The organism is Stenotrophomonas sp. 2201_Sma, from assembly GCF_056486685.1.
Genome location: NZ_CM151329.1, coordinates 2,416,338 through 2,472,386 on the forward strand (window position 1 = coordinate 2,416,338; position 56,049 = coordinate 2,472,386).

52 protein-coding genes and 1 pseudogene (2 of these 53 running past the window's edge) are annotated in these 56,049 nt (G+C 67.7%); 24 read left to right on the top strand and 29 right to left on the bottom strand.

Translation table 11 applies throughout. From position 1 onward, the window contains the following. Positions 1–25: the 5' portion of a helix-turn-helix transcriptional regulator gene (locus ACZLIF_RS11355; protein ID WP_128989711.1), read on the bottom strand. 497 nt of this gene lie to the left of the window's left edge; 25 of the gene's 522 nt are visible here — the first part of the coding sequence; its start codon is at positions 23–25; its stop codon lies beyond the left edge, outside the window. Between the two features lie 204 nt (positions 26–229). Between ACZLIF_RS11355 and ACZLIF_RS11360 the strand changes: the two genes are divergently transcribed. The 4 genes from ACZLIF_RS11360 to ACZLIF_RS11375 all read left to right on the top strand — a co-directional run bounded on the left by ACZLIF_RS11360 (position 230) and on the right by ACZLIF_RS11375 (position 3,966). Further along, entirely contained in the window at positions 230–1,102 is an 873-nt protein-coding gene (locus ACZLIF_RS11360) for an NAD(P)-dependent oxidoreductase (RefSeq protein WP_128989709.1), read from the top strand. A gap of 96 nt (positions 1,103–1,198) precedes the next feature. Beyond that, complete coding sequence (locus ACZLIF_RS11365; protein WP_128989707.1) at positions 1,199–2,338, top strand: SPFH domain-containing protein; 1,140 nt, start codon at positions 1,199–1,201, stop codon at positions 2,336–2,338. Between the two features lie 21 nt (positions 2,339–2,359). After that, complete coding sequence (locus ACZLIF_RS11370) at positions 2,360–3,712, top strand: TFIIB-type zinc ribbon-containing protein (protein ID WP_128989705.1); 1,353 nt, start codon at positions 2,360–2,362, stop codon at positions 3,710–3,712. After that, the gene (locus tag ACZLIF_RS11375) at positions 3,709–3,966 is read left to right on the top strand and encodes a hypothetical protein (protein ID WP_053515893.1); all 258 of its coding nucleotides are present in this window, start codon (positions 3,709–3,711) and stop codon (positions 3,964–3,966) included. The genes ACZLIF_RS11370 and ACZLIF_RS11375 overlap by 4 nt, the downstream gene beginning before the upstream one ends. Before the next feature lie 50 nt (positions 3,967–4,016). Here ACZLIF_RS11375 and ACZLIF_RS11380 read toward each other — a convergent pair whose 3' ends face one another. Beyond that, on the bottom strand, positions 4,017–4,913 hold the full coding sequence (locus tag ACZLIF_RS11380) for a tyrosine-protein phosphatase (protein WP_128989703.1): 897 nt from the start codon (positions 4,911–4,913) through the stop codon (positions 4,017–4,019). A gap of 17 nt (positions 4,914–4,930) precedes the next feature. Further along, positions 4,931–7,213: a TonB-dependent receptor gene (locus ACZLIF_RS11385; RefSeq protein ID WP_206733988.1), complete on the bottom strand. Its 2,283-nt coding sequence runs from the start codon at positions 7,211–7,213 to the stop codon at positions 4,931–4,933. A 124-nt stretch (positions 7,214–7,337) separates the two neighbouring features. Here ACZLIF_RS11385 and ACZLIF_RS11390 point away from each other — a divergent pair, with 124 nt between their 5' ends. The 5 genes from ACZLIF_RS11390 (at position 7,338) to ACZLIF_RS11410 (ending at position 10,607) form a co-directional block, all read left to right on the top strand. Next, the gene (locus ACZLIF_RS11390; protein ID WP_128989699.1) at positions 7,338–7,982 is read left to right on the top strand and encodes a TetR/AcrR family transcriptional regulator; all 645 of its coding nucleotides are present in this window, start codon (positions 7,338–7,340) and stop codon (positions 7,980–7,982) included. 90 nt (positions 7,983–8,072) lie between these two features. After that, entirely contained in the window at positions 8,073–8,684 is a 612-nt protein-coding gene (locus ACZLIF_RS11395) for an AprI/Inh family metalloprotease inhibitor (protein WP_128989697.1), read from the top strand. Positions 8,685–8,754: 70 nt separating this feature from the next. Beyond that, the gene (locus ACZLIF_RS11400) at positions 8,755–9,714 is read left to right on the top strand and encodes a cation diffusion facilitator family transporter (protein ID WP_053515898.1); all 960 of its coding nucleotides are present in this window, start codon (positions 8,755–8,757) and stop codon (positions 9,712–9,714) included. 69 nt (positions 9,715–9,783) lie between these two features. Continuing rightward, positions 9,784–10,416 carry a DNA-3-methyladenine glycosylase gene (locus tag ACZLIF_RS11405; protein ID WP_065176091.1) on the top strand — a complete coding sequence of 211 codons (633 nt, stop codon included), beginning with the start codon at positions 9,784–9,786 and terminating at the stop codon, positions 10,414–10,416. Continuing rightward, positions 10,413–10,607 carry a hypothetical protein gene (locus ACZLIF_RS11410; protein WP_111186911.1) on the top strand — a complete coding sequence of 65 codons (195 nt, stop codon included), beginning with the start codon at positions 10,413–10,415 and terminating at the stop codon, positions 10,605–10,607. The genes ACZLIF_RS11405 and ACZLIF_RS11410 overlap by 4 nt, the downstream gene beginning before the upstream one ends. 44 nt (positions 10,608–10,651) lie before the next feature. Here ACZLIF_RS11410 and ACZLIF_RS11415 read toward each other — a convergent pair whose 3' ends face one another. Together ACZLIF_RS11415 and ACZLIF_RS11420 are read right to left on the bottom strand one after the other, a co-directional pair. Then, positions 10,652–11,443, bottom strand: coding sequence for an exodeoxyribonuclease III (locus tag ACZLIF_RS11415; RefSeq protein WP_128989695.1), 792 nt, complete (start codon positions 11,441–11,443; stop codon positions 10,652–10,654). A gap of 127 nt (positions 11,444–11,570) precedes the next feature. Then, on the bottom strand, positions 11,571–12,680 hold the full coding sequence (locus tag ACZLIF_RS11420; protein ID WP_128989693.1) for a DNA glycosylase AlkZ-like family protein: 1,110 nt from the start codon (positions 12,678–12,680) through the stop codon (positions 11,571–11,573). A gap of 61 nt (positions 12,681–12,741) precedes the next feature. Here ACZLIF_RS11420 and pip point away from each other — a divergent pair. Next, positions 12,742–13,700: pseudogene (gene pip, locus ACZLIF_RS11425) on the top strand (prolyl aminopeptidase). Between the two features lie 9 nt (positions 13,701–13,709). Here the strand turns inward: pip and ACZLIF_RS11430 are convergent. Genes ACZLIF_RS11430 through ACZLIF_RS11445 form a run of 4 tightly spaced genes read right to left on the bottom strand, consistent with a single transcriptional unit; the run spans position 13,710 to position 20,045 of the window. Next, positions 13,710–15,065, bottom strand: coding sequence for a heavy metal sensor histidine kinase (locus tag ACZLIF_RS11430; protein ID WP_478461959.1), 1,356 nt, complete (start codon positions 15,063–15,065; stop codon positions 13,710–13,712). A 2-nt stretch (positions 15,066–15,067) separates the two neighbouring features. Next, positions 15,068–15,757 carry a heavy metal response regulator transcription factor gene (locus tag ACZLIF_RS11435; RefSeq protein ID WP_053515914.1) on the bottom strand — a complete coding sequence of 230 codons (690 nt, stop codon included), beginning with the start codon at positions 15,755–15,757 and terminating at the stop codon, positions 15,068–15,070. Beyond that, on the bottom strand, positions 15,754–18,867 hold the full coding sequence (locus tag ACZLIF_RS11440) for a multidrug efflux RND transporter permease subunit (RefSeq protein ID WP_053515917.1): 3,114 nt from the start codon (positions 18,865–18,867) through the stop codon (positions 15,754–15,756). The genes ACZLIF_RS11435 and ACZLIF_RS11440 overlap by 4 nt, the downstream gene beginning before the upstream one ends. Further along, positions 18,864–20,045, bottom strand: a complete 1,182-nt coding sequence (locus ACZLIF_RS11445) for an efflux RND transporter periplasmic adaptor subunit (protein WP_128989689.1) — start codon at positions 20,043–20,045, stop codon at positions 18,864–18,866. The genes ACZLIF_RS11440 and ACZLIF_RS11445 overlap by 4 nt, the downstream gene beginning before the upstream one ends. Positions 20,046–20,420: 375 nt before the next feature. On the opposite strand from ACZLIF_RS11445, the gene ACZLIF_RS11450 reads away from it, so the two are divergent. The 6 genes from ACZLIF_RS11450 to blaL1 all read left to right on the top strand — a co-directional run bounded on the left by ACZLIF_RS11450 (position 20,421) and on the right by blaL1 (position 27,076). Next, positions 20,421–20,720 carry a hypothetical protein gene (locus ACZLIF_RS11450; protein ID WP_065182320.1) on the top strand — a complete coding sequence of 100 codons (300 nt, stop codon included), beginning with the start codon at positions 20,421–20,423 and terminating at the stop codon, positions 20,718–20,720. 64 nt (positions 20,721–20,784) lie between these two features. Continuing rightward, positions 20,785–23,544, top strand: coding sequence for a magnesium-translocating P-type ATPase (gene mgtA, locus ACZLIF_RS11455; protein WP_478461960.1), 2,760 nt, complete (start codon positions 20,785–20,787; stop codon positions 23,542–23,544). Positions 23,545–23,574: 30 nt separating this feature from the next. After that, complete coding sequence (locus ACZLIF_RS11460; RefSeq protein ID WP_065176105.1) at positions 23,575–24,315, top strand: MgtC/SapB family protein; 741 nt, start codon at positions 23,575–23,577, stop codon at positions 24,313–24,315. Between the two features lie 119 nt (positions 24,316–24,434). Then, positions 24,435–25,490 (top strand): sensor histidine kinase, encoded by a 1,056-nt coding sequence (locus ACZLIF_RS11465; RefSeq protein WP_128989685.1) that lies wholly within the window; start codon positions 24,435–24,437, stop codon positions 25,488–25,490. Next, positions 25,483–26,124 carry a response regulator transcription factor gene (locus ACZLIF_RS11470; RefSeq protein WP_065182324.1) on the top strand — a complete coding sequence of 214 codons (642 nt, stop codon included), beginning with the start codon at positions 25,483–25,485 and terminating at the stop codon, positions 26,122–26,124. The genes ACZLIF_RS11465 and ACZLIF_RS11470 overlap by 8 nt, the downstream gene beginning before the upstream one ends. Positions 26,125–26,209: 85 nt before the next feature. Continuing rightward, a complete protein-coding gene (gene blaL1, locus ACZLIF_RS11475) occupies positions 26,210–27,076 on the top strand; it encodes a L1 family subclass B3 metallo-beta-lactamase (RefSeq protein ID WP_128989683.1) in 867 nt (288 codons plus the stop codon). 40 nt (positions 27,077–27,116) lie between these two features. On the opposite strand, the gene ACZLIF_RS11480 is transcribed toward blaL1, so the two are convergent. Both ACZLIF_RS11480 and ACZLIF_RS11485 read right to left on the bottom strand, forming a co-directional pair. Beyond that, positions 27,117–27,644 carry a DUF411 domain-containing protein gene (locus ACZLIF_RS11480; protein ID WP_128989681.1) on the bottom strand — a complete coding sequence of 176 codons (528 nt, stop codon included), beginning with the start codon at positions 27,642–27,644 and terminating at the stop codon, positions 27,117–27,119. A gap of 504 nt (positions 27,645–28,148) precedes the next feature. After that, on the bottom strand, positions 28,149–30,440 hold the full coding sequence (locus ACZLIF_RS11485; RefSeq protein WP_128989679.1) for an FdhF/YdeP family oxidoreductase: 2,292 nt from the start codon (positions 30,438–30,440) through the stop codon (positions 28,149–28,151). Between the two features lie 212 nt (positions 30,441–30,652). Between ACZLIF_RS11485 and fdhD the strand changes: the two genes are divergently transcribed. Further along, on the top strand, positions 30,653–31,507 hold the full coding sequence (gene fdhD / locus ACZLIF_RS11490; protein ID WP_128989677.1) for a formate dehydrogenase accessory sulfurtransferase FdhD: 855 nt from the start codon (positions 30,653–30,655) through the stop codon (positions 31,505–31,507). Between the two features lie 44 nt (positions 31,508–31,551). On the opposite strand, the gene ACZLIF_RS11495 is transcribed toward fdhD, so the two are convergent. The 8 genes from ACZLIF_RS11495 to ACZLIF_RS11530 form a co-directional block, all read right to left on the bottom strand. Next, the gene (locus ACZLIF_RS11495; RefSeq protein WP_128989675.1) at positions 31,552–32,097 is read right to left on the bottom strand and encodes a TetR/AcrR family transcriptional regulator; all 546 of its coding nucleotides are present in this window, start codon (positions 32,095–32,097) and stop codon (positions 31,552–31,554) included. 4 nt (positions 32,098–32,101) lie between these two features. Beyond that, positions 32,102–33,634, bottom strand: coding sequence for an MFS transporter (locus ACZLIF_RS11500; protein ID WP_128989673.1), 1,533 nt, complete (start codon positions 33,632–33,634; stop codon positions 32,102–32,104). 126 nt (positions 33,635–33,760) lie between these two features. Continuing rightward, entirely contained in the window at positions 33,761–34,507 is a 747-nt protein-coding gene (locus ACZLIF_RS11505) for a hypothetical protein (RefSeq protein ID WP_128989671.1), read from the bottom strand. Beyond that, positions 34,507–35,127, bottom strand: a complete 621-nt coding sequence (locus ACZLIF_RS11510) for a DUF3299 domain-containing protein (RefSeq protein WP_128989669.1) — start codon at positions 35,125–35,127, stop codon at positions 34,507–34,509. The genes ACZLIF_RS11505 and ACZLIF_RS11510 overlap by 1 nt, the downstream gene beginning before the upstream one ends. Continuing rightward, positions 35,117–35,662, bottom strand: coding sequence for a DUF3299 domain-containing protein (locus ACZLIF_RS11515; protein ID WP_128989667.1), 546 nt, complete (start codon positions 35,660–35,662; stop codon positions 35,117–35,119). The genes ACZLIF_RS11510 and ACZLIF_RS11515 overlap by 11 nt, the downstream gene beginning before the upstream one ends. Positions 35,663–35,664: 2 nt before the next feature. Further along, positions 35,665–36,918, bottom strand: coding sequence for an ABC transporter permease (locus ACZLIF_RS11520; RefSeq protein WP_128989665.1), 1,254 nt, complete (start codon positions 36,916–36,918; stop codon positions 35,665–35,667). After that, positions 36,911–37,603, bottom strand: a complete 693-nt coding sequence (locus tag ACZLIF_RS11525; RefSeq protein WP_065176187.1) for an ABC transporter ATP-binding protein — start codon at positions 37,601–37,603, stop codon at positions 36,911–36,913. Before ACZLIF_RS11525 ends, ACZLIF_RS11520 begins: the two co-directional genes overlap by 8 nt. After that, positions 37,600–38,130, bottom strand: a complete 531-nt coding sequence (locus ACZLIF_RS11530) for a ZrgA family zinc uptake protein (protein ID WP_128989663.1) — start codon at positions 38,128–38,130, stop codon at positions 37,600–37,602. Before ACZLIF_RS11530 ends, ACZLIF_RS11525 begins: the two co-directional genes overlap by 4 nt. 31 nt (positions 38,131–38,161) lie before the next feature. Between ACZLIF_RS11530 and ACZLIF_RS11535 the strand changes: the two genes are divergently transcribed. The 5 genes from ACZLIF_RS11535 to ACZLIF_RS11555 all read left to right on the top strand — a co-directional run bounded on the left by ACZLIF_RS11535 (position 38,162) and on the right by ACZLIF_RS11555 (position 42,159). Continuing rightward, on the top strand, positions 38,162–38,650 hold the full coding sequence (locus tag ACZLIF_RS11535) for a MerC domain-containing protein (RefSeq protein ID WP_128989661.1): 489 nt from the start codon (positions 38,162–38,164) through the stop codon (positions 38,648–38,650). Between the two features lie 116 nt (positions 38,651–38,766). Then, positions 38,767–39,144: a copper homeostasis periplasmic binding protein CopC gene (copC, locus tag ACZLIF_RS11540; protein WP_128989659.1), complete on the top strand. Its 378-nt coding sequence runs from the start codon at positions 38,767–38,769 to the stop codon at positions 39,142–39,144. A 9-nt stretch (positions 39,145–39,153) separates the two neighbouring features. After that, positions 39,154–40,038 carry a copper homeostasis membrane protein CopD gene (gene copD / locus ACZLIF_RS11545; RefSeq protein ID WP_111187011.1) on the top strand — a complete coding sequence of 295 codons (885 nt, stop codon included), beginning with the start codon at positions 39,154–39,156 and terminating at the stop codon, positions 40,036–40,038. A gap of 31 nt (positions 40,039–40,069) precedes the next feature. Next, positions 40,070–40,768, top strand: coding sequence for a heavy metal response regulator transcription factor (locus ACZLIF_RS11550; RefSeq protein WP_053516367.1), 699 nt, complete (start codon positions 40,070–40,072; stop codon positions 40,766–40,768). Then, positions 40,765–42,159, top strand: a complete 1,395-nt coding sequence (locus ACZLIF_RS11555; RefSeq protein ID WP_128989657.1) for a heavy metal sensor histidine kinase — start codon at positions 40,765–40,767, stop codon at positions 42,157–42,159. The genes ACZLIF_RS11550 and ACZLIF_RS11555 overlap by 4 nt, the downstream gene beginning before the upstream one ends. Here the strand turns inward: ACZLIF_RS11555 and ACZLIF_RS11560 are convergent. Beyond that, positions 42,119–43,012, bottom strand: coding sequence for a LysR family transcriptional regulator (locus ACZLIF_RS11560; protein ID WP_065176182.1), 894 nt, complete (start codon positions 43,010–43,012; stop codon positions 42,119–42,121). The genes ACZLIF_RS11555 and ACZLIF_RS11560 overlap by 41 nt on opposite strands. Positions 43,013–43,119: 107 nt before the next feature. Here ACZLIF_RS11560 and ACZLIF_RS11565 point away from each other — a divergent pair, with 107 nt between their 5' ends. After that, complete coding sequence (locus ACZLIF_RS11565) at positions 43,120–43,863, top strand: SDR family oxidoreductase (protein WP_128989655.1); 744 nt, start codon at positions 43,120–43,122, stop codon at positions 43,861–43,863. A 34-nt stretch (positions 43,864–43,897) separates the two neighbouring features. Here ACZLIF_RS11565 and ACZLIF_RS11570 read toward each other — a convergent pair whose 3' ends face one another. The 3 genes from ACZLIF_RS11570 to ACZLIF_RS11580 form a co-directional block, all read right to left on the bottom strand. Next, complete coding sequence (locus ACZLIF_RS11570; RefSeq protein ID WP_128989653.1) at positions 43,898–46,252, bottom strand: GH92 family glycosyl hydrolase; 2,355 nt, start codon at positions 46,250–46,252, stop codon at positions 43,898–43,900. Between the two features lie 91 nt (positions 46,253–46,343). Next, positions 46,344–46,667, bottom strand: a complete 324-nt coding sequence (locus ACZLIF_RS11575) for a thioredoxin family protein (RefSeq protein ID WP_478461964.1) — start codon at positions 46,665–46,667, stop codon at positions 46,344–46,346. A 5-nt stretch (positions 46,668–46,672) separates the two neighbouring features. Continuing rightward, entirely contained in the window at positions 46,673–47,089 is a 417-nt protein-coding gene (locus tag ACZLIF_RS11580; RefSeq protein ID WP_053516277.1) for a baeRF12 domain-containing protein, read from the bottom strand. A gap of 166 nt (positions 47,090–47,255) precedes the next feature. Here ACZLIF_RS11580 and ACZLIF_RS11585 point away from each other — a divergent pair, with 166 nt between their 5' ends. Continuing rightward, positions 47,256–47,480 carry a hypothetical protein gene (locus ACZLIF_RS11585; RefSeq protein WP_053516280.1) on the top strand — a complete coding sequence of 75 codons (225 nt, stop codon included), beginning with the start codon at positions 47,256–47,258 and terminating at the stop codon, positions 47,478–47,480. Between the two features lie 29 nt (positions 47,481–47,509). On the opposite strand, the gene ACZLIF_RS11590 is transcribed toward ACZLIF_RS11585, so the two are convergent. The 6 genes from ACZLIF_RS11590 to ACZLIF_RS11615 all read right to left on the bottom strand — a co-directional run. Continuing rightward, positions 47,510–49,105: a sensor histidine kinase gene (locus ACZLIF_RS11590; RefSeq protein ID WP_111186896.1), complete on the bottom strand. Its 1,596-nt coding sequence runs from the start codon at positions 49,103–49,105 to the stop codon at positions 47,510–47,512. 9 nt (positions 49,106–49,114) lie between these two features. Continuing rightward, positions 49,115–49,519: a response regulator gene (locus tag ACZLIF_RS11595; RefSeq protein ID WP_065176179.1), complete on the bottom strand. Its 405-nt coding sequence runs from the start codon at positions 49,517–49,519 to the stop codon at positions 49,115–49,117. Between the two features lie 145 nt (positions 49,520–49,664). After that, positions 49,665–51,119 (bottom strand): surface lipoprotein assembly modifier, encoded by a 1,455-nt coding sequence (locus ACZLIF_RS11600; RefSeq protein WP_128989651.1) that lies wholly within the window; start codon positions 51,117–51,119, stop codon positions 49,665–49,667. Positions 51,120–51,210: 91 nt separating this feature from the next. Next, positions 51,211–51,975, bottom strand: coding sequence for a Slam-dependent surface lipoprotein (locus tag ACZLIF_RS11605; RefSeq protein ID WP_065176177.1), 765 nt, complete (start codon positions 51,973–51,975; stop codon positions 51,211–51,213). Between the two features lie 54 nt (positions 51,976–52,029). Further along, the gene (locus tag ACZLIF_RS11610) at positions 52,030–55,164 is read right to left on the bottom strand and encodes a TonB-dependent receptor (protein ID WP_128989649.1); all 3,135 of its coding nucleotides are present in this window, start codon (positions 55,162–55,164) and stop codon (positions 52,030–52,032) included. A 174-nt stretch (positions 55,165–55,338) separates the two neighbouring features. Next, positions 55,339–56,049, bottom strand: partial view of a FecR family protein gene (locus ACZLIF_RS11615; RefSeq protein WP_128989647.1) — the 3' portion only. The gene runs 246 nt beyond the window's last position; the window shows 711 of its 957 coding nt (coding positions 247–957); its start codon lies beyond the right edge, outside the window; the stop codon is at positions 55,339–55,341.

Consider the following 56,049-nt stretch of genomic DNA (forward strand, 5'->3'; position numbering starts at 1 on the left):
GCAGCAGTTCAGGGCTCTGGTTCATGGCCTCCCCGCATGCACGAGGCAGGGCCACGCATCCCCCGCGCACGCCACCCCTTCAATGGCGTGCGAGGATGCGGACAGGGGCGATGGGTGTCGGGCGGCCATGAGCCGGCCCAGCCTGCGTCCCCGACTGCGCGCGGTCAATCCCTGCTGGTCGCCGGCGCCCTGCGGCATGATGGGCGCCTTGTCCCCAGCGGAAGCAGTCATGCCTGTCGGATTCATCGGGCTCGGAGTGATGGGAACGCCGATGGCGTCGCACCTGGCGCGGACGGGAAGCCAGGTACTGGGATGGTCGCGCTCGGGCCGCAACGACGCCGAGGCGGTCGCCGCCGGTGTCGAAGTGGCCGATGGCGTTGAAGACGTGTTCGCTGCCTGCGGCACGATCATCCTCATGCTCGCCAACGACGCGGCGATCGACAGCGTGCTGGCACGCGACAGCCCCGAATTCGCCGCGCGTGCTGCCGGTCGCCTGCTGATCAACATGGGGACCAGCTCCGCGTCCTATTCGCAGGCATTGGCACAACAGGTGCGCGCAGCCGGCGGGCGCTATGTGGAAGCCCCGGTGTCCGGCTCGCGGGTGCAGGCCGAAGCCGCGCAGCTGGTCATCCTGCTGGCAGGTGAGGACGAGGACGTCGCACAGGCCTCCGCGCTGGTGGCGCCGCTGGGCAGACAATGCGTTCCCTGCGGCAATGTTCCCGCGGCATTGCGCATGAAGCTCGCCGTGAACCTGTACCTGATCACGCTGGTGACCGGCCTGGCCGAGGCCGTGCATTTCGCCGAAGCGCACGGCATTCCGCTGGAGCGCTTCGCGCAGGTGCTCGATGCCGGCCCGATGGCCAGTGACGTTTCGCGGATCAAGCTCGACAAGATGGTGCGCGACGATTATGCAGTGCAGGCATCGATCACCGACGTGCTGAAGAACAGCCAGCTGGTGGCTGCGGCCGCCCGCGAAGCCGGCATTGCCGCACCGCTGATCGAGGCCAGTGATGCCCTCTTCGACCGCGCCCAGCGGCTTGGCCTGGGTGGGCTGGACATGGCCGCCGTGCTGCAGGCGGTGCGACGGCCGCCCACGGCCTGATTCTGCAAGGGATGGCACGCCTGCCCCCGCCCGCTGCTATATTCAGGCGGGCTGGACAGGCATGGTGCCTGCCCACGCAACAACAGGGAGTTGGCCATGGGTCTGGTACAGGCGGTGAAGGGTGCGGTCGGTGGTGTGCTGGCCGACCAGTGGAAGGACTTCTACACCGTGCCTGCCGGCCTGCCGGCCACCGCAGCCCTGTTCGCTGCGGTCCCGCAGGGCACCAATGCCGGGCGCGGCTCCAACACCCAGGGGTCGTCCAACATCATCAGCAACGGCTCGAAGATCGTCGTGCCCGAGGGCTACGGCCTGCTGCTGTTCCAGGACGGTGCCATCACCGCCTTCGTCGCCGAACCGGGCGGATACGAATGGCGCTCGGACGACCTGAACTCGCAGTCCCTCTTCGCCGGCGATGGCCTGGTCAGCACCTTCATCAAGCAGAGCTGGGAGCGCTTCAAGTTCGGTGGCCAGCCGGGAAGCCAGCAGGCCGCCTTCTTCGTCTCGCTGAAGGAACTGCCGGACAACCGTTTCGGCACCCAGTCGGAGATCTACTGGGATGACGGTTTCCTCAACACCCAGGTCGGCGCGGTCACCCGTGGTTCGTACACGTTGAAGATCGTTGATCCGATCCTGTTCGTGAAGAACTTCGTACCCGCAGCCTACCTGCAGCCGGGCAAGGTGTTCGACTTCACCGACCTGGACAACGCTGCCGCCACCCAGCTGTTCAATGAGGTGGTGGGTTCGCTGGCGCCGGCCTTCAGCCTGTACACCAACGATCCGGGCAAGGGCAACCGCATCACCCGGCTGCAGCAGGATTCGATCGGCTTCGCGCAGAGCCTGTCGGCTGCCGTCGAGCAGGCCTACCAGTGGCAGAGCGATCGCGGCCTGGCCATCGTCAAGACGGCGATCGTCTCCATCGAATACGACGCCACTACCCGTGAACTGCTCAAGACCGTGCAGCGCGCCGACGCGCTGGCCGGATCGCGCGGCAACTCCAACCTGCAGGCCAGTGTCGCCCAGGGCATCCAGTCCGCCGGCGAGAACGGTGGCGCGGCAGGCCTGGTGGGGGTCGGCATGGCATCGGGCATGTTCGGTGTCGGCGGCATGCAGCAGCCGGCCACCCCGGCCGCGGATGACCCGGTGGCCAAGCTGAAAAAGGCCAAGGAGATGCTGGACCTGGGCCTGATCACCCAGGATGACTATGATGCGTTGAAGGCCAAGGCGCTGGGCCTGTAACCCGCAGGACGCGAACCGCACATGTCAGATCCACGCAACGGACCGCCTCCGCTGCCCGCTTCCGGCCCTGTGACACCGCCGCCGTTGCCGGGGGTGGCGTTGGACGGTCCGGGCTCTCCGCGGGACGTCCCTCCCCCACCCGGCAGCTTCCCGCTGGACACCTCGCAGCTGCCGCAGGCGATCCGCGACGAAGTGGACGCTCCGGACCCGCTGGGCATCGACACTTCCGCCACCGAGTTGAAGGACGGCCTGAACCGGTGCCCGAAATGCGGCGCCACCGATATCCGGCCCAAGCTCGGCACAGACATCCTGGTCTGCCTGTACTGCCGTCACGAATGGCATGGCGCCCGGGTGGAAGAGGCGTTCGGTCTGGGCGAGAACATCGACCAGCTGCGTGGCACCATCATTGCCAGCGGTGCACGCGACATCGATGCCGATGCGTCGGCGCTGATGAGCTTCAAATGCACCGGCTGCGGTGCCGAAGTCACGGTCAACACCGAGAGCACGATGACAGCGCGCTGCCACTGGTGCCGGCATGTGTTCGGCGTCAACGAGCAGATCGCCAATGGCGCGGTACCGGACGCGGTACTGCCGTTCCACATCAGCAAGGACGATGCGGTTGCCCGCATCCGCCAGTTCGTCGACAAGCGCCGTCTGTTCGCCCTGAAAGCCTTCAAGGATCAGTTCACGCCCGAGAACGTGGTCGGCGTGTACCTGCCATACATGATCGTGGACAGCAATGTCAGCGCCGCCGTGGCGGGCAAGGGCGAGATCCAGACCCGCCGATACACCGTGGGCAGCGAGAAGAACAAGCGCACCGTATACGATGCCGATGTCTACCAGATCGAGCGCCAGGTGAACTTCACCGTCGACGATCTGCCGCTGGAATCCTCTGCCGAGCGCGGCAATCTGGACATCAGTGCCAACACCAACAACATCATCAACACCATTCTGCCGTTCGACACCAAGAACGCGGTGAAATGGAACGCGTCCTACCTGGCCGGCTTCACGTCCGAGAAGCGCAATCTCGATGTCGAAACGCTGCGCCCGCGGCTGGAGGACCAGCTGCTGTCGATCGCGCGCGCACAGGTGGAAGCGTCGGTGCGCGGCTACAACCGGGGCGTCCGCTGGGAGCAGGAACAGCTGGACGTGCATGGCACCCGCTGGGTATCCATGTACCTGCCGGTCTGGCTGTACTCCTATCATCAGCCCGGCCGCAACGGCGGCATGCTGCACTACATCGCGGTGAACGGGCGTACCGGCGAAACCATGGGAAGCGTGCCCGTGCAGCAGTGGAAGATGCTGCTGGCAGCCCTTACGGCCGGCACGATCATCGAAGCAGTGGCAATCCTCATTCTGATGGCGACCTCATGAGCGACGACAGTGGCCTCTGGCTGTTGGCGGCAGGTCCGGCCGGCGCGACCGCGCTGTACTGGGCGCTGTATCGCTACTATCGCAATACCGACAAATCACACGCCTTCGAGCATGAAACCGAAGTGCAGGCCGCGCCCGTCAGCGGCTCGGACCAGAAGGTGGGCCAGGTGCGCGGCACCGAGGCCACCCGCATCGAGGGCGACAACGTCTACCAGTACCGACGACGCGTGGCGCGGCTGAAACCCAGGCCCTGAGGGCCGGGGACGCCATCCAACGCGTCCCCGCGCACGCGTCATGCCGACGCTCAGCCAGCCTGGCCCAGCCTGATCTTCAGCTGCCGGATCTCCCGCTCGCTCACGCCGATCGCCTTCAGATAACCCTCGGCACCACCGTACTGGCTGCGCAGCGCCGCCAGGAACCGCTCCATGTTGTCCGGCGCGGTCCCGGCCATCCCGGCCATCTTGCGGCCGATCTCCGGATTCTGCCTGATGAGCGCCATGATCTGCGCGTTCATGGCGCTGTCTTTCGGCTGCCCCTGCAGATAGTGGGCTGAGATCGCATAGTTGTGCACGATGTCCGCTTCGGGCACGCCGGCCAGATCCAGCAGCAGGCCCGCGATGATGCCGGTGCGATCCTTGCCGGCCGTGCAGTGGAACAGCACGGTGCCGTCCTGCTGTGCGGCGATGCGCTGGAACACCTGCTTGAACTGTGGCTGGCTGTGGCCCAGCCACTGTACGTACGCATCGCCCAACGTATCGGGGAAGCTGGCCATCATCTTCTGCAGGTCCATCTGCTCGGTGCCCATCAGCGAGATGCGCTGGTAGTCGAAGCGCTCATCGCGGGCCAGCAGGTCCGGCGACTGCCGTTCCTCGTCTGCGGTACGCAGGTCGATGTCCAGCTTCACCCCGGCCGCGGCCAGCGCGTCACGGTCTGCGTCGGTCAGGCGACCGAGGTCGGCGGTGCGGATGAATGCCTCGGCCGGAATCGGCCCATGGCGGCCCTGCAGACCGGCGAAGGTGCGCACGTTCCATGCACCCTCCAGCGGTATCACCCGCGCTGCATCAGCGGCAACTGGCATCACATCGGCTGCAGGGGCTGGCTTCGCAGTCGCCGCCGGCGGGGCATCAGCGGCAACCGCGGCCACGCTCGGCGGCAGGCACAGCATCAGGGCCAGGACAAGTGAGGCAGGATGGGTCTTCATGAGGTTCTCCAGGGCTTTCAGAAGTTGATGGCCACATCGAGGCCAAAGGTGCGCGGGTCGTTGAAGATGCCGGTCTGGCCAAGTGCCGGACTGTTGAGCTTGTAGAACAGGTGCTGCTCATCGAGCAGATTGCGCGCCCACAATGAGAACGACATCGTGGTGCCGGTGCTGTTCATGGGTACATCCACCAGTGCAACGCGAGCATTGACCACGAATGAACGGTCGGTCAGCATCTGGTCGTACTCGCTGGTGTAGAAGCCGTCGGACCAGTTCCCGTCAACGTGGAACTTCAGCGCGGAAAAATTGGCGAACGGCACCAGATAGTCGATGGCCATGCTGCCGGCGTTCTTCGGCGCCAGCAGGGGCTGCACGGTCACCTGCACGCCTGCGCCGAACGGATCGACCGCGGTCTGCGCATCGATCTTCGTGTAGGCGTAGTTGAGTGCCAGGGTGAGGTTGTCCACCGGCATCACGTTGAACTCCAGTTCCGCGCCGCGTGATCTGCCGCCGCCCAGTGCGTTGGTGGTGACCATCGTGGTACGCGTCTCGCCGCTGTTCGGGTCGAACGGCAACGAGAAGTCCATCTGCTTGTGGGCAATCGTGGCGTCGAAGAGCGCGACGTTGAGACGGGCGCGGTCGTCCCAGAACTGCGACTTGAAACCCAGCTCGTAGGCGGTCACTTCTTCCGGGCCGAACGCGGTGTAGTTCGTCGAGCGAGAATTCGCGCCACCGGCCTTGAAGCCGGTGCTGTAACGCGCGTAGACCATGGCCTGGCCGCCGAGGTCATAGGCAATGTTGACCATCGGGTCGAAGCGGCTCCAGCGGTCCTTGAACGCCAGCTGGGTGGCGGCACCGTTGACCGTGTACAGATTGCCCTTCTTGTCATCGCGTGTGTAACGGCCACCCGCGGTCAGGTGCAGCCGGTCCATCGACTCCGGCGTCCACGTCGCTTGCCCGAACACCCCCAGGCTGTCGGTCCATGCCTTGCTGGCACGGTCCACGCGTACTTTCGAGAGATCCAGCGGATTGGTTGCCGGGTTGACGGTGTAGCTGTTGCCACCCGGCCCCCACACGAGCATGTTCGGGGTCTGCGCATTGTCGCCGGCAGTCTCGTGGTAGAAGAATGCACCGCCCAGGAACTGCAGCTGGTCGGTATGGCCGATCAGCTGGAACTCCTGGCTGTACTGGTGCTGGTAGACCTGGGCAAGGCTGTAGCGTCCGAATGGCGTACCGGCTCCTCCATAGGCCGAGATCGCATCGACCAGACCCATGTCGAACTGGCCTTGGGTCAGTTCGCGATAGGAACTGATGGACTTGAGCTCAAGCTGGTCGCTGAGGGTCCAGGACAGGTTCAGCAGGTGTCCGCTGGTGCGGCCGATATTGTCCTCCTGCGGTCCGCCCAGGATCGCACTGTCGCGCCGGTCCTGGCTGGCACCGGCCTGCTGCAGCGGGCTGAGGAAGGCACCCGGGACCAGAACCTGCGTGTGGTAAGGCGTGGTCGCATCGTAGGACCTGTCGAAGGCGTACAGCAGCGAGAAATCATCGCTGGGCTGCCAGAGCGCGCTGAGTCGCGCGCCGCGCTTGTCATAGGCGTTGAAATCGCGCTCGCCGCGCATCGGATTGTCCGTGGTGCCGCTACGCTTTGCCTGCACGGCATCGATCTTGAAGCTGAGATCCGCCACTTTCGGCAGATCCAGGTGCAGTGCGCTGGTGTAGCCACCAAAGTTCGACACGCCCGCGCTCACGCTGCCACCGAACTCCCCGGTTGGCTGCTTTGTCACGATGCTCACCGCACCACCTTCAGTATTGCGGCCGAACAGCGTCCCTTGCGGCCCTTTCAGCACTTCGATGCGCTCCACGTCGTAGAGCATGCTGCCCAGGCCCTGCGCACGCCCCATGAACACACCATCGACATAGATGCCGACGCCGGCATCGCGGGCGGGTTGATTGGCGTCTCCGGATGCGCCGATGCCGCGGATGCCGATGTTGAGCGCCGAGCTTCGGGTCGCGAACGGGGTGACACGCAGTGATGGGATTGATCCGTCCGACAGACTGCCCAGCGAGATCGCACTCCGATCCTTCAAGGCTTCTGCGTCGACGACGGAGACCGATATGGGCGTTTCCTGCAGGTTGGTGGCGCGCTTCTCTGCGGTCACCACCACCTGGTCCAGGGCGACCACGGTGCGCGCGGTTTCGCTGGAGATATCGGCGGCCGGGGCTTCTTCGGCGCGGGCCAAGGCGGGCAAGGTAGTGGCAACGGCCAGGGCAAGGAGGGATCGGTGCAGCGGAAGGTGGCGCATCGGACTCATTCACGGAAGGGGCTGGCCGGCGCAGTGTGGAGGCGGCCAGTGACAGATGAATGACCGTTCATTCACGCGATCCGTGAAGTACTATCCCGGCCCTTCATCCCAGCCAGGAAGATCCATGACACAGACGCCCGCGGTCCCCTCGCCCTCAGCGGATACCGCCGCCGCCCATGCAGATGCGCAGCGGCGGCGCATCCTCGATGCCGCGCAGACATGCTTCATCACCCGGGGATTCCATGCCGGCTCCATCGCCGACATCGCTGCGCAGGCGCAGATCAGCCAGGGACTGATGTACCGCTACTTCGCCAGCAAGCGGGCCCTGATCCTGGCCCTGATCGAGCGCCAGCTCCGGCACGACCAAGCGTCCATCAGCCAGATGCCGGATGCACCGGACCTGCTGGCTGGGCTGCTGGAGTGCTACCAGCAATGGGCACGGGGTGAGGTACTGCCGATCCACGGCAATGCCATTGCCAGCGTAGCGCTGTTTGCGGAAATCAACGCCGAAGCACACCGCGACCCGGCGCTGGCCGAGGTGCTGCGCCGCCACGACAAGCAGATCACCGCCGCGATTCATGGCTGGCTGCGTGAGCGTGACGCGGGCCGTGGCCGCACGCTGGACGAAGAGCGGATCGCCCACCGTACCCTGCTGCTGCGAGTGCTGGTGGAAGGGCTGGCCATGCGGGCAGTGCGCGACCCTGATCTGCCCACGCCACGCGTACGCATGCTGCTGGCCGATGCCATCGCGCAAGTTCTGGACGAGTGAGGACCGTTGCACAGCCGGCATGGCACCATCACGCGGTCTCCCGCCCTGCCGGTCGCATGCTTTCCGGGTCGCCCTTCCGAGGTTCCCGCCATGCCCGCCCTGCTCCCGCGCACCAGCCTGGCTGCGCTGTGCTGCCTGACCTTTCCCGTCATGGCCCAGGATGCATCCTTCGGCTTTGGCCAGCAGAGCACCGAGACCTCGCAGACCACCCAGACCTCGACCACCCAGAGCCAAAGCCAGCGCGGCGATGACACGGCCTTCGGCAGCAGCGGCTCGATGACCTCGCAGTCCAGCACCCATTCCCGGACGCATTCCGAATCGAACGGCGAGAGCACCGGCGTGGATCTGGAGATCGGCGTCCCCGATGACACCGATCGCTGGGGCCAGGAACGCCGCCATCCCCGCGATCTGCGTGACAGCGACCTGTTCGGCACGTGGACGCTGGGCGAGGAGAACGGGAACACCTGCACGATCGAACTGAAGAGCATGGAGTGGTTCGGCGGCTACAGCGCCTATGTGCCGGCGGGCTGTCCAGAGGGATTCTTCCCGGCCAACCGCTGGCTGCTTTCCGGTAACCAGTTGCTGCTGACCGACACCAGCAACACGGTGTACGGCCGTTTCCGTGCATCGGGTGGCGGACGGTGGTCTGGCTTTCGCGAGTCCGACGGCGCGCGGCTCTACCTGAATCCGAAGGGTCGCTGACGGACGCCCTGCACGCCCCGGGGACGGCAGCATCAGGAAGATCAGGCAACCTTCCTTGAACCGCCCTGCGATGTCCGCCCCCACCGGTCCCCGCCTCGTCATCTATGCCGCCCTGGCCGGCAACCTCGCCATTGCCGTGGCCAAATTCATCGCCGCTGGCATCTCCGGCAGTTCAGCGATGCTCAGTGAAGGCGTGCACTCGCTGGTCGACACCCTGAACGAAGTGCTGTTGCTGTACGGGCTGCGCAGGGCCGGCAAGGCGCCGGACGCCGTGCATCCATTCGGCTACGGGCGCGAGCTGTATTTCTGGAGCTTCATCGTGGCCTTGCTGGTGTTTGCGGCGGGCGCGGGCGTGTCGGCGTACGAGGGCATCCAGCACATCCGCCAGCCGGAACCGGCGACCCACCATGTGCTGAGCTACAGCGTGCTGGGCATTTCCATCCTCTTCGAAGGCGCGTCGTGGTGGGTGGCGCTGCGCGAGTTCCGCCGCACCAAGGGCAGGCTCGGCTACTTCGAGGCGTTCCGACGCAGCAAGGACCCGTCCACGTTCACCGTGCTTCTGGAGGACAGTGCAGCCCTGCTCGGTCTCGGATTCGCGCTGGCCGGGCTGGTCGCTGCGCAACTGCTGGACATGCCGGTCCTGGACGGCGTGGCCTCGCTGTGCATCGCCGCAGTTCTGGCGGTGACTGCGTTCCTGCTGGCACGCGAGACCAAGGGTCTGCTGGTGGGCGAGCCTGCCCATCCAGCGGTGGCCGAGCGCATCCTGGCCGTCGCCGAAACCGATGCCGATCTGCGCCGCGCCAATGGCGTGACCACCATGCAGATGGGCCCGGAGCAGGTGGTGGCCATGCTCAGCGCGGAGTTCGAGGATGATCGGCATACGCCGCAGATCGAGGCCTGCATCACCCGCATCGAAAACGCCGTCAAGCGTGAGTACCCGGAACTGGTGGCGCTGTTCGTCAAACCGCAGACGCCGGAAGTCTACGCCGCCCGGCGTGCGGCGCTTCGCGCGCCGCGTTCACCGGATTGACGCCGCGTCCGCATCCGCTTCACCCTGCCAGCGCCAGACTGATCCCCCGTTCGCCGACCCGCTACCGCCGTGCCTGACTGGCTGCCCGATCACTGGACGCTCCTGCCGCGCCGTTTCTACCAGCGTCCGCCGCAGGAGGTCGCCCCCGAACTCCTGAATGCGCTGCTGATACGCAGCGATGGACGGGCGGCCCGTATCGTCGAGGTCGAGGCCTACGGCGGCAGCCAGGACCCGGCCGCGCACTCCTACCGGGGACCGACGCCGCGGACAGCCAGCATGTTCGGGGAGGCCGGGCATCTGTACGTGTACTTCAGCTACGGCATCCACTGGGGAAGCAACGTGGTGTGCGGGCAGGAACACGAGGGCGTGGCAGTCCTGCTGCGCGCAGCGGAGCCCGTGCAGGGCATCGACAGGATGCGGGAACTCAGGCCAGCCGCACGGCACGACCGCGATCTTGCCAGCGGCCCAGGCAAGCTGTCCCAGGCATTCGGCCTGGACAAGAGCTTCGACGGCGCCGATCTGGTGACGGGCAGCCACGGTGTGGTCATTGCCCGCGACGGCACACCTCCGCCGACGGACCCGGTCATCGGCCCGCGGATCGGCATCAGCCGCGCCGTCGACTTTCCGTGGCGCTGGCATGTCCGCGGCCATCGGCACGTCTCGGCACGCGCCCCCCGGCCTGCATCGGCAGCACGCAGATGACGCCGCTGGACCGGCCACTGCGGCGTGAACTGGAGATCGACGGCCAGCACTACACCCTGACGCTTGATCCGCAGGGCCTGAAGCTGGTGGAGAAAGGCCGGCGCAAGGGTGTGGTCCTGCGCTGGCGTGACCTGGTGTCAGGTGATGCTGCCCTGGCCGCCGCCCTGCAGGCATCGTTGCAGACGCGCTGAGCGGACGCCCCACCACAGTGCCGACAGACAACGCCGGATCCGGATCAGGTGCGCACCGTCACCCACGTTGGCGCGTGATCGCTGGCCTTGTCCTGCAGGCGCACCCAACGATCCACGCCTGCATCCACCATACGTGCCGCCAGGATCGGGTTCAGCAGCAGGTGATCGATGCGCAGTCCCCGGTCGCGCTCGGCATGCTGGCGGAAGTAGTCCCAGAATGTGTAGATCGTGCTGTCACCGTGCACGCTGCGCAGGGCGTCGGTCCAGCCCTGCGCGAGCAGATGCTCGAACTGCTCGCGCACCTCCGGCTGGAACAGCGCGTCGCGGCGCCATGCCTTCGGGTCGTACACATCGGCCTCGGTGGGGATGACGTTGAAATCGCCCAGCAGCACTGCAGGGTGCGGGAGATCGACGAGGCTGCGCGCGTGACGGATCAGGCGCTTCATCCAGCGCAGCTTGTAGTCGAACCTGGGGCCCGGCTGGGGATTGCCGTTGGGCAGGTAGAGACCACCCACGACGATGCCGTGCACCGCCGCTTCCAGATAGCGGCTCTGCACATCCGCCGGTTCGCCCGGCAACCGCCGCCGGCTTTCCACCGGCACCGCATCCCTTGCCAGCAGGGCCACGCCATTCCATCGCGCTTCGCCCAGCCACAGTGCACCGTAGCCGGCCTGTTCCAGCGCATCGGCCGGGAATGCAGCATCCGTGGCCTTCAGCTCCTGCAATGCGACCACGTCCGGCGATGTCCTGTCGAGCCAGGCAAGCAGATGGGGCAAGCGCGTGCCGATACCGTTGACGTTGAACGTGGCGATGCGCAGCGTCTTGCGGCGGGCCATGCAGAACTCCTGAAGCCGGCGGGCAGAGCTACCACTGTGCCTGCGCCGTCATGCAGGCGCCGTCGAGGTCATCGAAACGACGCCCGGCGATCATCGCGAACGCGCCCACAGCAGCCTGCTGCGAGCGCTACCCGGCCCCGCGCCCGCCCGCCAGAAACAGCGCCATGCGCTGCAGCTCATCCTCCAGCGCACTGCGGAACAGCCGGTCGCGCGCCAGTGAGCGCCCCGCATAGCCGAGCGATGGCTCAAGCTGGCCGTCGCGGACAGTCACATTGGCCCACCCCACCACCTGCTCGCGCCACAACATCGGCAGCGCGTAGTAGCCATACTGGCGCTTGGGCGCCGGCGTGTAGGCCTCGAACCTGTAGACCCAGCCCCACAGCAGCTCGAACCGCCGGCGGTCCCAGACCACCGGATCGAACGGCGCCAGCAGGCGTACCTGCTCGTCCGGCGCATGCCGTCGTGAGCGCGGATTCTCGTCCGCCGGCCAGTACCACGTGGTGCCCTCCACGGTAGCGCTCGCCAGCTGTTCTTTCGCCAGCTTCAGCGCCTGCCGGGTCTGCTCGGCCAGATGCGGTGCGCCGTAGCCCAGCAGCCGGGCCAGGTAGGTCAGGCTGGCCGATGGAAGCGGCGCGTACTTGCGCACGATCAGCGCGACCAGTGCCGCCGCGCGCCGCACGCGCCCGTCCTCGCTGTCCTCCGCCGGCGCATGCTCGGCCACGCTGTAGATGCGCGTTCCGCTGTCGCGCCGCTGCACCCGCAGCAGGCCGCGATAGTGCATGCCCTCCAGCAGATGCGTGCTGGCGTTGCTGGTGCCGCCCCAGTAGTTGGTCACCCGGCCGTGCGCGAACGCCTGGTCGACCTCGCGCGGATGCACGCTGCCACGTTCGCGCACGAACGCCAGCACATCCGCCGCACGGCGTTCGGTGTCCGCGTCCCATGCGCGCCGGGCGACGCGGGGATGCATCAACGCCAGGTACTCGCGCGGCAGGAAGCCGTAGTTGACCAGGCAGTCCTCCTCTACCGGCAGGCGAGGGTAACGCCGCTCGAGGTCACCGGCCCGATAGTCCTTCACCCGATGCCGCAGTGTCAGATCCTGTGCCCGGGCCGGCGCGCGGATCGGATCGGCCTGTACGAAGCCCAGCCGCCGGATCGCGGCCATCAACGTTGTTGGCGGGAACAGGGTGCGCGCCACCGCGTAGCGGCGCAGATCGTCGAGAGTGGGCTGCCTGGACATGACGCCATTGTAGGCGCGCGCCGGGGGTATGCTGTCAGGCCCCGGTCCACTGACGTCCATCATGCGCACGTTGTATCCCCCGATCACGCCCTATCGCGAGCACACTCTGCCCGTGAGCACGCTGCACACCCTGCATGTCGAAGAGTGCGGGACGCCCGACGGCATTCGGTGGTGTATCTGCATGGCGGTCCCGGTGCCGGCATCTCACCCACGCATCGTCGCTTCTTCGACCCGGCGCGGTACCGCATCGTGCTGATCGACCAGCGCGGCAGCGGCCGTTCCACCCCGTTCGGCGAACTGCGCGACAACACCACGCAGGAACTGGTCGCCGATATCGAGAAGGTACGTGAGCACCTCGGTATCGAGCGCTGGCTGGTGTATGGCGGCTCCTGGGGCTCGACGTTGTCGCTGGCGTACGCGCAGGCCCATCCCGCCCGCGCCACCGGCCTCATCGTGCGCGGCGTGTACCTGGGGCGGGACATCGAGAACCAATGGTTTTCCGAGCCGCAGGGCGGTGCGCGCTGGATATTTCCGGAGCGCTGGGACCGCTATGAAGCGCACATTCCCGAAGACGAGCGCGGCAACCTGCTGCAGGCGTACTGGACACGCCTGGACAGCCCGGACCCCGCCATCCGCATTGCTGCCGCAATGGCGTGGCTGGGCTGGGAGGACAATGCTGCGACCCTGCAGCACGAGGTGACCGCCGAATCCAGCAGCGACCCGATGGATACCCTGGCCAAGGCCCGGATAGAAGCGCACTACTTCCGCAACGGGGCCTTCCTTGAGCCCGGCCAGCTGCTGCGCGATGTGGAGCGGATCCGCCACCTCCCGGCGGTGATCGTACAGGGCCGCTACGACATCATCTGTCCGCCACGCAGCGCGTGGGAACTGGCCAAGGCGTGGCCGGAAGCCAGGCTGGAGATGGTGATTGCCGGCCACAGTGCGAACGAAGCGGCCACGACCGACGCGCTGGTGCGCGCGACCGACGACTTCGCCGACCGTTTCGGCCAGCCCGGCTGAATCGCTCCTTCATCGTGCCACGGTGAAGCCGACCGTCGTCAGACCGTCCGAACTGGCCACGAACACTTCGCCGCCATGCAGTGCGGCGATGGCCTTGACGATGGACAACCCCAGCCCGTGATGGCGCTCGCCCCGATACTCACGGGCCTGGTCGACCCGGTAGAAGCGCTCGAACAGCAGGGGCAGATGCTCGGCGGCGATGCCGTTGCCTTCATTCAGCACGGCCACCCGCACGCCCTCGCCTTCGGACTGCAGCTGCACACGCACGTCGCTGCCTGGACGCGCATGCTGCACGGCGTTGTGCAACAGGTTGGTCAGCGCGCGGCGGAACAACGACGGATCGATGCGGGCGATGGCGTCGCCTTCGACATGCAACGTCAGCTGGGCCTCTTCGAACAGGAATTCCATGAATTCACCGGCGGTGGCGACCTCGTCTGCCAGCTGGACCTGACGCGTTTCCACCGCGATATCGCCCTGGCCGGCCCGCGACAGGAACAACATATCGTTGACGATCGCACGCAGGCGCTCCAGTTCCTCCAGGTTGGACTGCATGACCTCCTGCAGCGCCGCCACATCACGCGGACGGGACAGGGCCACCTGGGTCTGTCCCATCAGATTGGCCAGGGGGGTGCGCAGCTCGTGCGCGACGTCCGCGTTGAACCCGTCCAGCCGCGTGTACGCTGCTTCCAACCGATCCAGCGCGCCGTTGAAGGCCTGCGTGAGGTGGCCCAGTTCGGCCGGCAGTCCCTGCGCGGCCAGGCGCTGCGACAGCCGCTGCGGGCTGAGCGAGCGTGCCTCGTTGGACAGCGCCCGCAGCGGGGCCAGCCCCAGCCGGGCGATCCAGTAGCCAAGCCCGGCCACCAGCAGCACGCCCAGCCCGCCGGCCACCCACAACGCAACGCCGAAGCGCTGCAGCGCCTGCGTATAGGGCTCCGAGTCGATGCCGATCCACAGGTCCACATCCGGTCGCGCGCCCTTGCCCGGCACCCGCTCATACAGCGTGCGCAGCGGGTGCCCGCCCTCACGCGGCAGCGTGCCCATGCCGTTGTCACCCTTGCCGGGGGCCTGCACCTGCGGCTCTGCCTGGCCGATGCGGAATGTGGGGTTCTCGCTCCATGCCCAGACCAGGGTGTCGCGGTCGCCTGAGATCAGGTTGCCGACCTTCTCGCGCACCTTGGTCCAGCGCTCGGTGCTGTCGCACATCGCGACGCTGCCACTGACCGCGTGCAGCTTGGTCTGCAGTTCCGCATGCTGGTACCGCACCACCTGCCGCTCGAGCACGCCATAGACGCCCACGCCCAGCAGAGCAAACACCAGCAATGCGGCCAGCGCGAACATCGCCGACAGGCGCTGGGCGATCGACATCCTCATCCCCGCCCACCCTCGTCCTCGCGCACTTCCAGCACGTAGCCCATGCCGCGCACGGTATGCAGCAGCTTGCTCGGGTAAGGGCCGTCGATCTTGCCGCGCAGGCGCTTGATCGCCACTTCGACCACATTGGTATTGCTGTCGAAATTGATGTCCCAGACCTGGGCGGCAATCACCGTCTTGGACAGGATCTGGCCCCGCCGCTGTGCCAGCAGCGCCAGCAGCGCGAACTCCTTGCCGGTCAGGTCCAGCCGCGAGCCATCGCGGTAGGCCCGCCGGGCCAGCAGGTTCACCTGCAGATCGCCCACCTGCAGTTCGGTCGGCTCCTGCTGGCGCCCACGCCGCACCAGGGCCTGCAGCCGCGCCAGCAGTTCGATGAACGAGAACGGCTTGACCAGGTAGTCGTCGGCGCCCTGCCCCAGGCCGTGCACGCGATCATCCACGCGGTCGCGCGCGGTCAGCATGATCACCGGTGTCTGCTTGCTGCGGCGCAGCTCGCGCAGCACGCTGAAGCCATCCATGCCCGGCAGCATCACATCCAGCACGATCACGTCGTAGTCGAACTCGCGCGCCAGGTGCAGGCCGGTGACACCGTCGGCAGCCAGGTCCACCGCCCAGCCCTGCTCGCCCAGGCCGGTGCGCAGGTAATGGGCGGTCTTGCCTTCATCTTCCACGATCAGCAGTTTCATCCAGGGTCCGCCAGGGCAGCGCCCGCCGCCTCCCTGCGCTCGCGGCGACGCTGCAGGAACAGGCGGTCCAGGGCCAGGTAGATCACCGGGGTACTGTACAGGGTCAACAGCTGGCTGATCAGCAGGCCACCGACCACCGCCACGCCCAGCGGCTGGCGCAGTTCCGAACCCGTACCGAAACCGATCATCAGCGGAATGGCACCGAGCAACGCGGCCAGCGTGGTCATCATGATCGGGCGGAACCGGGTCAGGCAGGCCTCGTGGATCGCCTCCAGCGGCGCCAGCCCGCGGTTGCGCTGTGCGTCGAGGGCGAAGTCGACCATCAGGATGCCGTTCTTCTTGACGATGCCGATCAGCAGCACGATGCCGATCAGCGCCATGATCGAGAAGTCCAGCCCCCACAGCCAGAGCATCAGCACCGCGCCGATGCCGGCCGACGGCAGAGTGGACAGGATGGTCAGCGGGTGCACGAAACTCTCGTACAGCACGCCGAGGATGATGTAGACCGCCAGCAGGGCCGCGAGGATCAGCAGCGGCTGGCTGGCCAGCGACTCCTGGAAGGCCTGTGCCGTGCCCTGGAAGCGGCCGCTGATGCTGGCAGGCATGCCGATCTGCGCCTGCGCCTGCTCCACCAGGCCGACCGCTTCGCCCAGTGAAACGCCGGGGGCCAGATTGAAGGACAGGTTCACCGCCGGCAGCATGCCGTTATGGCTGATCGACAGCGGACCATTGCCCGGGGGCTGCACCTGGGCCACGGCCGACAGCGGCACCATCTGCCCGGTCAGCGGCGAACGCAGGTGGAAGTAGGACAGCGCATCGACCTGCCCCAGCATGCCCGGCGCGATTTCCAGGATGACCCGGTACTGGTTGGTTTCAGTCTGGAACTCGTTGATCTGGCGCTGGCCGAAGGCATCGTAGAGCACCTGGTCGATGTCGTTGGCGGTCAGGCCGAAGCGCGCCGCTGCCGTGCGGTCGATCTCCAGCCGGGTCACGCTGGCGCCGACCTGCTGGTCATTGGACACGTCGCGCAGCTGCGGCAGGCCCCGCAGCCGCTCGGTCAGCTGCTCGGCCCACTGCGACAGCTCGCGGCTGTCCTGTCCGCGCAGGGCATACTGGTACTGCGTCCGCGCCGGCCCGGCGCCGAGATTGATGTCCTGCGCCGCGCGCATGTACACGGTGATGCCGGGCACGCTGGCCATCTTCGCCCGCACCCGGTCAATGAAGCCGTGCACGTCCACATCGCGGTCGCCGCGGTCCTTCAGCACGAACCAGAAGCGGCCGTTGGACAGCGTCTGGCTGCCGGCAGTGGCGCCGACCGCGTGGTTGTAGGCCTGCAGGGCCGGATCATCCGCAACGATGCGCGCGAGCTGCTGGTGCTTGGCCACCATGTCCTCGTAGCCGATGTCCTGCGCCGCCTCGGTGGTGGCGAACACGAAGGCGGTGTCCTGCAGGGGAAAGAAGCCTTTGGGAATCACTATGTAAGAGGCCACCGCCACCGCCACGGTCAGGCCGAAGCCTGCCAGCACCAGCCGCTGGCGGCGCAGGGCCCATTGCAGGCTGCGGTCGTAGCCGGCCAGCAGGCGCCCGGCCAGGGTCCGCTCGCTGTCCCGGTGCGCCGGCATGCGCTTCATCAGGTGCGCGGCCATCATCGGTGCCAGGGTCAGCGAGGCGACGATGGAAATCAGGATCGCCACGGTGATGGTCAGCGCGAACTCGGCGAACAGGCGCCCGACCACCCCGCCCATGAACAGCAGCGGGATGAAGGCGGCAATCAACGACAGGCTGATCGAGACCACGGTGAAGCCGATTTCGCCGGCGCCCTTCAGGGCGGCGTCCACCGGACCAAGCCCGGCCTCGCGGTGACGGTGGATGTTCTCCACCACGACGATCGCGTCGTCGACCACGAAGCCGACCGCAACCACCAGTGCCACCAAGGTCAGGTTGTTGAGGCTGAAGCCGGCCACGTACATCGCGGCGAAGGTCGCCACCAGCGCGACCACCAGTACCGCGCCGACGATCAGCGTGGCGGAAAGCTGGCGCAGGAACAGGCCCATCACCAGCACCACCAGCACGATGGTCAGTACCAGGGTGAGCTCCACTTCGTGCAGCGACGCGCGGATGGTGCGCGTACGGTCGTTGAGCACCTCCACATCGACGCTGGCCGGGAGGTTCGCGCTCAGTTCCGGCAAGGCGGCCAGCACCGCATCGGTGGTGCGCACGATGTTCGCGCCGGGCTGCCGGCTGATGATCAGGCCGACCCCAGGCTGGCCGTTCGGCCACGCCTGCACGTAGGCATTCTCGGCGCCGTCGATCACCTGCGCGACATCACCCAGCGCCACCGGTGCGCCGTCACGATAGGCAACGACCAGGCGCCGGTAGTCCTGGGCACTGAACAGCTGGTCGTTGGCTTCGAAGGTGGACGTGCGCTGCTCGCCCATCAGTGCACCCTTGGCCTGGTTGAGGCTGGCGTTCTGCGCCACGCCACGCAGGTCGGACAGGGTCAGGCCCATCGCCGCCAGCCGCTCCGGCTGGGCCTGGATGCGGATCGCCGGACGCTGCTGGCCGACGATGCCGACCTCCGAAACGCCGCTGATCTGGCTGATCGAGCGTGCGAGGCGGCTCTCGGCCAGATCGCTCAGTTCGGTCATCGACATCTGGGTCGACACCACGCTGAGCACCAGGATGGGACTGTCGGCCGGATTCACCTTGCGCCAGGTCGGCATGTTCGGCAGTTCACTGGGCAGGCGGCCGGCGGCGGCGTTGATCGCCGCCTGCACTTCCTGCGCGGCCGTGTCGATGTTCTTTTCCAGATCGAACTGCAGGGTGATCGAAGTGCTGCCCAGTGCACTGGTCGAGGTCATCTCGATGATGCCGGGCACGCCCGTCAGCTGGGTTTCCAGTGGCGTGGCCACCGCCGAGGCCATGGTCTCGGCGCTGGCACCGGGCAGATTGGCATTGACCCGGATGGTCGGGAACTCAGCCTCCGGCAACGGCGCCACCGGCAGGCGCGGCAATGCTGCCACGCCCAGCAGCACCACCGCCAGGGTCAACAGGGTCGTGGCGACCGGGTGATGAACGAACCAGCTGGACAGCGAGGTGCGCGCGCTCACGGTGCCGCCCCGCGCCGGACCGCTGCAGGCGCTGCGGCGGGTTTGGCCTCGGCCACCACCGTGCCCGGCCGCAGCCGCGACTGTCCGTCGCTTACCACCACGTCGCCGACCCGCAGCTCACCCTGCACGACCACCTGCCCGCCGTCCTGTTCACCGACCGTGACCGGCAGCGATTCCACGCTGCCATCAGCGACCACGCGGTAGACGAAGCTGCCCTGCACGCCACGCTGGATCGCCGCGGCATCCAGCACCAGCGCGCCCGTACTTTGACCGGTGCGCACCCGCACGCTGACCAGCTGTCCGGGCCACAGCTGGTCGGACGCATTGCTGAAGCGCGCGCGCAGCCGCACCGTACCGGAGGCCTCGTCCACCTGGTTGTCGATCACCTGCAACGTGCCCTCAGCCAGCAGCTGGCCACCCTCGCGGTCCAGTGCCTGCACCTGTGCGCCGCCTGCGGCGAGCGCCTGTCGCAGCTGCGGCAGCGCGTCCTGCGGCAGCGCGAACACCACCGAGATCGGATCGGTCTGCTGCACGGTCACCAACCCCTGCGTATCACTGGCGCGCACCAGGTTGCCCGGATCCACCTGGCGCAGGCCGATGCGGCCGTCCATCGGCGCCACGATGCGCGTATACGAGAGCTGCACCTGTGCTGCGTCCACCGCAGCCTGGTTGCCGCGGCCGGTGGCCTGCAACTGCTGCACGGTGGCGGCCTGCTGCTCCAGCATCTGCCGCGACACCAGCTGGTCGCTGGACAGATGCTGCAGCCGTGACAGATCCGAGCGCGCCGCGTCCAGCGTGGCGCGGTCGCGCACCAGCGCCGCCTGTGCACCGCCCAGACCGGCACGGATGGCACGATCATCGATACGCGCGAGCAGTTGCCCCTTGCGCACCTTCTGCCCTTCCTCGAACAGCACTTCGGTCAGCACGCCATCCACCTGCGGGCGCAGCACGGTGCTCTGCAGCGACTGCACCGTGCCGACGCCGCTTCGCCAGTGGGGGACATCACGCTGCTCGACGCGCGTGGTGACCACCGGTACCGGTGGTGGTGCCGCGCTGGGCTGTGCGTCGCCGCGGGAAACGCCGTGGAACAACATCGCCAGCAACAGGGCAACCAGCAGTGCCGCTCCCAGCGCGAGGTGGCGGCGGCGCAGCAGCGCAGTGACATCAGGCAATCGCATGGCAGGGGGTCCAATCCGGTGCCCGCGCCGGTCTGCGCAGGCCTGCCGTCATCCTGGGTGGCAACCTCCGGCACCATGCTGTCGCCTGCCTGACAATTCCGTCAGCTTCGACTGCGGCCGCTATACCAAGGTATAGCGACGCTAACCCACGGGCCTCTAGGCCGTGCCCGGCCAGCGGCCGACAATGGCACCACCGCCGGGAAACGCGCCCGGCAGCCCCTTCCCACCTGCACGGAGACGCCGATGGATCCCGACCCTGCCGGGCGCAACGCGCCCCTGCCTGCCTGTTTCCGCCCGTACCGGGCGCCTGGCGGCCGGTCCCTGCCTGCGTGAGTGCGGGGGGCCGCCAGGCGCACCTGCCTGGAGAGTGCCCCCATGTCCTGCAAGACCCTCTACATCACCCTGCGCCGCCTGATGGGTACGCGCGATGTCACCGCCCTGCGCAGCCAGCTGTGGGTGCATGGCCCAGTGCTGTTTGCGCGTTCGCTGGCGCTGGGCTCGCCACGCGTGGTGGCCGACGTCCTTTCGTTGCTGCCGATCAGCGAGCGCATCAGCGTCCTGCGCCATCTGCCCTACCCCCTCCGCGACGCGATGAAGCCGCTGTGCATCGGCGGCAGCCAGCGCCTTCGCATGCAGCCCTGGTCGCCTGACGTACTGGCCCTGCGCTCCGCCTGAACGGCGACGCGACGCCCTGCCCCCTGCGTGCCGGTCCTGCGCCGGCCCCATCAAGGAGTTCCCCATGAGCCTGCTCAATGCCTGGTTCAACGCTTTCCTGCGCAGCCGGCGCGCCGGCAACCTGTTCCGGCGCCGGGCGATGCCCGAAGCCGGCTTCGGTCCCGGCAACAGCGGGAGCGTACCGTTCAACCTCACCGCCGGACTGGTCACCTTGGCGCAGCTCGATGAAGCGCACCTGCTGAGCAGGCTGGACTCGCACGCCGATGGCCTGGGCCAGCACCAGGCGGACGAACGGCTGGCCGCCCTCGGCCCGAACGAAGTCGATCACGAAAAGCCACTGCCGTGGTGGCGCCACCTGTGGCAGTGCTACCGCAATCCGTTCAACCTGCTGTTGACCGTGCTGGCAGCGGTCTCCTGGCTGACGGAGGATGCGAAGGCCACGGTGGTGATCGGCGCGATGGTGCTGTTGTCCACCCTGATCCGCTTCGTCCAGGAAGGGCGTTCCAACCGCGCCGCTGAACGGCTGAAGGCACTGGTGGGGAACACGGCGCGTGTACTGCGGCGCACCCCTGGAACGGAAGCGGCAGACCTGGCCGATCAGTACTTCGGTGCGCACCTGCACAGCCGGCGGCCCTCACGGCTGCTGGACCTGCCGATCCGCGAGCTGGTACCCGGCGATCACCTCGTGCTCTCGGCCGGCGACATGATTCCGGCCGACTGCCGGGTGCTGTCGGCCAAGGATCTGTTCGTGGCCCAGGCGGCCATGACCGGGGAATCACTGCCGGTGGAGAAGTTCGCCCATCCGGGCGATGCGCAGGCCGGCCTGCTCGATCAGCACAACCTGCTGTTCATGGGTACCAACGTGGTCTCCGGCACGGCCACCGCAGTGGTACTGGCTACCGGCAACCGCACCTATTTCGGCACTCTGGCCGAGCGCAGCATCGCCAGCGACCGTGCGCCCACGGCCTTCCAGGCCGGGGTCAACAGTGTCAGCTGGCTGCTGATCCGCTTCGCCCTGGTGATGGTGCCGTTCGTGCTGCTGGTCAATGGCTGGACCAAGGGTGACTGGACCGAAGCCTTCCTGTTTGCCCTGTCGGTGGCGGTCGGCCTGACCCCGGAAATGCTGCCGATGATCGTCACCTCCACCCTGGCCAAGGGGGCGGTGCTGCTGTCGCGCCGCAAGGTGATCGTCAAGCGCCTGGACGCCATCCAGAACTTCGGTGCCATGGACGTGCTGTGCACCGACAAGACCGGCACGCTCACCCAGGACCGGATCGCCCTGGAACGGCATACCGACGTGTTCGGCCGTGACTCGGAAGACGTGCTGAAGTTCGCCTATCTCAACAGCCACTTCCAGACCGGCCTGATCAATCTGCTGGACCGCGCCGTGCTGGAGCACGTGGAACTGCAGAGCTCGCTGCGCCTGAGCCAGGACTACCGGAAGGTGGACGAGATACCGTTCGACTTCGAGCGCCGCCGCATGTCGGTCGTGGTATCCGAATGCGGGAATCACCATGAGCTGATCTGCAAGGGCGCGGTCGAGGAGATGCTCGCGGTGTGCTCCACCGTGCGCGAGAACGGCCACGACATGCCACTGGACGAACAGCGGCTGGCGCGGGTCCGGCAGACCACCGAGGAACTGAACGAACAGGGCCTGCGGGTGGTGGCGGTGGCGATGAAGGAAACCAGCGCGCAGCAGGCGACCTACACCCAGTCCGACGAATGTGGACTGACCCTGATCGGCTACGTGGCCTTTCTTGATCCGCCCAAGGAATCGGCTGCACAGGCACTGCAGGCACTGGCGATGCATGGCGTCGAGGTCAAGGTGTTCACCGGCGACAACGAACTGGTCACCGCCCGTGTCTGTGCCCAGGTCGGACTCGACGCGGACACGATCCTGACCGGCCCGCAGATCGAACGCATGGGCGATGAAGCGCTGGCACACGCCCTGCAGCACCACCGCGTGTTTGCCCGCCTGACGCCGCTGCACAAGGAACGACTGGTACGCCAGCTGCGCGCGCAGGGCAAGGTGGTCGGCTTTCTCGGCGACGGCATCAATGATGCGCCCGCGCTGCGCGCCGCCGACATCGGCATCAGCGTCGACAGCGCCGTGGACATCGCCAAGGAAGCGGCCGACATCATCCTGCTGGAAAAGAACCTGATGGTGCTGGAGGAAGGCGTGATCCAGGGCCGGCGCACCTTCTGCAACATGCTCAAGTACATCCGCATGACCGCCAGCTCCAACTTCGGCAACGTGTTCTCGGTGCTGGTAGCGTCCGCCTTCCTGCCGTTCCTGCCGATGCTGCCGCTGCAGCTGCTGGTGCAGAACCTGCTGTACGACGTTTCGCAGATTGCCATTCCGTTCGACAACGTGGACGAGGAACTGGTGCGGCAGCCGCTGAAATGGAACCCGGCGGACATCGGCCGCTTCATGGTGTTCTTCGGACCGATCAGCTCGGTCTTCGACCTCAGCTGCTTCGCCCTGATGTGGTATGTGTTCGACGCTCGCACACCCGCCGACCAGGGCCTGTTCCAGTCAGGCTGGTTCGTCGTTGGCCTGCTGACCCAGACCCTGATCGTGCACATGATCCGCACGCCGAAGCTGCCGTTCCTGCAGAGCATCGCCGCGCCACCGCTGCTGCTGATGACGGGACTGATCATGGCTCTGGGCGTGATCCTGCCGATGAGCCCGCTGGCCGCCTACTTCAGGCTGCAGGCACTGCCGGCAGGGTATTGGCCGTTCCTGGTGGCGATCCTGTTCGGCTATGCCGCACTGACCACTGCACTGAAGAAGCTCTACATCCGTCGCTACGGCTGGCAGTAGGCGTTGCCGGCCGTGCCTGGGGAGATCCTGATGTCCGCCATCAACCTGAACCTGCCCGCGTTCAACGCCGGCGCCACGCTCGGCTCGCTGCTGAGCCTGTCCACCGCCTTCGTCCTCGGTGCCGCCATCGGCCTGGAGCGCCAGCTGCGCCAACGTACCGCAGGGCTGCGCACCAACACGCTGGTAGCCGTCGGCGCAGCGGTGTTCGTCGACCTGGCTGTCCGTTTCCACGACCTGTACGGCGGGCCGCCGTCGCCGCTGCACGTGGTCGCCTACGTGATCTCCGGTGTCGGCTTCCTGGGCGCGGGCGCGATCATGAAGGAGGGCGCGCAGGTCTCGGGCCTGAACACCGCCGCCACCCTGTGGGGCTCGGCGGCAGTGGGGGCCTGTGCCGGCATCAAGCTGTTGCCGGAGGCGGTGATGGCCACGCTGTTCGTGCTCGCCGCCAACACGCTGCTGCGGCCGGTGGTCAACCGCATCCAGCGGCAGCCCTTGCCGGAGACGTTCAGCGAAGCTGTCTATGCCATCAATGTCGTCTGCCAGCGCGAACAGCAGGCCGAGGTACTGGATCGCCTGCTGCTGTTGCTGGAACAGGCCCAGTACCCCGTGCGCGCGGTGGACCACCATCCCTTCGGCGAGCGCGATGTGGAGATCGAAGCGGTGCTGTATGCCACCACCGCCGATGGCGACGAGCTGGATGCGGTCCTGGCGGCGTTATCCACCACGCCCGGCGTCCTGCAGGGGTTCTGGAATGCCAGCCTGGAGGAGTGACGCGAGATCATCGCGCGCACGTGCAGCGCGGCAGCCGCTGCCGTCCAGGTGCACACGCCCAGCCACGGGAGGCAGAGCCAGCTTTGCTATCCTTTCCATCCCGCCAGGGAGCTGTCCCGATGCCTTCGCTGTCGTCCCGCCGTCCACTGGTGCTGCTGGCCTTGATCGTCTCCGTAGTGGCGATCTTCCTGCTCGACACGTTGACCGACTACGCGGTGGCAGCCGCCTGCTTCTATGCAGCGGTGATCCTGGCAGCCTCGCGGGTGCTTTCGCCGCGCGGATTGCTGGCCCTGGCCGTAGCCTGTGTCGCCCTGACCGGCCTGAGCTTCGTGCTGACGCGTTTCGGCACCTACCGCATCGGTCTGGTCAATTCGGTGATCGGCATGCTGGTGATCGCCATCACCACCTGGCTGACGCTGAAAATGGAAGCCGCCAAGGCCGCCGTGCAGGAGGCGCAGGCACGCCTGCTGCGGGTCGCCCGCGCGTCCACCGTCGGCGAGCTGACCACGTCCATCGCGCATGAGGTGAACCAGCCGCTGGCGGCCATTGCCAGCAGCGCCGACGCCTGCCAGCGCTGGCTGGCGCAGGAACCGCCGAATGTTGACAAGGCACGGCAGGCGCTGTCACGCATCCTCGCCGACGCGCATCGTGCCGGCGATGTGATCGCCCGCATCCGCGGACTGACCCGGGGTGCGGCACCCCAGCGCGACACCTTCGACCTGAATCAGGCCGTGGAGGAAATGCTTGCGCTGTCGCGCAGCGAACTCGACCAGCATGGGGTGACCGTGGCCCTGCTGCTGGAGCCGGACCTGCCGCCGGTGCAGGCCGACCGCGTGCAGGTGCAGCAGGTGATCGGCAACCTGATTCTCAATGCCGTCGATGCGATGGAAGGCGTAGCGGTGGCCGAACGCCGGCTGTCACTGCTGAGCCGGCGCGACGGGCAACGGATCACCCTGAGCGTGCGCGACCGTGGCATCGGCCTGCCGGCGGAACAGCCGGAGCGCGTGTTCGAGGCGTTCTGGACCACGAAGTCGAGCGGACTGGGCCTGGGCCTGAGCTTGAGCCGCTCCATGATCGAGGCCAATGACGGCCACATCCGCGCGGAACGCGTTGCCGGCGGTGGCGCCTGCTTCGTGTTCGACCTGCCTGTTGCCATCGGGGACCGCCATGCGTAGACCCGCTGCACCGGCCGTCGAGCCGGCGCCCATCGTGTACGTGATCGACGATGATCCCTCGGTGCGCGCGGCGCTGGAGGATCTGCTGGCCTCGATGGGCCTGCAGGTACGGGGCTTCGCGTCCACCCAGGCGTTCCTCGAACAACCGCTGCTGGATGCGCCCGCTTGCCTGGTGCTGGATGTGCGCATGCCGGGCCAGAGCGGCCTGGAATTCCACCGCGGCATGCGCCAGCGTGGCCTGCACCTGCCGGTGGTGTTCATCACCGGCCACGGTGACATCGCGATGGGTGTCAACGCGATCAAGGACGGTGCGATCGAGTTCCTGACCAAGCCCTTCCGCGACCAGGAACTGCTGGATGCGATCCACAAGGGCATCGGCATCGATCGCCAGCGCCGCCGCGAAGGCGACGAACTGGGCGCCCTCCAGCAGCGCTGGGAGTCGCTGTCGGCCGGCGAGCGCGACGTGGTGGATGGCGTGGTCCGGGGCCGGCTCAACAAGCAGATCGCTGCGGACCTGGGCGTCAGCGAGATCACGGTGAAGGTGCGCCGCGCCCAGGTGATGCGCAAGATGGGCGCGCGCACGCTGGTCGACCTGGTCCGCCTGTACGACCGGCTGCGGGCCGGGCTGGACTAGCCTTATGGGAGCCATGAAATCTATGCGGAACGCGGCCGACGAGGCCCATGCTAGTTTCTGCGCCTCCTCCCAGCGAACCTTCACGATGCGCTCTTTCCTGCCTGCCCTCGTCCTTGCCGTGGCGGTCCCGCCGCTACATGCGGCAGAGCCGCCCTTGCCCCAGCTGCATGCCTACACGGTAGATGCTTCATGGCTGCAGCCGATGAGGCCGCTGCAGATCGCCGACCACACCTGGCAGATCGGCACCGAAAACCTGACCGCACTGCTGGTACAGACCGACGACGGCGCGGTGCTGATCGATGGCGGCATGCCGCAGATGGCCGATCACCTGCTGGCCAACCTGCAGCAGCGCGGCGTCGCACCGCAGCAGCTGCGCTGGATCCTGCTCAGCCATGCCCATGCCGACCACGCCGGTGCGGTGGCCGAACTCAAGCGCCGCACCGGCGCGCAGATCGCCAGCAACGCCGAAACGGCCGTCCTGCTGGCGCGCGGGGGCAGCAACGATCTGCACTTCGGCGATGACATCACCTTCCCTCCGACCAATGCCGACCGCATCCTGATGGACGGCGAGGTCGTTTCGCTGGGCGGAATGCACTTCACCGCGCATTTCATGCCGGGTCACACACCGGGCAGCACCGCCTGGACCTGGAACGACACCCGCGATGGCAGGCCGGTACGCATTGCCTATGCGGACAGCCTCAGTGCGCCGGGCTACCGGTTGCAGGGCAATCCCCGCTATCCGCACCTGATCGAGGACTATCGCCGCAGCTTCGCGACCGTGCGCCGCCTGCCCTGCGACGTGCTGTTGACCCCGCATCCTGGCGCCAGCGGCTGGGACTATGCCGCAGGCGCCAAGGCCAGTGCCGCAGCGATGCGCTGCAGCGCCTACGCGGATTCAGCCGAGCGCAGTTTCGAGGCACAGCTGGCCAGGGAACGCGACAACGCGCACTGAAGCCGTGGCGGCCTGTGAGCCGCCACAGTAGCAGCGACCCTCAGCCGCCCTGGCCGTGGTGGGCGAACGGCTCGGTGCTGCCGTCACCGCGCACCAGTTCCACCGTGTACGGCTGCACATAACCGTCGGGCATCTCCATGCCGGGCGAACCGGCCGGCATGCCCGGCAGCACCAGTCCACGCGCCGCAGGACGCTCCTTCAGCAGCCGCTTGATGTCCTCGGCCGGAACGTGCCCCTCCACCACATAGCCGCCGACCTCGGCGGTATGGCAGGACCCCTTGCCGACCGGCACACCCAGGCGCCGCTTGATCGGGTTCATGTCATCGGTATCCCGCACGTCCACCGCGAAGCCCGCGGCCTGCAGGTGTTCGACCCAGACGCCACAGCAACCGCAGCTGGCCGTCTTGTGGACGATGGCGGTCGGCAGCTGCGCATCGGGGACGGAGGCGGCATCGGCCGCTGCGTGGGCATGGCCCGGCGCCGCGGCCACCTCTTCGGCTGCACGGGCGCAGCCGGCGCCGGACAGAATGCTGGCCAGCAGCAGGCCGAGAGAGAGAGAACGGTTCATCGTGTTGGTTCCTTTGTGCATGCGGGCGGAACGCCCGCGACCCACGCATCGAAGGCGCGGGAAAATCGGGAATGGGACAGGCAAGACAACAGGCGGCTGGCGCCTGCAGGCCATCACACGATGGGAGGTCGCAACGCGTCGGTCAGGGGCGGCGGCACAGGCCGTCGTGCAAGGGCAGCGCGTGGCGCCTCGCGCCAGGGTGTGATCGCCACGGCGGAGGAGGTCGCCGGCACGCCGGTACACGCGGGAGGGCACGGGCACTCACTGGCTGCGCAGTCGCCCGATGATCGATCGCCGCAGCATCCGGCCCGATCCACGGCCGTCTCATGCGACGCGGCGCAGTACTCCGTGTCGCCCTGTCCACCGTCGCCCGATGCAGCCCGCGCCAGTCCCGGTGCGGTCAGCACCAGGGCAACGAGCAACAGCCAGCGCAGCAGGAGAGCAGCAGCATTCATCGCAGGCATCATAGCCGATGGGCGTGGCAGGCTGGGCCGCCGCCCGACCCTATGCGATGTCCGCGCTGCCTGTGTCTGCCCGCATGCGTACCGGAATCGACTTCGCCGCAGGCGTGCCGCTGAGGCGATCGTAGTAGTCCAGCGGCAGCAGCGCATTCAACTCAGGGTAGTAGCCCGCCAGCGCGCCCCGTGGCATGGGGTAGTCGAGCACGGTCAGCCCGTCGATGCGACGCCGCACGCCATCTGCGCTGAGCGTCTCCAGGCTGACCCGCGCCTCCTTCTCCAGACCGCGTGCCAGCCGGTCTTCGATGTTCATGAACACCACCCTGCGATCGTTGTACACGCCGCGATAGCGGTCGTTGTAGCTGTAGATGGTGGTGTTGAACTGGTCATGCGAACGCACCGTGGCCAGTCGCAGCATGTCCGAATCGTGCACCGGGTCGTCCACATCCAGGCCCGGCATCACCAGGATGTTGGCCTTGCCGTTGGCGGTGGGCCACACCCGGCGGCGCGGTGCAATGTCCAGATGGAAGCCGTGCGGCTGCCGGATGCGCTCATTGAAGCCTGCATAGATCTGCGGGTACACGGCAGCGATCAGGTCACGGATCCGCGCATAGTCATGCCTGCAACCTGCCCAGTCGACCCTGCTGTCCGGCAGCGTCGCCATCGCCATGCGACAGACGATCTCGACCTCCGGCAGCAGCTGGTCGCTGGCCGGCTCAAGAACACCGCGCGATGCGGTCACGTTCGACATCGCATCCTCGATCGTCACGAACTGCTCGCCTGCGGGCGTGACGATACGTTCCGAGCGCGCCACCACCGGCAGGATCAGCGCATCGCGCCCATGCACCAGGTGCCCGCGGTTGAGCTTGGTGGCGATACCCACCGTCAGCTGCAGGCTGCGCATGGCTTCGTAGGCCCGGGGCGTGTCCGGCACGGCATGGATGAAATTGCCGCCCAGCCCGACGAACACCCTGGCGCTGCCATCGAGCATGGCCTCGATCGACTCGACCACATGATGCCCGTGCTCCCGCGGCGGATTGAAACCGAACACCTCCTGCAGGCGATCCAGATACGCTGCCGCCGGCTTCTCGTCGATGCCGACGGTACGATCGCCCTGCACGTTGGAATGACCCCGGATCGGGCCGATCCCCGCCCCCGGCTTGCCGAAGTTGCCGCGCAGCATCAGCAGATTGGCGACCTGCTGCAGCAGCCGCGAACCATACTGGTGCTGGGTCAGGCCCATGCCATAGCAGATCACCGTGGCATTGGAGCGGATGTAGATCTCGGCGCAGCGCCGGATCTGCGCCTCCGAGATGCCGGAGACCCTGACGATGTCGTCCCAGTCCTGCGCCATCACGTCCGCGCGCAAGGCCTCCAGGCCGACCGTATGTTCATCCAGGAACCGATGGTCGAGCACGCGCTGGCCCTGTGCCTCGCGCTCGAACATCACCTTCATCATGCCTTTGATCAGCGCCAGATCACCGCCGATGCGGATATGCACGAATTCGCTGCTGATCTCGGTGGAGCCGAAGGTCGCCATCTGCACCACATCCTGCGGCTCGGCAAACCGGATCAGGGCGCGCTCGGGCATCGGGTTGACCGCCACGATCGGCACGCCGCGCCTGCGCGCCTCGACCAGGTTGCCCATCATCCGCGGCGAATTGGTGCCGGTGTTCTGGCCGATCACGAAGATCGCCTCGGCGTGCTCGAAATCCTCCAGGACGATGGTGCCCTTGCCCACACCGATGGAGGGTGGCAGGCCACGGCTGGTCGGCTCGTGGCACATGTTCGAACAATCGGGGAAGTTGTTGGTGCCGAACTCGCGTACGAAGATCGAATACAGGAACGCCGCCTCGTTCGGCGTGCGGCCCGACGTGTAGAACTCGGCCTGATGCGGGCTGTCCAGTGACCGCAGGTGACGGCCGATGAGTGCGAACGCCTCGTCCCAGCTGCATGGCACATAGTGGTCGGTAGCTGCGTCGTAACGCATCGGCTCGGTCAGCCGCCCCTGCATTTCCAGCCAGTAGTCGGTCCGCTCCATCAGCTCGCTGACGGTGTAACGCGCGAACAGCTCGCGATCTGCGCGGAACCGGGTCGCCTCCCAGGCCAGTGCCTTGGCCCCGTTCTCGCAGAACTCCAGTTTCCTGCGCTCGTCGGCGTCGGGGAAGGCGCAGCTGGGACATTTGAAGCCAGCGGGCTGGTTCATCGCCAGCAGTGCCCTGGAGCCGTTGCCGATCACGCTCTGCTGCAGCAGAACCCGGGCGGTGGCGCCGGCCGCACCCCAGCCGCCTGCGGGCTGGTTGTAGGGCTTGTAACGGGGTGGTTTCTGCTCGGACATGTTCGAAGACCTGGCGCCAGGAGACGAGACTGCGAAGGGCACGACAGACAGAGTCAAGCACGGCCGGGACTACTTCGCCAGAGCCGGCCCGCATCTCCCAGCGCGCCCTCTTCGGCGCGCCGGAGTCTGCTGCGTTGCCACGGACGCACTGCGTTATCCTCGGGGCGTGGGCCAACAGCCCATGACACGCTCACTCTGTCCGGACACTCTGCATGGCTGACTCGCCCCCGCCGCCCTCTCCGCCTGCCGGCACCGCGCAGCGCACGTTGCAGCGCTGGCGTGAGGGCGGGCAGCAGGTGCAGGCGCAGGCCGACGTGGTCGCCGAAGAGGTGCCGGTAGCGCTGCACTACAACGGCACCGTGTTCGCGGTGATGATGGCCACGCCCTGTGACCTGGAGGACTTTGCGCTCGGTTTCTCGCTCAGCGAGGGCTTGATCACCACGCCGACGCAGCTGCTCTCGATCGATGTGGCGCCGCAGCTGGAAGGCATCGAACTGCGGATGACGGTTGCCGCCGAGGCACCGGGCGCCGGTCTGGATCCGGCCGATGGCCGCCTCCTGCCCGGCCGTGGCGGCTGCGGCCTGTGCGGAACACGGCAGCTCGAGGATGTGCTGCGGCCCCTGCCCCCGGTACGCGAACGACGGACCTACGCGCCGGCGGCCCTGCAGCGGGCACTGGCCACGCTGTCGCAGCACCAGCCGATGAATGCGGCCAGCGGCTCCACCCACGCGGCCGCCTGGGCCGACGCCAACGGGCGCATCGGCTGGGTGCGCGAGGACGTGGGCCGCCACAATGCACTGGACAAGCTGATCGGCGCCCTGCATCACAACGAGCACGCCATCGACGGTGGACTGCTGCTGATTTCCAGCCGGGCCAGCTACGAGATGGTCAGCAAAGCCGTGCGCGCCGGTGCCAGCGTACTGGCCGCCGTGTCCGCGCCAACGGCGTTGGCGATCGATCTGGCGCGCAGCGCAGGGCTGTGCCTGGTCGGCTTCGCCCGCGGCAGTGGATTCAATGTGTACACCCATCCAGAGCGGTTGCGGCCGGAAGACATGCCAACGGCATGAACGCGGCCATGGCGGGACCCGCCATCGTCAGTGGGCAACCCCCATCATCGGCCGGGTGACAACAGGCCCGCGATGCGCTCGGCCACCTGGGCGCGCACCGCGTCGTCCAGCTGTCCTTCGTACATGGCCTCGTAGATCCACAGCCCATCGGCCGCCAACCGTGCCACGAAATTGTCCAGCGCCGCAGGATCAACCACGCCGGCCGGCGGCGGCGATGGCGCCCAGCGCTGCACGGCCGGGCCCCACGGCCGCTCGCCGGCCTCCGGGTCCACCGATTCGAGCATGAACATCAGCTCGGCGCGCGTCGCGCTCTGCGCCGACACGCGGACGAAGGTCTGATAGCGCTCGAGCGCCGTGGCCTCGCTGGCACGCTTGCCGAGCAGCGCTTCCATCGACGCCTCCCAGTTGTGCACCAGGTGCTCGTCGATGCCGCGCAGCAGTGCCTCGCGCGACGGGAAGTGATACAGCAGGCCGCCGCGCGTGAGGCCGGCTTCTGCCGCCACCGACTCGAAGGTCACCGCGCGCACGCCGTCTCGATTGATCACGTTGACGGCGGCATCGAGGATGCGCTGGCGCTTGCTGGTTCTCATCGCACTACTTTACGCGATCGGCCGCTCCCTCGCGGCTCCCCGCCCGCCCGCGCAGCAGGCGCGCGATCAGCGCTGCACCCACGGCCAGCACCGCGGTGATGACCAGCAGCACGATCTGGTAGCTGCGGTCATAGGCGGCGGTGGCGCCGGCGAACCACTCGCCCGGGCCGGCTTCGCGGGCGACCTGCTGCGCCTGGGCGAATCCTTCCCGCGCCAGTGCCGGAACATCCGCCGATACCGGCAGGAAGGCGCCGTACATCGCTGCGCCCAGGCTGCCCAGCATCGCCACCGCCAGCAGGCCGCCGAATTCGTAGGAGACCTCCTCCACGGAGGACGCCATGCCCGCACGGTGCGCAGGCACATTGTTGAGGATGGCAGTGGATGCGACCGAGATTGCCGAGCCCATGCCGAACCCGGTGATCGCCATGCCGGCGACGACCCAGCCCAGTCCGTGCGGAAAACCGAACGCGACCACGCCCACTCCCAGTGCCCCCGCGGCCAGTCCGCCGCAGATCAGCGGACGCAGGCCGACGCGGTGCAGGATGCTGCCGCCGAGCAGCGCGCTGGGCAGGCTGCCCAGCGCCGCCACCGATACCAGCAGGCCCGCCTGCAATGGCGTGAATCCGGCGACAAGCTGGAAACGCTGGGTGGTCAGCAGTTGCAGGCCCGCCATCGCAAACAGGGTGAACACCGCAGACAGCGTACCGGCCAGGAATGCCGGATTGCGGAAGATCGCGAAGTCCAGCAGTGGATGCGGCAGGCGCCGCTGGCGGCGGGCGAACGCGGCGCCCGCCGCCAGCGCCAGCACCGATGCCGCCGCGCCGAGGCCATAGGAAGGCGGCGTGGCGATCAGCGATTTGATCGCCAGCACCAGCCCCGACAGCGCCGCCAGCGCCAGCAGCGAGGACAGCAGATCCCACGGCCGGGACGTGTCGCGCTGCCCCTCCGGCGCCAGCAGCAGCGTCGCGACGAAGGCCACGATCACCACCGGCACGTTGACCAGGAACACCGATCCCCACCAGAAATGCTGCAGCAGCCAGCCACCGATGATCGGTCCGAGTGCGGCGCCGACGATCGCCACCGAGCCCCAGATCGCGATGGCGATGTTGCGCTCACGCTCTTCATGGAAGCTGAGGCCGATCAGCGCGAGCGTGGCCGGCATCATCGCCGCGGCGCCCACGGCGAGCAGCGCACGGGCAGCGATCAACTGCGCTGCGGTGACAGAGAACGCTGCCGCCAGCGAAGCCACGCCGAAGACCACCAGGCCGATCAGGAACATGCGGCGGTGACCGATGCGGTCGCCCAGCGTGCCCGCACCGAGCAGCAGGCCAGCCATCACCAGTGGATAGGCATTGATGATCCACAGCGCCTGACCCGCGCTGGCGGAAAGTTCTGCCGTCAGCGTGGGCAGCGCCGTGTACAGCACCGAGTTGTCCAGCGTCACCAGCAGCAGGCCGGCGGCCACTGTGAACAACAGCGCCCAACGCCGGGCACGGGACAAGGCCGGGGCATCGGCCAGGGGCTGGGACAAGGCCATGGGAACGAACCTGGGCAAAAAGGATTGAAATAACTATACCGGATATCCTGTATAGTTATAGCCCTGCAGCGACGCGTTCAGGTTTTGACCCAGCCGCTGTTCAGCCCCTGGCAGGCGCCGCTGGTGCTACCTGCAGTCCACCGGCAACGCCGCCACCGCCGCGACCACCTGTTCCTGCATGCCCTGCCCCACGGCCATGTCGAGTTCGCCCGCGATGTCACCGTGCTGGCGCCGCAGCTCGTCCTCGCACAGGCTACGCACCCGGGCCCGCGCGTTCGCCCGCAGCGACGCACAGCGCCAGTCCGCGTCGCCGAGCGGCAGTACCGAATAAACCACGCTGTTGCATGCGTTGGAGGCCCGCTCGCGCAGCGTATGCCCACCGAAATCCCGCGGCGCCCTGCTGCGCGTGGGATCGAAGTAGCTGTCCGGGAAGGTGCGTGCATACTGCTCGATATCGACGTGCAGCACGCGGCCACCGGCCGCTGCGAGGGGCAGCGGATCCGTGCAGCGGGCACTGTCGGCGCGGTGCTGTATGTAACGGTAGATGGGACGGTCAAGGCCTGGATCCTCCGCAGTCACCGCACTCACCGCGGCCAGTACCGGCAGCGCGGCACGGTTGGCCATGCGCGCGAGCAGCCCTGCCTCTGCCGGCCGGCAGCGGTCGCGCAGGGTTGCCACCAGCAGGAATGCCACGTCGTTGCGGAAGGCCGCATCGTCCCCCATCCGCCGCTCGATCCGCTGCCGCATCTCATCGGTGGGCGCCACGGAAGTGGCCTGCGGCGGCTGCGGCTGCGCTGTCCGCAGGTACAGCCACCCGACCGCCGTGGCCGTCACCGCCAGCAGCGCCATCGCCAGTAGTGGACGCCCGCGCATCAGTTGTGGATCGGCGTCAGTGTGGCGGCCGCCACATCGTAGGAAGCGCTGGCGATGTCGGCGTCGAAGCGCTTGACCTGCACCCGCCCGGCGAGTCGATAGGGGTCCCACAGCGCACCCAGCGTGATCGGCGTGGCCAACGTCACGTGGATCATCTGGTTCGGCGGTGGTGGGGGTACATGGATGCACGCGCCATAGAACGGTACGAACAGCACCTCGTCCACGCGTCCATCGTCGGTGGTGCCCAGGGGCACGACGTAACCGTCCAGGTCCACCGCACGTCCATCCACCGATGCCACCACGCGCGAAGAGCCGAACTGCCGGGCGGGCTCCGGACGGGAGTGGTCGATCGCCTGACCGGGCGGCGTGCCGGCGCCGCTGTCGTCAATCAGGCCACCGACGCCGGCCATGCCGTCGCGTGACAGGCCGATCTGCGGCGGCGGTCGCTGGAAACGGTCCTCGTCCGGCATCAGGGCGTCCCAGCGGTCGATCGGGCGTGCCGACGGAGACGGCGCCGCCGCCGGCAACGGTGCGGGGTGCTGTCCGGCACCGTCGGGCACGCGGGCGCATCCGGCCAGCAGCGCGCATCCGGCGAGCCATGCAAGGCAATCACGGCGCATAGGGTTTCAGCCGTGCATCGCGCATGCTGTAGGCAGAGCCTGCCAGCTCATCGTCCAGGCGCTCGGCGTGCAGGTTTCCGGCCAGGAAGAACGGAGCGTACATGTCAGGCATCTCGATTGCCCGGTCCAGTACCACGTGCACGATCTGGTTCGGCGGCGGTGGTGGCACATGGATGCAGGCGCCGTAATACGGGACGAACAGGAATTCACTGAGCCGTCCTTCCGCAGTGCTGGCCAGCGGCACCACGTAGCCCGGCAGGCGCACCGGCCGCTGCAGCACGGCGTCGACGGTGCGGAACGTGCCGAACTGCGGCATGCGTCGGCTGCCGTTGTGTTCCACCTCAGGGCCTTCGCCACGTTCCAGCGCCGCCAGCTCGTCGGCGGGCATCATCTGCAGCCAGTCCAGCTCCTGCTCTTCCAGGGCCGCTGCGCCCTGATCCGCCACCGGTGGCGGCAGCGCCTGCACGCCGGTATCGACCGGCCGCTCGCAGGCCACCAGCATCAGCAACACTGGCAGGCCACCCAATCGGCGCATGCTCATCCCGGCGACGCCAGACCGTCGGCGAGCGTGCGCCGGTAGGCCAGCGCGGCCGGCACCAGGCCGGCCACGGCGCTGACCAGCAGCAGGCCCGCCACCCAGCCCAGCTCGCGCGCATCCGGCCAGACGTGGGTGATCGACAGACCATACTGCGCCAGCGCCCAGCTGCGTCCCACGGCACTGGCCAGCACAAGCGCCGCCAGTGCCAGCCCGCACGCCAGCGCGCTGGTCGCCACCGCCTCCACCACCAGTAGACCGGCGATGTAGCGCGGACGCGCGCCGACCGCGCGCAGCACCGCCATCTCGCGGCGCCGCTCCTGCAGGGTTGATACCAGCAGCGCCACCAGCGAGACCATTCCCAGCAGCACCACCATCGCACTGATCAACCGCAGTGCCCGCTCGGCCGTGCCCAACGACTGCCACAACTGCTGCAGGGTGACGCCCGGCAGGATCGCCAGCATCGCCTCCTCCGGATAGTCGTTGATCGTGCGCTGCACGGAGAACGTCGCGACGCGGGTATTCAGGCCGAGCATGAAGGCGGTGATGCTGGTCGGGGTCAGATCAAGCCGCCGCGCCTGCTCGGCGCTGACATGCTGGCCGGGCAGCTGCACGCCGGAACGCCAGTCGATGTGGATCGCTTCGATCGCCGGCAGCGATACCAGCACCGACGCATCCACCGGTGTTCCGGTGCGCTGCAGGATCCCGACCACGCGGAACGGCTTGTCGGCATGCGTGGCCAGGGTCACCGCCCCGGTGCCGTGCGCCAGCACGATCGGGTCGCCCGGCGTGATGTTCTGCGCCTGCGCCACTTCGGCGCCGATCACCGCATCGTACAGGTCCGCGAAGGGCCCGCCCTGTGCGAAGGCCAGTTCATGACCGGCACCGTAGCGGTAATGCTCGAAGTAGCCGCCGGTGGTGCCGACCACGCGGTAGCCCCGCCAGGAATCGCCCAGCGAGAGCGGCACCGACCACTTCACCTGAGGCAGCGCCGACAGCGCCTGGTAGGACTGCCAGGAGACATTGTTGGTCGGATCGCCGATATGGAACACCGAATAGAGCAGCAGGTTCACCGGTCCGGAGCGAGCGCCCACGATCAGATCGGTGCCGGATACAGTGCTGGCAAAACCTTCATGCGCCTGCGTGCGGACCCGCTCCACGCCCAGCAGCAGAACCACGCTGAGCGCGATCACCAGCACCGTGAGGGCAACACTGAGCGCGCGGCTGCGCAGGCTGGCCCAGGCAAGTTCAAGCATGGGCAGCTCCGGCATGATTGATCTCGGCCAGGACGATGACCCGGTCGAACAGAGGCTGCAGGCTTTCATCGTGGCTGACCACCAGCGCGGTGGTGCCGCAGGCCTGGCATTGCCGGGTCATCAGGCGCACGAACGCGTCCGCCGCGTGCCGGTCCAGTGCCGAGGTGGGCTCGTCGGCAAGCAGCACCTGCGGCCGCCCGATCAGTGCGCGTGCCGCCGCCACGCGCTGCTGCTGGCCCACGCTGAGCCTGCCCGCCGGACGGTCCATCAGCGTCGGGTCGATCTGCAGGGACTGCAGCAGCCGTGCGATCTCCTCGTCCAGCGCTGCGCCGACGCGCTGCCTGCGCAGCCGCGAAAAGCGCAGACCCAGCGCGATGTTCTCGCGCACGCTGAGGAACGGCAGCAGGTTGAACTGCTGGAAGATCACGCCCAGCTGGTCGGCACGGAAGCGATCGCGGGCCGGACCGTTCATCGCGTGCAGGGAGTGCCCAGCGACGTCGACCCGGCCCTGGCGCGCGCGCAGCACGCCAGCCAGCACACCCAGCAGGGTGCTTTTGCCACCGCCACTGGCACCGCGCAGCAGCACGCTGCTGCCCGCATCGACGCGCAATGCCGGAATCTCCAGTACCGGGCGCTCGGCGTAGGCGAAGCGCAGGTCCTGCACATCGATGACCGCTGCACTCACGGCGCAAGCACCACGCGCAGAGTGTCGGCGGTCAGCACGTGCCGTGCCTGTCCGGCGGGCGTGGTGCTGTTGACGATGACCTCATGCAGGCCGGGGAACAGCACCGGCAGGCGGACCACCAGCACGCGCAGCGCGGACGGATGCGCGCACTGGAAACGCAGGGCGGCACTGAATCCTGCGTGGCCGTGATGCCCAGCGTCGCGCGCCGGGTCGGCAGCGAATCCCTCGGCGACCGCGCTGCTGGCCGCAAGGCGGCACTGGGCCGCAGTCGGCAGGGTGACCCATGCGCCTTCCTTCAGCAGTGCCTTCGCACGTGCGAGCGCGGCGCGCTCCTGCGGGGTGGCGGGCGGTCGCTCGAAATCGAGCAGGCCGATACCGGGCGCCTGCATTGCCAGGTCCAGTGTTTCCCGTTCGAGCGCCACATCGACCGTGGCCTGGCCATGCACATGCGCGCCCTGGTGGCGCAGCTCATGAGCGTGGGCGGACGCCGCACCAAGCAGCAGCAGAAACGTGGCGGGAAGCTTCATGAGGGTACCGTTAGTGTTACTATGTAACATTATGGACCACATCCCCACCGTTCCTGCAAGGGGTCTGCCACAGCCGCCAGCATCGGCACGCTGGCATCCCCGTTTCGATCTGGCCGGCGCAGGGCTGTCATTGGCCTGCGCAGCGCACTGCATCGCGCTGCCGCTGCTGCTGGCCTTCGTCCCGGCGGCCATGATGGCGTTGCGCTCGTTCCAGCACCCCGGCCATGCCCTGATGACCACCCTGCTGCTGATGTCACGCTGGGAGTGGGCGTTCGCGTTGCTCGCCTCGCTGCTGGCGCTGGCCAGCACCGCTGCGGGCCTGCGCCGACATCGCCACTGGCTGCCGATGCGGCTGGCCCTGGCCGGGGCTGGCCTGCTGTTGTCCGCATCGCTGTATCCACCGCTGAAGGAATCGCTGCTCTGGCACGGCATGGCCACCGCCTGCGGCGGTGGGCTGCTGGCGATGGCCCACCTGTGCAACCGCCGCGCCCTGCGTGCCTGCCCACGCGCGCGCCGATGATGGGAAGGGCGGGCCGGCCCGGCACCGGCCAACCTGACAGATCGGTAATGTCCGGGTCAGGGCCACGAAAGGTGCCCGCCGTCAGCCTGAGCGCCCCATTCCTGCAGGCACCCACCATGTCGTCTTCGCTCCGCCGCTCCGCCGCTCTGCTCCTGCTGCTGCCGGGCCTCGCCGCCGCTCCGCTGGCCCTTGCACACCCCAGCCTGGTGAAGGCAACGCCCGCCGCCGATGCCAGCGTCGCGCCTGCCAACCGCATCGAGCTGACCTTCAGCGAGCGGGTGATGCCGCGCGCCACCCGCATCGAACTGAGCATGGCCCATGGCCGCACCCTGATGGCGATGCCTGCCCTTTCCCAGCAGGTGTCGGACGATGGTCACCGGCTGGTCGTGAGTTTTGCCAAGCCGCTGCCTGCCGGAGACTATCGCCTGCAGTGGCGCGCCGTCGGCCAGGACAGCCACCCCGTCACCGGCGACTATCGTTTCAGCGTGAAGTAAGCTGCAGTGGTGATCGAACTGTCTCCCTATGCCCTGCGGCTGGCGTTGTACCTGGCCTTGATGCTGCTGTTCGGCAGGATGCTGTTCATCCGCCCTGCGCCTGCGCGTCGCATCTTCCTGCCACTGGCCGTGATCGCGCTGGCAGTCGTGCTGCTGGACGCGGCGGTGCGGGTGACAGGCGTGCTGGGGCTTCCGCTTGCCGCGGTCGATCAAGCGACCGTCGCATGGTTCACCACCGCCACACCGGTCGGCGAAGCGGCACTGGTGCGTGCGCTGGCGCTGCTGGCAATGCTGCCGCTGCTTGCCGCAAGCGCGAAAGTGGCCGGGGCACGCCGTGTCATCCTGCTGCCGCTCTCGGCGGTCGCCCTGGCAAGCCTGGCCTGGAACGGCCACGCCGCCGCCGGCGACGGCATCCGCGGTGCGCTGCGCCTGGCGGCCGGGACCGTCCACCTGCTCGCCGCAGGCGCATGGGTCGGCGCGATCGCCGCGGTGCTGCATCTGGCCCTGCGCACCCAGGGCCCTTCCCTGCGTGAACGCACCCATGAACTCTGGCAGGTGGCGCATGGTTTCGCCCTGCCCGGTACGGTAATCGTGGCCCTGCTGGCGATGACCGGCACCTATACCTACGTGGATCTGCAGGGCTCGCTGCAGACCCTGTTCAACACCGCGCACGGGCGCTGGCTGCTGTTCAAGCTGGCCCTGGTCGCGGGCATGCTCGGCCTGGCCGCGCTGCACCGCTGGCGGCTGGTGCCGGCACTCGCCACCGCCATCCGTGGCGGCTGGCAGTTCCGCCCGCTGCGCTCGCTGCGTCACAGCCTCACCTTCGAGGCCGCACTCGGGCTGCTGGTACTGGCCTGCGTGGCCGTGCTCGGCACGCTGGACCCACTGGCATGAGGGCGGCGCTGCGCGGGCCGGCATGCACACGATGAAGCTGCTGATCGTCGAAGACGAGCCCAAGACCGGCAATTACCTGCGACAGGGCCTGATCGAAGCGGGCTACGTGGTCGATCTCGCCTGCGACGGCGTGGACGGCCTGCATCTGGCGGCAAGCGGCGAGTACCAGCTGGTCATCCTCGATGTGATGCTGCCCGGTCTCGATGGCTGGAACGTCCTGTCGCGCCTGCGCGATGCGGGGTGGCAGGTGCCGGTGCTGTTCCTGTCGGCGCGCAGCAGCATTGCCGACCGCGTGCAGGGGCTGGAACTGGGTGCCGATGATTACCTGGCCAAACCTTTCGCCTTCGCCGAGCTGCTGGCACGCGTGCGTACCCTGCTGCGACGCGGCCAGGGCCAGTCTCAGCCTGACCGCATCGTCGTCGCCGATCTGGTGGTGGATACGCTTCGCCGGCGCGTGGAGCGCGGTGGCCAGCGCATCACACTGAGCCCGAAGGAATACGCGCTGCTGGAGCTGCTGGCACGACGGCGCGGCGAGGTCCTGCCACGCTCGTTGATCGCCTCACAGGTGTGGGACATGAATTTCGACAGCGACACCAATGTCATCGATGTGGCGATACGCCGCCTGCGCGCCAAGATCGACGATGGCTTCGCCGAAAAGCTGGTGGTCACTGTGCGCGGGATGGGCTACGTGCTGGAGGCACCCGAGGTCGAAGCAGCGCAACCGCAATGAGCCTGCGACGCTCCATTGCCGTCCGCCTCACCGTGCTGTTCGCCACGGTCGGTACGCTGGTGCTTGCTGCACTGGGCGTGGCGATCTATCTGAGCGCGCGCCATGATCTGGTCGCACAGGATTTCGCCGAACTGGAGAACAAGGCCGCGTTGATCGCCGACCTCGCCGGCAGCGGCACGTCCGATGAGCGCGCCCAGCGCCTGGGCGATGCGCTGCGCCACCATCCCGATATCGCCTTCCACATCGTCGATGAGCAGGGCGGCGTGCTCTTCTCCACCGCGCCGGAGGCCTTGCGCGCGCATGCGCGGACCCAACCCGCCGACACTGAACCGCGCCGCCATGACTGGACGCTGGCCGACGGAAGCCGCCTGCACGCCCTCAATCTGCGGCAGACGCTGGCCGATGGCAGCCGCCTGGCCACCCTGCTGGCGATCGACGATGCGCGCCATGCCGACTTCCTGCAGCGCTTCCGCCACCTGCTGGCCGTCGCTCTGGTCGCTGCTGCGGTGGCCAGCAGCCTGCTGGGGGGCTACGTCGTGCGGCAGACGCTGCGCCCACTGCGCACGCTGGCCGACGAGGCCCGCCATATCACCGCCGGACGACTGCAGCGCCGGCTCACGGCCGAGCACGTGCCCGTCGAACTGGAACAGCTGGCGCAGAGCCTGAACGGGATGCTGGCGCGGCTGCAACAGGACTTCGAGCGCCTCAGCGGGTTCTCCGGAGACCTCGCCCACGAACTACGTACGCCGATCACCAACATGCTGACCCAGGTGCAGGTGGTGCTCGCGCACCCCCGCAGCAACGAGTCCTATCGCGAGACGCTGCTCTCCTGCGCGGAAGAGCTGCAACGGCTGGCACAGACCGTGGGCGATCTGCTCTATCTGGCCCAGGCCGAAGCACCCGGCGCCCTGCCCTCGCGCGACGGGGTGGCGCTGGATGCGATGGTCGATGCGCTGCTGGAGTTCTACGATCTGCTGGCCGAGGAGCGCCAGCTCACGCTGCGGCGGGAGGGCAGCGCAGAGGCCAACGGCAACCGCCTGATGCTGCACCGGGCGGTCGCCAACCTGCTTTCCAACGCCCTGCAGCACGCCACGCCGGGTACGGAGATCGTGGTGCGGCTGGACGGCACCGGGCCCACGAGCCGGATTGCTGTCCACAACCTCGGTCCGCCGATTCCCATGCAGGCACTGCCCCGCTTGTTCGACCGGTTCTTCCGCGGCGAGCGCGGCCGGCACGAGGGCGCCGGGCTGGGATTGGCGATCACCCGCGCCATCGTGCAGGCCCATGGTGGATCGGTGAGCGTGGTCTCCGACGCATCGGGCACCGTGTTCGAGCTGGCCCTGCCGGGCGCTAGCGGTCCGGCGCAAACACGCCGGCAATCCAGTCGATGAATACCCGCAACCGCGGCGACGGCGTGCGGTTGCGCGGGTGAACCAGGCTCAACGGGCTGGGTGTGGGCGGCGATTCCGCCAGCAACTCCAGCAACTGACCACGTTCGATATAGGGATCCAGCCGGTAGCGCGGCGCCTGGATGATCCCGAGCCCCGCCAGTGCCGCCCCCAGGAAGGCATCTGCGCCGGATACCCGCACGGTTGCCGGCAGAGGCACATGGCGCACCTGCCCGGCCTGCTGGAACTCCAGAGGAATCAACTGTCCGCTGGCACCGGAACGGAAACCGACCATCCGATGACCGGACAGCAGCGCGTCGATGCTGTCCGGCAGCCCATGCGAACCCACGTAGGACGGTGAGGCAACGGTGACTTCGCGCAGTAGTGCCAGTCGCCGCGCGACCAGATCGCTGTCGGCCAGGGTGCCGACCCGAAGCGCGGCATCCACGCCTTCGCGCAGCAGATCCACGTAGCGATCCCCCTCGCTCACGTCCAGCTCGATGTCGGGATAGCGCTGCAGGAACTCGGGCAGGTGCGGAAACAACAAGTGCCGACCAAGCGTTCCGTGCACTTCGATGCGCAGCGTGCCGCGCGGCGGGACATCACGGAATGCGGCTTCGGCATCGTCCATGTCGGCGATCAGGCGCAGGCAGCGGCCATAGAAGGCTTCGCCCTCGAGGGTCGGCACCACCCGTCGCGTGGTCCTGTGCAACAGCCTCACCCCCAGCCGCCGCTCCAGCGCCTTGATCGCGTCGGTCACCGTGGCCCTCGGCAGCCCCAGGTCCTCTGCAGCGCGGGTGAAGCTGCGACGTTCGACGATACGGACAAAAGCGCGCAGGGCGGTGAATCGATCCATTGTTCGAACATCCGGATGATGTTGTCGGATTCTCCATGATTATCCGGGCGGCAGGAACCAGCAAGATGATGGGGCGCCACGCGGGCGCGTCTTCGAAGGAAGCCTTCATGTCCAGCTCCTCTCCCCGTACCGTCGCCCTGGTCACCGGCGGCTCCCGCGGCATCGGCGCCGCGATCTCGCGTCGGCTGGCGGCCGACGGCCATGCGGTTGCGATCAACTATGCCGGCCGCCGCGAAGAGGCTGATGCCCTGGCCGCCGAGCTGGTCTCCGCCGGCGGCCAAGCCATTGCGCTGCAGGCCGACGTGGCCGATCCGCAGGCGGTGAGCCGCTTGTTCGATGCCGTCGAGGCTCGATTCGACGGCATCGATGTGGTGGTCAACAGCGCCGGAGTGCTGCAGCTTGCGCCGCTGTCAGCCACCGACGACGCGTTGTTCGATCGGGTCACCGCCATCAATCTCAAGGGCGCCTTCAACGTGCTGCGCGGGAGCGCGCGACGCGTCCGCGACGGCGGCCGCATCGTCGCGCTGTCCACCAGCGTGGTCGGCCTCAAGCTGGAGAACTACGGTGTCTACGCCGCAAGCAAGGCGGCCGTGGAAACCCTGACGGCGATACTCAGCAAGGAGCTGCGTGGCCGTGGCATCACGGTCAATGCCGTGGCACCCGGCCCGACCGCGACCGACCTGTTCCTGGAGGGCAAGTCGCCGGAACTGATCGAGCGCCTGGCGCAGATGAATCCGCTGGAGCGGCTGGGCACGCCGGACGACATCGCCGGCGCGGTGGCTTTCCTGGCTGGCACCGACGGCGGCTGGATCAATGGCCAGGTGCTGCGAGCCAATGGCGGGATGGTGTGACAGCAAAGCCGCCGGGCATGGCCCGGCGCTACCGTTACGGCGTTGACATCGAGTACGGCGCCTGCGCGCCCTGCCCGGGCCAGTCCCTGTTCGGCTCGGCCTGCATGGTGAAGCGCAGCTCGCCCCCGGCCATGATCTCGTCGTGGCGCAGGAAGGTGCGCTGCAGCGGTTTGCCGTTCAGGGACACACTGCCCACATAGGTGTGCCTGTCATCCAGCCCCTCGGCCACGATGGTGAAGGTCCTGCCGTTGGGCAGGCGCATGGCGGTCCTTGGCAGGAACGGGCGGCCCAGGATGTACTCCCCCGAGCCCGGCGCCACCGGATAGAAGCCCAGCGCGGTGAACACGTACCACGCCGACATCTGGCCCACGTCATCGTTGCCGGCCAGGCCGTCGGGACGGTCGGCGTACTGGGTGTCCATGATCTGCTTCAGGCGCGCCTGCGTGCGCCAGGGCTGACCAGCGTGGGCATAGAGGTACGCAACGTGATGGCTGGGCTCGTTGCCATGCGCATACCAGCCGATCAGGCCGGTGATGTCTTCCATGTGCTCGAAGACCGCCGGATCGACCGTGGCGTTGAACACCTCGTCCAGCCTCGCCAGCAGCCGGTCGCTGCCGCCATGCGCGGCGGCCAGGCCCGCCACGTCCTGCGGGACGTACCACGAGTACTGCCAGGCATTGCCCTCGGTGTAGTCGGTGCCGTAGCCGCTGGCGCTGGGATCGAACGGGGTGCGGAAACTGCCGTCACGCTTGCGCGCGCGCATGAAGCCGGTGTCCTTGTCGAAGGCATTGCGCCAGTTCGCCGCGCGCTTGTCGAATGTCGCCGCGATCTCGCTCCTGCCCATCGCCTGCGCCATGCGCGCGATGGTCCAGTCGTCGAACGCGTATTCCAGGGTCTTGCTGGCCGCTTCGCCCTCTTCATCGATGGGCACATAGCCCAGCTCGCGGTATTGCGCGATGCCGTCGTAGGGACCGTAGTTCGCGGTCTCCACCATCGCGTCGAGCGCCTTTGCGGCGTCGAAGCCGCGGATGCCCTTCACATAGGCGTCGGCGATGACCGGCACCGCGTGGTAACCGATCATGCACCAGTCTTCCAGGCCGTGGAACGACCACACCGGCAGCATGCCGTACGGGCTGTGTTCGTGGTGAGCCAGCATCGAGTTGATGAAGTCGCTGTTGCGTTTTTCCGGCTGCACCAGAGTCAGCAGCGGATGCAGCGCCCGGTAGGTGTCCCACAACGAGAACGTGGAATAGTGGGCATACCCCTTGGCGACATGCACGGCGTTGTCGGGGCCGCGATACTGGCCATCCACATCCATGAACAGCGTCGGCCCGAGCATCGTGTGGTACAGGGCGGTGTAGGCGCTGCGCCGCGCATGCTCCGGCGCATCGATGTCCAGCACCGACAGTGCCTGTGTCCATTCCTGCCGCGCCTGCGCACGCACGCGGTCGAAGTCGAAATCGGCGACCTCGGCATCCAGGTTGGCGATCGCACCGGCCTCGCTCACGGGCGAGATCGCCACCTTCACCACCAGCGGAGCATCCAGCCTGCCGAAATCGAACGTGCCGACCAGCTGGCGGCCTTCGATCTGTGCGCGCTGTGCCGGATCTTTCTCACCCGGCGGCGGGAAGCCCTTGTACACGATGTCCTGCTCGGTGTTGTGCAGCGCATGGCCTGCCAACGGTTGCGAGAAGCGCATGGCGAAATACAGCTGGCGCCCCGGCGCCCAGCCGCGCGTCTCGCGGAAACCGGTGATGGTGCCGTCCGTACGCACCCGCACCCGCGACCACAGCACCTTGCCCGGGTAGTCGTACATGCTGGTCCGCATGTCCAGCAGTACCTTGGCATCGACGCCCTTGGGGAAGGCGTAGCGATGCACACCGACCCGGGCGCTGGTGGTCAGTTCGGCGCGCACCTTGTAATCGTCCAGGGTCACCGCGTAGTAGCCCGGTTCGGCCTTTTCGTCGTCATGGCGGAAGCGCGACGCATAGCCGCTGCCGGGCCGTTCGGGGTCGCCGCGTTCCAATCCCGGGTTTCCGGTGAACGGCATCACCAGGATGTCGCCGAGATCAGAATGCCCGGTGCCGGAGAAGTGGGTGTGCGAAAAGCCGACGATGCTGCTGTCGTCATGACGGTATCCGGCGGCCCAGCCGTAGGCCTTCTCACGCGGCTGGATGCGCGTGTCCGGGCTGAGCTGGACCATGCCGAAGGGTATCGTCGCGCCGGGGTAGGTATGCCCTTCACCACCGGTACCGATGAAGGGGTCCACCGAGGCATACGCCTTGTCGGCGGCGGACTTCGAAGGCGCTGCCCAGGCCGCGCCGGAGGCGAGCATGGCGGTGGCGGCGAAGGCGATCAGGAGACGACGGTCCAGCGTGGGCATCGGCATTTGGATCGATTCAGATGGTGTGCCGATGCTAGCACCAGTGCCCGTGCATCGCATGCTGCAGTGCGGCCGCAGTCCCCGGTGCAGCGTGCCCTCAGTCGGGCAGCGCGCCCTCCAGCGCGGCGAGATCGGCACGCACGCGCGGACGCACCACGCGTGCCACTTCCCGGCCGTCGTGCAGCAGGATCACCGTGGGCCACAGCTTCACCTGGAACGAGCGCCCGAGCGCCCGCCCTTTCCCATCCTCGATCTTCCAGTGCGCCAGATCATGTGCTTCCACGACCTCCTGCAGCGCCGGCTGTGCCGCCTGGCAATGGCCGCACCAGTGCGCACCGAATTCCAGCAGCTGCCAGCCGTCGCGCGCCTCCACTTCGGCGCGTGACGGCTCGCTGGACAGGTGCGTGCGCATGAAGGGCACCGAGGTTACCCCGCCAGGCTGCGCTGGATGTCTGCCAGCGGCGCGTTGGTCAGGTCCTTGGCGATGTCGCCCAGCAACCGTGCCTGCGTCTCCTTGTGCAGCAGCGGACGGATCCGTCCGAGCGTGGTGGGGTCGGCCACCAGCAGCAGGTGGGCATAGCGGTTGTTGAGCGCATCCTCGTTGAGCTGTTCGGCCACCTGCTTGGCGAAGGTGGCTTCGTTGAGCTGGGCGATGGACATGTCCTTGGGAACGGCACCGGCCGGGCCCTGCCCGGAGACGCCCGTCTCGCTGATGTCCTGCAGCCGCAGTTCGCCCTCCTGCTTCAGCGTGAGCTGCTGCGCGCTGCCGACATTGGTGAACACCCGGGCCGAACCACCATCGGCCACCACCACCAGCGTCCCCTCGGGAATCGTTCGTGCCATCGCTGCCTCCTCGTACGCGTTTCGAATGTTTCTGCAGCACCACCCTAGGTCGCCCACCGTAACCGTGGCGCGCACACAATGTGATCCATTCGTTGGAATGGAAGATCGCGGCTCAACTTGCCCCGGCGCCGGCCGCTACCCACGGCATCACCGCGAGGACCCCCCCATGCATGCTGCCTCCCTGCTCCATGTCTGCTTCGCCGTTGGCCTGGCCGTCGCTGGATGCGCCGGCTGCATCCACCAGTTCCTGCAGGGCCAGCCGGTGCTCGCGCTCGGCATTGCCCTGGCTTCGCTGATGACCACGGGCACCGCGCTGGCGACGCGTCATCTGGCGGTACCGGTCGCGATGGCGCTCGCCTGCACCCTGATCGGCGCAGCCGCCACGCACTGACCCGGCCAGCCATTGAAGGAACGCAGGCGCTACCCGCGCGGCGGCGACAGGCTGGAGGTGGCATCGGTCTGCAGCAGGCTGTCGCGCTCGCGCAGCGGCAAACGGATCCACGCATCCACGCCCTGGGGTGAGAACGCAAGTTCGCCGCTACCGCCAAGCTCGTAGGGAATGCGCTGTTCGACCAGCGCCCGACCCAGCCCGCGATGCGAAGGGACGATCCAGTCGTCGTTCACCGCGCGCCGCTCGCACCAGTGCAGGTCCAGCCAGGCTTCACCGTCGATGTCCTGCATCGACCAGGACACCTCGATCCGCGTATCGCTGTGCACCGATGCGCCGTGCGTGAGCGCGTTGCTGGCCAGTTCATGGACCGCCAGCGACAGCACCTCGGCCGCCTTGGGCGGCAGCAGCACGTCCTCCTCGCCCTGCAGAAGGAATCCGTCGGGCGCGTGTCCCTGCACCGCGATCTCCTGATCCAGCATGCCACGCAGGCTCACCCCGGCATTGGCGCTGCGGGTGAGCAGGGTCTGCGTGCGAGAAAGCGACATGAGGCGTGCGCACAGGCGGTCAGCGTACTCGTCCACGCTGTCGACCGACTCGCGTGTGCGCCAGGCGATGGCGTGGATCGTGGCCATGATGTTGCGCACGCGGTGCTGCAACTCGGCCAGCAATACCGCCTGCCGCTCGGTGGCACGCTTGAGATCATCGATGTCCACCGCGATGGCGAACACGCCCGTCACCTCGCCGTCGACATCTCGCAGCGGCGCCGCCGCGACCCGCGTCCAGCGGACACACCCATCATCATGGGTGAACTGGAACTCCAGTCCGGGCACCACGGTTTCTCCGCGCAGGGCCCGTGCGATGGCGAAATCCTCGGGTGCGATCGGGCTGCCATCGGCATGCCAGCCCTGCCATCGGTGCTGGTTGACCGGATCGGCCGAGGGCACCTGGCTGCTGGGAAGATAGGCGCGCATCTGGTCGTTCGACAGCTGCATCCGCCCCTGCGCATCGACAATGCACAAGCCGACCGGCAGTACCTTGAACGCCAGCGCCAAGCGCCGGTCGCTCTCCTGCCGCCGCCGCTCCTCGCGCTCACGCGCGGCCTGTGCCACGTGCGCTGCCGTGGTCTCGAACATGGTGACCAGCACACCGCCCACCTGCCCTTCCTCGCCGCGGAGCGGACTGTAGGTGATGGTGAACCAGACGTCCTCCAGCCGGCCCTGCCGGGCCAGCGGGTACAACTTGTCCTCGAACGTGACGGTCTCACCCTGCCAGACCCGGTCGTAGATCGGCCCGTTGATGTGCCAGACCTCGGGCCAGCAGTCGCGGGTGGGCTGCCCCAAGCCAGCGGGATGCTTGTCGGCAAGGATCTCGGCATAGCCGTCGTTGTAGAGCTGGATGAGCTCCTGGCCCCACAGGATGATCATCGGAAACCCATGAGCCAGCATCATGTCCACGGTGGCGCGCAGATGCGCCGGCCACCGCCCAGTCGGGCCAAGCGGCGTCCCTGACCAGTCATGGCGCGCGATGCGCGCATCCATGCCGTCATGCAGTCCACCCAGACGATGCGCCGGAGGTGCTGTGCCGCGCACGGACGAGGGAGCAGCGGTATCCAATCGCCGGCCCATGCCGCGCAGTCAGACCTTGCCCGCAGCAGCCCGCGGTGCGGCGACCAGTCCGGCCAGCTGCCGGGCCAACGCGTCGATATGGTAGGGCTTGGGGCAGCGCGGCGCGCTGGCGAAGCGGCTCGGCAGGTTGTCGTCGTAACCGGAGGTCAGCAGGAACGGCGTCCCCGCCTCGGACAGGCGGTCGGCCAGCGGGTACACCTGCTCACCACCCAGGTTGATGTCCAGCAGGGCGACGTCGATCGGGTGATCATCGACCAGACGCGCCAACTCGCGCAGGTCACCGGCCGGGCCCACGACGTGCGCGCCCTTCAGCTGCAGATAGTCGGCCAGGAACATCGCAATGGCGAATTCATCTTCGGCCACCAGCACCCGCAGCCCCTGCAGCCCCTCCCGTTCATCGCCCGACTCCAGCACGCTGTACTCCCTGACACGCGCGGCCCATCCGGCCGCAATGCCCGCAGGATGCGCGAGTTGCCCTACAAGAACGCGTGATGACGGATGAAGACAACAGCGAGATCGCATTCACCTCGGCCAAACACGCTGTGTGCCCGGCCCGCGGTCAGAACGCACGCTCCCATTTCAGGCTCAGCAGGCTGCGGTCATGGCTGTACAGCCAGTCCACATTGCTGTCGATGCGGGTGTAGCGCAGGCTCAGGCTGGGCACCAGGCCTGCCACCGCCAGCCGTTCGCTGCGTACCAGCGCGATGAGGTTCTGCTCGTCGTCGTGCCGGCGCGCTTCCAGCAGCGGACTCCAGGCATCGTAGCTGCGCTCGCGCAGCGAAAGGAACAGCGTGGCAGTCGTGCCGCTCCACTGCCGCGCCGCGCCGACGCGCAGGCCGCGCTGGCGATAGGCATTGGCTGCGTCGGCCGCTCCGCTGTCGGCCAGATCGATGCCGGCGAAGACGGTCCAGCGCGCAGTGAGCGCACGGAACCAGGTGGCGTACAGCGCTCTCATCGCGCCATCGTAGTTGTCGGCCAGCCCCGGTTGCCGATAGCGCTGGCGCTTCCAGTCCGCCTCCAGCTTCAGCAGGCTGCGCGGGTCCAGTGCGTATTGCCATTCCGCATGCGCGCCTGCGGCGCCCTGCAGGGTACGGTTGCCCAGTGCCTGATAGTCGTAGCCGGGGGCCAGCAGCAGGGTGTGCCGCGCACTGCGCCAGCTGTAGCCCGCCTGCACAGTGGCGTTGAGTTCGTTGTAGGCGCGGTTGTCTTTCCATGCCTGGCCGAAGGCCAACCCGCGCACATACAGGCCGTGGTGGCCGGCCAGTGCCCAGCGGCGTTCCAGGCTGCCGTCGTAGTCCACCCCCGGTGCGCGCTGGGCATCGGGCAACCTGCGCTCGATGATGCAGTCCTCGCCCACGCCGAACAGGCAGGTGCGGCTGGCCGAACTGCGGTTGATGTTGTCGCTCCATGCAGGTCCGGCGGACAGTGCGCCCTTCCAGCGCCGCCGCGCCTGTAGCGCCTGCAGATACCCCTGCACCCGGCCGCGCACGCCGGCGGTGGCAGGGTCGCGGTCATCGATGTCAGCGGCGATCGCGGTGAACAGTGACGTCGCCTCCCGGTCACGCTGGTCCTCGGCGTAGACCCGCGCCAGTTCAAGCCGCGCAGGCAGGAAATCCGGCTGCCGGGCCAGCAGGGCCTCGTACTCAAGGGCCGCGCGATGGTGCTCGCCCGCAACCCGCGCCAGCGCGCCCTGCGCGTAGTGGCGCAGCAGCGGGTCATGGCCGGGAAGTTCAATGTACTCGTGCAGGAAGGCCTGCGCGGCGGGCCATTGCTGGTGCTGCAACGACAGGTACAGCGCCTGGCCCAGGTCGTCGACCGTGCGCTCCACGCGCAGGGTCCGGCCATCGAGGGTGACGGTCGGCCGATCCGGTTCGGCCTGTTGCAGCCGCTGCTGGTCCTGGCGTTGATGGCGCACGTCGTTGCCCTGCTCCAGCATGCGGCGCAGGTCATCCTGCTGGGCGTGCGCCGTGGCGGTCAGCGCCAGCAGAAGGAGGCAGAAAAGAGGGAGGCGCATGGTCGATCCGGTGTGAAGCGATGCAGCGGGCCGAAGCAGGGACTGGCGGATCGCGGCTTGTCCCTGCCCTGCCCCGTCAGGGGCGTGGCGATCAGTTCTTGCTGCCGCCGAAGGCGGTGTCGTACTGGCTGTTGCCGGCGAAGGTGGCGATACCGGCGAGGGTGGCGGCATTGGCACCGAAGAACTGGCCCTGGGTGGTGCCACTGACCGAACCGTTGGCGGTGGCCGCGCCTGCGAACGAGGCGGTGGCGCTGTTGATGGTGGCGTTGATGTTGACCGACAGGCCACCGCCGCTGAGGCCGCCCAGCAGAGTGCCGGTGCCGAAGTTGGCGCGGAAGGTGCCGCTGAGCAGGTTGCTGCCGTTGAACTTGTTCAGGCCAGCCACGCTGTAGGTGGCCACGCCGGCCGGCAGGGTGGTGCCGGCACGGTCGCCGACGAAGTAGACCTGGCGGTTGTTGAAGCCACCTGCGGCGCCGTCCTTGGACCATTCACCGAACCAGACATCACCACTGCCGACCTTGACGAAGTTGAAGTGGCCCATGCCCGCGTGGCTGCCCGGTGCACCGGTGATCGGCATGGCCAGCGTGCGCACGGTGGTGCCATTGATGGTGGTCGGCACCGAATAGCTGGCCAGGCCCTGGAAATCGACGCGACGGGCGTTGGACACGGTGCCGACGCCGATACCGGCCTTGCCGGCCGAGTGCGGGCCACCGTTGACCTGGGAATCACCGACGGCGACATACAGCTCGGCATCGGTCACCGGGCTGGCCGCACCGACGATGTCGGCTGCCTGCGCCGCGCCGGCCAGGGCGAAGGAGGCGGCGACCGCCAGGACGGAACGGGAGATCATTTTCATGGTGTTGCTCCTTGGGTTGAGGGAACTACGGGTACAACGCTTGAATGCAGGTGCTCAGAAGCGTGCGGTGATGCCCAGCTTGAGGGTGCGGCCCGGCGCCGGCAGCGTGGACCGCGTGGCCGGGTCGACGTAGTAGCGGTTGCCGAGATTGCTGCCGACCAGCTCCACGCTGGCGTGCTCGTTGAAGCGCCAGCGCGCATACGCATCCACCGTGGTGATGTTTCCCCAGGTGAAGGGCACGTTCTGCCAGAGCAGGCTGCTGCCACCGGCCAGCAACCGGTCGCGGTAGGCCTGCAGGTCCGGGTTTTCGTGGCGCCGGTAGTGGATGATCCGGCTGCCCAGCTCCAGTCGTTCGTCGAACAGGCGGGTGCCCAGTGACGCGTTGACCGACAGCTTCGGAATCGCCTGGGTCAGCAGGTAGCCGCTGACGAACCCGTCCTGCACGCAGTTCGGGACCAGGCCACGGTTGGCATCCAGCAGCACGGCACTGCTCTCGTCGCAGACCTCGTTCTCCAGCGTGCGGGCGATGCCCAGATCGGTGAAGAAACGGCGGTTGTCGAAGCGTGCCTGCAGTTCGATGCCGCGGATGGTCTGCTTGTCAATGTTGTCGAACAGGAAGTAGGCATCGCGCTCGATCACGTTGCGGGTCTTGTGCACGTAATAGGCCAGCTTGACGTCGGCGTCGGCGGTGTTTCCGAACAGCGCCGACAGGTCGTGCACGTAACCCAGCTCGTAGTTGTAGGCATGCTCCGGCTTGAGGTCATACAGCGGGTTGAGGCTGCTGGAGAACGCGATGGTGCTTTCGAACATGCTCGGGAAACGCACTGCTTCGCTGTAGCGCAGGTAGATGCGCGCGGCAGGCGACAGATGCGCCGTCGCCGAGAAAGTGGGCAGCCACGCGTGATCGCGCTGGCGCCGGTTGCTGCCATCCACCGGCCGCGCCTGCACGGTGTTGCCGATGCTGCAGACCAGGTCGCTGCCGGCGAACAACGGCAGTACGCCCGGGATCGCAGCCACCTCGCCGTTGAGGCACGGGTTGGTGGCACGGGCATAGTTGCCGTTGGCGTCGGGCAGCCACGCGATGTTGTGCTCCACTGCCTGCGGTGTTTCGTAATAGGCCAGCAGTCCCCGGATCGAATCATCGATCACCGAGCCCATGCCGATGCTCTCCCAGAACTCGCGTTCTGCTTCCAGCGCATCGATCTCTGCCTGCAGGCTGGCCGGTCGCTCGGGCAGCTCGTTGACCCGATAGGTAGCCTGCTTGCTGCCCACCCCCTTGGTCAGAAGCTCCGGGTGCGCGTCGAGGAAGTCGTCGAAGGCCCAGTAGCGGCTGTAGCGGACGCCGGCGTTGAGGGTGATGACATCGAGCGGACGCCATTCCAGGTTGAGGTAGCCCTCGCCCTCCTGGCGGCGGCCGGCACGCGGAAACATGCGCCAGCCATCAGTGGTGCCGAAGTAGGGATCGCGCGAACCCAGGCTCTCGTACTGCCAGTTGCCCCCTACGGTCAGGTCGAGGCTGGAGTGCAACGCGAAGCGGTTGCTGACCGTCAGGCCGGTGCGATCGTTGCGCGCGTTGGCCAGAGCGGTGTTGCGCAGGATCGGGCTGGCTTCAGGGTCCCATTGCGGATTGCCCGGCGCGAAGTTGGGGAAGCCGCCCGCGGTATAGGTATCGCTGTCGGTCTCGGTGCGCCACAGATTGGCATACAGATCCAGCCAGCGGCTGCCGGCCGGCTGCCAGCGATACTCCAGGTTCCAGGCATCCGAGTCGACGCGGCTCAACGGCCACTGGATGCGGCCGTAGTCCGGCGCCGACAGGATGCGCGAAGGCATGATCTCGCCGTAGTGCGAGAGCGTGTGCCGCCAGCTCGCCTTCAGCTGCTGGTCGTCATTGATCTGCCACGTCGCCTTGAGCAGCCACGACTCCTGTTCACTCGACGTATTGGGCACTTCATCACCCGGCTTGAAGTAGCGGGCCAGCGTGGTGATGTAGTCGATGCCCTGGTACTCGTACTGCTCGCGTGGGTCCTGGTCGTAGTAGTCGCTGCCCTGGCTGCCGGAGAAATAGTTGCCACGCCGGCGCCAGGCATAGGCCGCCATCACGTCCACCGTCTCGCCGCGCAGGCCCAGCGCCAGTCGCCACGCCTGGTCCTCGCCATCGAATGGAGTGTTGCCGCTGCGCGACTGCACCGGCACCACCAGGGTGCGGTCGTCATAGGGCGAGTTCGGCGACCCCTGCGGGAAGCCCGGCACCGTCCGGTAGTCCTCGCCGCTGTGGAGGCGTGGCAGGCGTGGCGCCACCGCGTTGCTGCTGCCTTCTATCTTCAGCTCCCCGCCGAAGCGTTCGCCCGCCGGCACGACGTCATCGATGTCGATGGTCCTGATGACCAGCGCGCCGCCGATGCCGCTGTGCACGTCACGCACCAGGCCGGGCCCCTTGATGACCTGGATGCCACCGATCAGGTTGGGATCGATGTAGTTGCGGTTGCTGACGCCGTTGTAGCCCCGCCAGACCGTGAGGGCCTGTTCGCCGCCATCGACGCTCACCGGCACCCGCCCCGGCCCCTGGATGCCGCGGATGTTGATGTCCAGCGCGCCGCTGTTGCGCGCATCGCCGCTGAATACGCCGACCAGATCCTTGACCACGTCGGCCGGGTTGGCGCCGCGGAAGCGCTCCACCCGGTCCCGCCCCGAATAGGCCGTGGTCAGGTCCAGCGCGAACACGTCATCGTAGCCACGGCGATCGCGCGCTTCGCCGCCTTCCGGCTGCAGGCGACCGGCGACGTCCAGCGTATCGGTCACCCGCACCCCCTCCCCCTCGGCCGATGCCTGCGTTGCGTCCGCTGCGGCGCGCAGGCTCCAAGTGCCATCCAGGCCTCGCTGGGCACGCACCCCACTACCCTGCAGCAGCCGCTGCAGCGCCTGCATCTGGCTGTACTCACCCTGCACCGCAGTGGAGCGACGCCCTTCGACCAGGTCGCTGCGGAACACCACCTGCGCATCGGCCTGGCGCCCGAAGACACGTACCGCGTCCGCCAGCGACTGCTCCGGAATGGCGTACTGGCGCAGCGCTGCCGCTGTGCTGGATTGCGCCTGCGCGGCCGGCACCCGGCCCAGCGGCAGCAGTGCGGTGCAGATGGCCAGGGCCAGTGTGGTGGCGCGACGGTGACAGGCAGACGCCGTGGACGGCATGGACGGAACTCCTCAAGCGTGGGGAAACCACGGGCACAGCCGCTGCCGGTGGTGTGTCTGGCTTGAGGAAAAACGGTGTTTCGCTCTGGCTGTACCTCTATAGACAGCGCACGCCGCAGGCTGCCCACGTTTTTTTCAGGTTTTTTTCATCCCGATCTCCAAACCCTGCCGGCATCACCAGACCACCAGCGCGCCACCCGGCAGCCGCTGCAAGCGCAGGCCCGCCTGGGCCGCCACTGCGGTGATGGCCGGGTCCGGCTGGCGCAGATGGAACAGGCCACTGACCCGGATCTGCTCCGCTTTTGTCCCCAGCACCCAGACCGGTGCGGCCCGATAGCGCGCCAACCGTTCGATGGCCTGCGCCGCGCTCAGATCGTCGATGGCAACCTCACCGCGCCGCCAGGGTGCCACCGCGTCGCTGGCGAGGCTGCTCACCGGCTGCAGCCAGCGTCCGTCACGGAACGCGCGTGCCTGCCCTGCATGCAGCCGTTGCAGGCTGCCATCACCGGGATGTGCGTCCACTACCCCTTCGCTGACCTGGGCGGTCACCACCGCGTCCTGCAACGAAACGCTGAACGCGGTACCGATGTCGCGCACCAGGCCACCGCCGGCCTCGACCCGGAACGGCCGCGCTTCATGCGCGACCCGGAACCACGCCTGGCCGCGCAGCAGCCGCAGTTGCCGCTGATCCCCGTCGAATGCGACGGCCAGCGCGGTGCGGGCATCCAGCACGACCGTGCTGCCATCCTCCAGTTGCACCACACGGGGTGCATCGCCGCTACGCAGATCGCTGCGCGCCCACAATGCGACCCCGGGGAGGGCTGGGACCGCCAGCACCACCGCGGCCACGCTGGCCCACCACCAGGACAGGCGCCTGCGCGGGGC

Coding starts and splice junctions, on each gene's coding strand:
- ACZLIF_RS11430 (WP_478461959.1), bottom strand. CDS start 15,065: ATGTCGATCGCCCAGCGCCTGTCGGCGATGTTCGCGCTGGCCGCATTG.
- ACZLIF_RS11520 (WP_128989665.1), bottom strand. CDS start 36,918: ATGCTTGAACTTGCCTGGGCCAGCCTGCGCAGCCGCGCGCTCAGTGTT.
- ACZLIF_RS11495 (WP_128989675.1), bottom strand. CDS start 32,097: ATGAGAACCAGCAAGCGCCAGCGCATCCTCGATGCCGCCGTCAACGTG.
- ACZLIF_RS11565 (WP_128989655.1), top strand. CDS start 43,120: ATGTCCAGCTCCTCTCCCCGTACCGTCGCCCTGGTCACCGGCGGCTCC.
- mgtA (WP_478461960.1), top strand. CDS start 20,785: ATGAGCCTGCTCAATGCCTGGTTCAACGCTTTCCTGCGCAGCCGGCGC.
- ACZLIF_RS11590 (WP_111186896.1), bottom strand. CDS start 49,105: ATGGGCCGGCGATTGGATACCGCTGCTCCCTCGTCCGTGCGCGGCACA.
- copC (WP_128989659.1), top strand. CDS start 38,767: ATGTCGTCTTCGCTCCGCCGCTCCGCCGCTCTGCTCCTGCTGCTGCCG.
- ACZLIF_RS11500 (WP_128989673.1), bottom strand. CDS start 33,634: ATGGCCTTGTCCCAGCCCCTGGCCGATGCCCCGGCCTTGTCCCGTGCC.
- ACZLIF_RS11435 (WP_053515914.1), bottom strand. CDS start 15,757: ATGAAACTGCTGATCGTGGAAGATGAAGGCAAGACCGCCCATTACCTG.
- ACZLIF_RS11585 (WP_053516280.1), top strand. CDS start 47,256: ATGCATGCTGCCTCCCTGCTCCATGTCTGCTTCGCCGTTGGCCTGGCC.
- ACZLIF_RS11555 (WP_128989657.1), top strand. CDS start 40,765: ATGAGCCTGCGACGCTCCATTGCCGTCCGCCTCACCGTGCTGTTCGCC.
- ACZLIF_RS11605 (WP_065176177.1), bottom strand. CDS start 51,975: ATGAAAATGATCTCCCGTTCCGTCCTGGCGGTCGCCGCCTCCTTCGCC.
- ACZLIF_RS11480 (WP_128989681.1), bottom strand. CDS start 27,644: ATGAACCGTTCTCTCTCTCTCGGCCTGCTGCTGGCCAGCATTCTGTCC.
- ACZLIF_RS11460 (WP_065176105.1), top strand. CDS start 23,575: ATGTCCGCCATCAACCTGAACCTGCCCGCGTTCAACGCCGGCGCCACG.
- ACZLIF_RS11535 (WP_128989661.1), top strand. CDS start 38,162: ATGGACCACATCCCCACCGTTCCTGCAAGGGGTCTGCCACAGCCGCCA.
- ACZLIF_RS11510 (WP_128989669.1), bottom strand. CDS start 35,127: ATGCGCCGTGATTGCCTTGCATGGCTCGCCGGATGCGCGCTGCTGGCC.
- fdhD (WP_128989677.1), top strand. CDS start 30,653: ATGGCTGACTCGCCCCCGCCGCCCTCTCCGCCTGCCGGCACCGCGCAG.
- ACZLIF_RS11365 (WP_128989707.1), top strand. CDS start 1,199: ATGGGTCTGGTACAGGCGGTGAAGGGTGCGGTCGGTGGTGTGCTGGCC.
- ACZLIF_RS11360 (WP_128989709.1), top strand. CDS start 230: ATGCCTGTCGGATTCATCGGGCTCGGAGTGATGGGAACGCCGATGGCG.
- ACZLIF_RS11375 (WP_053515893.1), top strand. CDS start 3,709: ATGAGCGACGACAGTGGCCTCTGGCTGTTGGCGGCAGGTCCGGCCGGC.
- ACZLIF_RS11560 (WP_065176182.1), bottom strand. CDS start 43,012: ATGGATCGATTCACCGCCCTGCGCGCTTTTGTCCGTATCGTCGAACGT.
- ACZLIF_RS11580 (WP_053516277.1), bottom strand. CDS start 47,089: ATGGCACGAACGATTCCCGAGGGGACGCTGGTGGTGGTGGCCGATGGT.
- ACZLIF_RS11610 (WP_128989649.1), bottom strand. CDS start 55,164: ATGCCGTCCACGGCGTCTGCCTGTCACCGTCGCGCCACCACACTGGCC.
- ACZLIF_RS11505 (WP_128989671.1), bottom strand. CDS start 34,507: ATGCGCGGGCGTCCACTACTGGCGATGGCGCTGCTGGCGGTGACGGCC.
- ACZLIF_RS11450 (WP_065182320.1), top strand. CDS start 20,421: ATGTCCTGCAAGACCCTCTACATCACCCTGCGCCGCCTGATGGGTACG.
- ACZLIF_RS11485 (WP_128989679.1), bottom strand. CDS start 30,440: ATGTCCGAGCAGAAACCACCCCGTTACAAGCCCTACAACCAGCCCGCA.
- ACZLIF_RS11390 (WP_128989699.1), top strand. CDS start 7,338: ATGACACAGACGCCCGCGGTCCCCTCGCCCTCAGCGGATACCGCCGCC.
- ACZLIF_RS11380 (WP_128989703.1), bottom strand. CDS start 4,913: ATGAAGACCCATCCTGCCTCACTTGTCCTGGCCCTGATGCTGTGCCTG.
- ACZLIF_RS11420 (WP_128989693.1), bottom strand. CDS start 12,680: ATGTCCAGGCAGCCCACTCTCGACGATCTGCGCCGCTACGCGGTGGCG.
- ACZLIF_RS11600 (WP_128989651.1), bottom strand. CDS start 51,119: ATGCGCCTCCCTCTTTTCTGCCTCCTTCTGCTGGCGCTGACCGCCACG.
- blaL1 (WP_128989683.1), top strand. CDS start 26,210: ATGCGCTCTTTCCTGCCTGCCCTCGTCCTTGCCGTGGCGGTCCCGCCG.
- ACZLIF_RS11570 (WP_128989653.1), bottom strand. CDS start 46,252: ATGCCGATGCCCACGCTGGACCGTCGTCTCCTGATCGCCTTCGCCGCC.
- ACZLIF_RS11550 (WP_053516367.1), top strand. CDS start 40,070: ATGAAGCTGCTGATCGTCGAAGACGAGCCCAAGACCGGCAATTACCTG.
- ACZLIF_RS11530 (WP_128989663.1), bottom strand. CDS start 38,130: ATGAAGCTTCCCGCCACGTTTCTGCTGCTGCTTGGTGCGGCGTCCGCC.
- ACZLIF_RS11415 (WP_128989695.1), bottom strand. CDS start 11,443: ATGGCCCGCCGCAAGACGCTGCGCATCGCCACGTTCAACGTCAACGGT.
- ACZLIF_RS11385 (WP_206733988.1), bottom strand. CDS start 7,213: ATGCGCCACCTTCCGCTGCACCGATCCCTCCTTGCCCTGGCCGTTGCC.
- ACZLIF_RS11400 (WP_053515898.1), top strand. CDS start 8,755: ATGTCCGCCCCCACCGGTCCCCGCCTCGTCATCTATGCCGCCCTGGCC.
- ACZLIF_RS11465 (WP_128989685.1), top strand. CDS start 24,435: ATGCCTTCGCTGTCGTCCCGCCGTCCACTGGTGCTGCTGGCCTTGATC.
- ACZLIF_RS11395 (WP_128989697.1), top strand. CDS start 8,073: ATGCCCGCCCTGCTCCCGCGCACCAGCCTGGCTGCGCTGTGCTGCCTG.
- ACZLIF_RS11370 (WP_128989705.1), top strand. CDS start 2,360: ATGTCAGATCCACGCAACGGACCGCCTCCGCTGCCCGCTTCCGGCCCT.
- ACZLIF_RS11470 (WP_065182324.1), top strand. CDS start 25,483: ATGCGTAGACCCGCTGCACCGGCCGTCGAGCCGGCGCCCATCGTGTAC.
- ACZLIF_RS11410 (WP_111186911.1), top strand. CDS start 10,413: ATGACGCCGCTGGACCGGCCACTGCGGCGTGAACTGGAGATCGACGGC.
- ACZLIF_RS11515 (WP_128989667.1), bottom strand. CDS start 35,662: ATGCGCCGATTGGGTGGCCTGCCAGTGTTGCTGATGCTGGTGGCCTGC.
- ACZLIF_RS11445 (WP_128989689.1), bottom strand. CDS start 20,045: ATGCGATTGCCTGATGTCACTGCGCTGCTGCGCCGCCGCCACCTCGCG.